Here is a 55,335-nt window from a genome sequence, read left to right on the forward strand (position 1 = left end):
CATGTGGTCGCGCGACAGCGGCGTCGGCACGAAGCAGGTCATCAGTGCCGATGACTGGCGGTGCAGGCCGTAGCGCGCCACGCCCTTTTCCTGCGCCTGTTTCAATAGCATCTCGATGCGGGCGAGATGTGTGGCGTCGACATCGATTGTCATCTTCAGTCCATCGTCGAATTTGCGGAAATCCGAATTGCCTGAGACGTCCCTCTTGTAGCGGCGCGCGTTGAAATGGGTGAAGGTGATTCCGAATTTATGCAGGAAGACGACCAGGCCGATCTGCAGGAGGATGAAGAGCTTTTGCCGCAGGCGTTTGCCGTCAGGTGCGGTGGCTTTCACCTCGCGATTGATACCCTTCATCGAGAAGGCAAGCTCAGGCCCGTTTTCCGGCACGGGATGCCCGCTACGGTTCTGTTCTGCAGTGATGGAAACGATGCCGGTAACGAGAGCCTGGAATTCCGGCCCTGGGCCGTCCTCGCCAGGCACTGCGATGATCGAGACGATTTCCCCGTTGCGGGCCTCGATCGGGCTCCAGCGGCAGGAGAGGCCGGTCAGATCCGGCCGGGTGCCGGGTGCGGCCTTCTCGACGCCGTAACGGCCCATCTTCATATTCTTCTCGGCCCATATCGTGCCACCGCCGGAAAACATCGCATAGGTGACATAAGGACTTGCCGAATAACGGGCGACGCGTACGTCGAGACCCTCCGCGCGAATATCCGCGATCGGTACGATGGCGATGCGCAAATCGAGGTCGAGATCTTCCTTCACCCAGACCTGCGTCGCGGCAAGCGCCTTGCGCGCTTCCTTCTCAAGCGAAACGGGCAAGGCGATCAACGCGCCGTCGCCGGCAAAGACGAAGGGATAGTCGCCCTTGCCGACGGCATTCAGCACCGCGGAAATGACGCTGGCACCGGCCATGTTGACGTCCTTGTAGCGGCCGCCGGAAATCGCCTTCGTCGAGCCGACGATATCGGCCATCGCCAGCACCCATCCTTCGGGCAGCGGCTGATAGTTGCTCTCATCGGTCACGCCTTCGAAGTCGCTGAAGACAGGCACGTTGGCGAAGAATGCGTCGTTGGACATCTCGTTCATGGGACTGAGTTTATCACAGACCCGTGTTACCGCTGCAACGGCAATTTGCGTTTCCGGCAATCGACTTACACTGCATCGATATGGTAGCACCGCTGACATATTTTATGATGGACGGGACAAGATGAGCCGCCTCGACAGCTTCATTCGCCGATTGACGGCTCAACGCGATATTCTCAACGCGATCATTGACCTGGTGGAAGAGGTGGAGGGGCCGGTGCTCGAATTTGGCCTCGGCAACGGTCGCACCTACGACCATCTGCGCGAGCATTTCCCCGACCGCCGCATTATCGCCTTCGATTGGGAAATACGTTCCTATTCCGCCTCGACACCGCCGGCCGAAAACATGGTGACTGGCAATATCCGCGACACCGGCCAGGCGTTCCTCGGGATCAATGCTGCGCTCGCGCATGCCGATATCGGCACCGGACATGACGAGATCGATGCCGTCACGCTGACCTGGCTGCCACAGTTGATGGCTGGCGTTCTTACGCGTCACGGCATCGCCGTCAGCGGCTTGCCGCTGGAGCATGCCGAGCTTTTGCCTCTGCCTTTGCCCGACGGCATCAAGGAAGGCCGCTATTTCCTCTACCGCAGGAAATGATCCGCGCTCATGAGGCGCAGGAATAGGGTGTCGCCGAGCGCTCGGCAAACTTTGCCTCGAAGTCGGCCGCGATCTTGTCCAGCGTCACGCTGCCCAGCCGCCGCAGGAGCAGCGCCTGTGCCTCCTTCATCGCGTCCTCGAGGGCGGCATTTACGGCTTGTTCCACAAGGCATGTAGGCTGGTCATCGGCCGGCCCGATGGCGAAAAGATGCGGTTCGCCAATGGCGTTATAGACATCGAGCAGGGTGATTTCCGATAGCGGACGCACCAGCGTCCAGCCTCCGCCATGCCCCTTTTCGGAACGGACATAGCCCTGCGCTCGAAGGCCGGCCATGGTGCGGCGGACGACGACGGGATTGGTGTTCAGCATCTTGCCAATCATTTCAGAGGTCGCCGAATGCTCATGCCGATCCATATGGATCAGCACGTGCAGCATGCGTGAAAGGCGGCTGTCATTGCGCATGAGGCTTCATTCCTGTCGATCGAATGGGCCATTATCACAAGCGGATCGTAACAAGACAAGTAACATGATACTTGACCACTTCATTTCATGTAACTTATGTTGATTCATGATTGAGGCGCTGCCAGAGGAGAGTTCCATGTCATTCGAGGCTATCGTTATTGGCGGAAATTTCGCCGGCCTGTCAGCGGCAATGCAGCTCGCCCGGGCGCTGCGTCGGGTTCTGCTTGTCGATGCGGGGGCGCCGCGCAATCGATATTCGCCGGCCTCCCATGGCTTCCTGGGCCAGGATGGCCAGAGCCCGGCGGCGATCATGCGGGAGGGAAAGCGGCAGCTTGCGCTCTATCCTACCGTCACCATTCGGGACGGGGAAGTCGTTCAGGCGCGTGCCGATGGCGGCGAATTCGTCATCGGCATCAGGGGCGGTGGCGAAGAAAGGGTCGCGCGCATCGTCCTGGCAACCGGGATCAGAGATACGCTGCCCGAGATCGCCGGTCTGCCAGACCGATGGGGACATTCCGTGCTGCACTGCCCCTATTGCCACGGCTATGAGGTGAGCGGCGGTAGGCTCGGTGTTCTCGCAAACCATCCGCTTTCAGCACATTCGGCCATGCTGATTCCCGACTGGGGAGAGACGACCTATTTCACCCAAGCGCTATTCGAGCCCGATGAAGAGCAACTCGTGCGGCTGACCGCTCGCGGCGTACGGATCGAGCGCAGCCCCGTCGTGGAATTATTGGGCGATAGTCCCAGGCTTGAGGCCGTTCGCCTCACCGATGGCCGGATCGTGCCGCTCGATGCCGTGTTTGTCGCTCCGAAAACGGCGATGGCCAGTCCGCTTGCCGAGCAACTCGGCTGTGTCTTCGACGATGGTCCGTCTGGTCCTGTCATCCGGACCGGCGATAACAAGGAAACGACCGTCAAGGGTGTCTTTGCCGCCGGCGATGCGGCGAGCGCCATGCACAACGCCACGCTTGCTTCCGCCTCAGGGGTACTTGCTGGTGTGCATTGCCATCAATCGCTGGCGATGCAGTCAGCCGGATAGCTCTTGTTCGGTCTAAGGCAGGAACAGCACGTCATATTGATCGAATGCGCCCGGCAGATCACGGACTTTCATCTCCTTCTCGTGGTCCTCGAAGACCACGAGACAATTCTCGTAGAAGCCGGCGAGCATGCGAATGAAGGCTTTTGTGCCCTCAGGGCCGTAGAAGAGCGGCGTGAACTCCATATAGAGCGGCGCGCGGCGGGCAAGCAGCGGCAGCATCGAGCGACAGGCAACCGGCTCATACCCCTCGATATCCATCCAGACGAGACCGATGGACGCCTGATCGATGTCGAGGTCGTCGAGGATGCCGGTCACGGAGCGCACCGGGACGCTGATCTTCTGGTCGCTGGCGCTCTGGCGGATGGCGCTGCTCTTGCCATGATTGGCACTGTTTAGAAAGAAGTCGATCTCGCCTTCACCTTCGCCGGCGGCGCAGTTGACGAGGCGTACCACATCCGCGAGCCCATTCTGACGGATGTTCTGTTCCAGAAGGCGGAAATTGCGAGGGTCCGGCTCGACGCTGACGATGCCGGCAAATGCCCGAGCGAGCGCAAAATAGACGGTCTGTGTGCCGATATTTCCGCCGATCTCGAGCAACATGCTGTCTTTTCTCAGCAAGCCGCGCTGGCGCAGGATCACGAGCAGCCGATCGACGGCCTCGCGTTCGAAATGGCCCTTCCGGAAGACCTTGCGGCCGATATAGTCGGCGGGCGAAAAGCTCATCAGGTGATCGCCGGCATCGACCGTCATGGAGATGACGCGCGTCCCGATATTTTCGATCAGCAGCCGGCGGCCAAAACGGGTGTTGAAGAAACGCGTGGCCAGCGCATTGCGCGCCTTGCGCAAACGACGCCTCCAATATTTGCTAGTTAGCCACGCTTGGCCGGACATTATTGCTTTTCCTTGAGCGGTTCGGCGGCCTTCTCTCTCGGAATGACATAGACTTTCAAGGGCAGCGCCCGTCCACGCACATTGATTTCGCAGCTTTCGACCGGTTCCAGATCAATGCCGGCGCCTTTTGCGACCGGCTCGGAGATCACGATCGCGGCATTGAGCTCCTTGGCGGCCGTCTCCAGGCGGCTTGCGACATTGACCGTATCGCCGACGGCCGTCAGGCTGCGTACCCGCCCATAGCCCATCGTGCCGACGACCGCCGGGCCGGCGTGGATGCCGATGACGATTTGCAGCGGCAAAGGCAGTTCGTCGGAAAGTTCGGCGGCGAGTTTTTCCACCTCGGCAGCAATCGCGGTTGCGGCCGCGACAGCCTGCCGGCAGCCTTCCTCTGGCGTGGTGTTGAGGCCGAAGAGTGCCATGGCGCCGTCGCCGATGAATTTGTCGAGCTGTCCGCCGGCCTGTTCCACCGCCTTGCCGACGATCCCGAAATAGCGGTTGAGCAGGAAGACGACGTCGAAGGGCAGGCGGGTCTCGGTCAGCGTCGTGAAATGACGCATGTCACAGAAGAGTACGGCGATGTCGCGCTCGCGGCCGGGGCTGGTTTCCTGGCTATTGGCGGGGAGGGCTGCTTCTGTCTGCGGCACGAGCAGTGGCGCCACGGTCAAGTCCTTGTCCGGGCGGAGCTGACAGGCGAGGCGTACATCGGCTGCCGCATTGATGCGCTTCAGCGTCGTCTGCTCCAGCTTGTCGGGTGGCGGCAGGGTCCAATAATCGCTGAGAATCTGGACGCGGCACGTGGAGCACTGGCCCTTGCCACCACAAACCGAATAGTGCGGCAGGCCGCCAAGCCTGCTTGCCTCCAGAACTGTAAAGCCGCGTGGCACACGAACCGTCTCGCCGCCGGGGTAGTGAACGGCGACCTGGGTCGCCCGCTCTTTCAACCTGCGGCGCGCCCGTGCCAGAATGACGAGGGCAAGCGCTGCGGAGAAACTGCCGAAGAGCCCGGCGCGGATCTTCGCGATTTCCTCACGCGCTTCGGGATCGTTGTAGTAGCGGGTATTGATTGTTTCTTCGTAGTGGTCGGATTCCGATTGGACGTAGGAGGGATCGGACAGCGTGCGGCCCATCTCGACGAAACCGAGCAGCGCCAGCACCGGCAGGAGAATGGCGATGGCCAGAAGCAGCGACGAGGAATTGACGTACCACGACCGGTAACGCAGCCAGAAATGGATGCCGATACAGCCGTGGATCCATACGGCAAGCAGTGCGAAAGTCTGGCGTACACCGTCCTTCGGCGAGTTGATCCAGAGCGTGCGGACGATCGTCTCGTAATTGTCGCTATAGCTGTAGAGCGCATGGACGATGCGTGTGCCGATAACATGGTCGATGAGCAGCAGCGGAATCAGAAGGCCGAGAACGATTTGCGCCATCTCGTTCTTCGGCATGATGAGGCTGCGGCGCATATAGAGCCCACGTAGCACCAGCGTCAGATGGACCAGGACCGAGCCGTAGAAGAGCAGAGTGCCCAGCGGATTGCGCCAGATCGCCAGAAACAGTCGGCGCGCATCGTCGGCTGCCGTCAGCGAAACGAGCCCCAACGCATGGTTTGACATATGCAGGATGATGAAGACGAACATCACAAGGCCGGAACCGAGTCTGGCCTTCCTGATCGTGCGTTCCGAAAAAATCCCTGTGGCCCAGACCGTGGTCATCAATTCCTGTTCTTGAAGCTCAAATCGCAAATGCACTAGAGAAGACGAAAAAGGGCGGAATTATCGTCTCGTCTAATCACGATCGCTTCGGTATGCCTGCCTGTATCGTTCAAGGATAGTGACAATAGCGGAAATTTTCGCTTACGGCGTGAGCGCCGATTGGAAACACACTGTCATACGCGGAGTGTCGCGATGAGGATCGCTTTCTACGCGCCGATGAAATCGCCTGATCATCCGGTGCCGTCAGGTGACCGCTTGATGGCGCAGCTGTTGATCCGGGCGCTGGAAATGGCCGGGCATTCAGTCGAGGTCGTGTCTCAATTCCGCATCCATGCCGGCACGCCGGAAGCGGCGGCCGAAGCGCTACCGAGGGCCGGGGAGGAGCTCCAGCGGCTTCGGCACAAATGGCGGGACGAGCCGAAGCCGGAACTCTGGTTCTGCTATCATCCTTATTACAAGTCCCCCGATCTCTTCGGGCCGGCGATCGCTGCGGAATTCACCATTCCCTATGTGACCGCCGAAGCCTCCTATTCGCGCAAGCGCGACGCGATGGGCTGGGCATTGTTTCAGAAGCCGGTCGGCGAGGCGATCCGTCAGGCGGCGGTCAATATCGCCTTTACCGAACGCGACCGGAAAGGATTGGAAGACGTCTTTCCCGAAGCGCGTATTGCCGGAGTAAAACCTTTCATCGACACAGTGCTCTTCGAAGCGGCAACGCCTGCTCCCGTTCCGCAACGCTTGGCGAGCGTGGCGATGATGCGGGCCGGTGACAAGATGGAGAGCTACACGATGCTAGCTGCGGCACTGCGCAAGATCGAGGATCGGCCCTGGACGCTCGGCATCATTGGCGACGGTCCGTTAAGAGCTGAGGTGGAGGCGCTGTTTGCGGGCTTTGCCCCCGGTCGTATCGACTGGCTCGGCCAGAGGGAGCCGGAAGAGATAGCCGACCTGCTTTCGAAGAGCGGCATCTATGTCTGGCCGGGCTGCGGTGAAGCCTATGGACTTGCCTATCTCGAAGCGCAGGCAGCGGGGCTTCCTGTCGTGGCGCAGGAAACTGCGGGCGTGCCCGCCGTCGTGGAGGCCGATGTGACCGGGCTATTGACGCCTGCTGGCGATGTGGAAGCCTACGCGCGCGCCGTTGCCGGACTGCTGGATGACCGGACGCGCCGTGACGCCATGGCAGCTGCCGCCCGACGCTTTGTTATCGAAGAGCGTTCGCTTTCCGGCGCATCACATGAACTGGATTTGATCCTCAACCATGCAGGAGCAGCACATGATCGATAGCACCCTCCGCGAGCCGTTGTATCGGGAGCTGGAGCGCTGGCGCGACGCTGGCCGCGTCGCACGGCTCTGGCTGCGGGATGACGATGCGATCGAGCCGACGGCGGCGCTCGAGCGACTGCTTGGAGAGACGAGAAACTACAGCATCCCCCTCACGCTCGCTGTCGTTCCGGCCTTTACCGGCATGCCACTCGCTCAGAGGCTTGCGGATGAGGCACATGTCAGCGTGGCAGTTCACGGCTGGGCCCATCACAATCATTCCGGACCTGACGACAAGAAGCAGGAACTCGGCGGATCACGGCTGGAAGAAACCATCCTCGGCGAGCTCTACGAAGGTTTCCTGAAGCTGAGGGATCTCTACCCCGCGCGCTTCCTGACGATGCTGGTTCCGCCCTGGAACCGGATAGACAAGGGTCTCATTCCCAAACTGCCGGCGCTTGGCTTCGAATCCCTTTCCACTTACGGACGCGCCAAGGGAGAAAGTCCGATCGCCATCGTCAACTCCCATGTCGATCTCATGGACTGGCACGGCACCCGCGGCGGGCGGCCGATCGCAGAGTTGATCGGCGAACTGGTCGCGGAGCTGCAGGATCGGTTCGAGGGCGGCAACGAGCCCATCGGCGTGCTTGCACATCATCTGGTGCATGACGCGGCCGCCTGGGATTTCCTCGGCGAACTTTTCGAGGCGACGGCAGTCCATCCCGCGGTGGAATGGGTCTCTGCCACCGCACTCGTGCGGGATCAGATGTCGACGACCTGATTGTCGCGGGCAGCGAAGGCGCCGGCAAAGGCGGCCTGCGCCTCGCTTTCCATGACGGCAAGCTGCTCATCGGTGCGCGAAGGCGCATGATGGAATAGGGCGAAGCGCTTAGCGCCCGCCATCTTTGCAAGTTCAGTGCCGTGCTGCCACGTGGAGTGGCCGAAGCCCTTGAAGCGCTGCATCTCGTCTTCATTGTAGGTGCAGTCGTAGACCACGAGATCGGCGTCCTTCATCATCTCGAGCGCCACCGGATCGTAGGTGCCCGGAATGTGCTCGATGTCGTAGATCAGCGACACTATGCGGCCCTTCCAGTTGATGCGATATCCGATCGCGCCGCCTGGATGGTTCAGCATGTAGGTCTGCATTTCGACGCCTGCATGCGGCGTCAGCGTCTGGCCCGCATGGAAATCGCGGAAGTTCATCGTCGCCTGGCAAATATCGGTCTTTACGGGAAACCAGGGCGGGCTGATGAACTGCTCGACCATCTCGCGCGTGCTCATCTTGCCGTCCAGATGGCCGGACCAGATGTTGACGTTGATCGAAGGGTAGTAGATCGCCTTGAAGAAGGGCAGGCCGATGATGTGATCGTAATGGCAGTGGCTGAAGAAGAGATCGACATCGCGGACTTCGTCAGCAATGAGCGAGAGGCCGGCCTCGCGCAGTCCAGAGCCCGCGTCGAACAGCATCCGGTGCTCGCCGCAGCGAATTTCAATGCAGGAGGTGTTGCCTCCATATCGGTCGAATTCCGGGCCTGACACGGGGATGCTTCCCCGAACGCCCCAAAATTTCACCTGAAACAGATCGTTACTCATTTTCCTTCAAACCAGCTTTCCCGCTTCGTCATCGTAATCACCATCGATCCCGATGCGAAGCTGCAGAATTCCACGGGTTTGCCTATATCCCCTCGCACTCTTCTAACGGCTAGCCGAAGAAGAAGTAGATTTTCCTAAGCAATCGGCTTTTGGCTCAGAATGCAAGCCGGTATGGTTCGTTTTCGGTAAACGTCCCGGCACATGCGAGGTTGCGACATCTCCCGCGGATCATGCATCTTAAATGGTTGCGTGCGACCGAAAATGCAAATTCGTTGCTTTTGGGCGTGCTGAAGCCGCGAAACGGCATGAAAAAAACTGCGTTGAAGATGGCCGGTGGCAAAGCGCGGTTACGGGAGGGCTGCGTTCTAATCGTGGATCCCGCATGAATCGCCAACTCCTCTTGTTCAAAAGGTATTGTCACAAAACTGAAATATATCTGTCGCATAGCTGTCATCCGGGGTGCCTAAATGTCGCCATACTTTCTTTAAAGCGACATTTGGTCTTCCCATGAACGCCCCTTCAATTCGATTGTCCTCTGCCGTTGCCGCGGCGGGTCTGGAATTGAGCTACGGGCCGACGCAGATCCTCAAAGGCATTGATTTTAGCCTGGAAAAGGGCAAGACGCTGGCGCTGCTCGGGCCTTCGGGCTGCGGCAAGACTACGCTCTTGCGGCTGGTCGCCGGGCTGCTTGTGCCGACCAGGGGTTCCGTTTCAATTGCCGGCACGACAGTTGCCGACGGTTCAACCGGTGCCTTCGTTCCGCCGGAGCGGCGCGGGCTTGGCATGGTCTTTCAGGACTATGCGCTCTGGCCGCATCTGACGGTCGGCGGCAATGTTTCTTTTCCGTTGGAAATGCGTGGCATCGGGAAAGCCGAGCGTCACGAGAGGACGATGCGGTCACTCGAGCGCGTCGGGCTTGCTGCCTACGCAGACAGGCGACCGAGCGATCTTTCCGGCGGCCAGCAACAGCGCGTGGCAATTGCGCGCGCCATCGTGGCCGAACCGCAGCTCATCCTTTTCGACGAACCGCTTTCCAATCTTGATCGCGAACTGCGCGAAAACATGGTCGGTGAACTTGCCGAACTCATCTCCACGCTCGGCCTGACGGCAATCTATGTGACGCATGATCATAGCGAGGCACTGACGCTTGCCGATGAGGTCGCAGTCATGCGCTCCGGCCTGATCGAGCAGCTGGCGTCGCCCGATGATCTGATCGAGCGTCCGGCAACGCCCGAGGTCGCCGACTTCCTGCGGCTTGGCTGCCTTGCGGATATCGAGCGGCGCGGTACGGCCTGGTATTTCAAGGGTAGCGATATTGTCCTGACCGAGGCTGCGGGCATCGCCGGCAACAGCGCCCGCGTGTTGCTCCCGGTCGCCTCCATCTCGGCCGGCAAAGTCTCTGCTGATCGCCTTGCCGCCACTGTGCTGCGCTCGCAGTTTCGCGGCGACGGGCACCTGGCGAGCGTTTCGCTCTCCGGCCTGCCCGGCCTGGAATTACAGGTGCTTAGCCGCATGAAGCTTCGTGCCGGCGAGGTAATCGGCCTTGAGATCGACGCCGCACAGATCCGCTGGTTTCAGCGGGAAATAGACCAATCCATAGAGGAGAAATTGGAACATGTTTAAGTCATTGAAGAGCATCACTTTTGGCGTTGTCGCCGTAGCCCTTATGGCCGGCGTCGCCCATGCCGATGTCACCGTTTACACCGCTGGCCCTCAGAGCCTGATCGACAAGCTGTCGGCCGGCTTTATCAAGCAGACCGGCGTCAAGGTCAATGTTTTCCAGGCAACGACCGGAAAGGTCATGGCGCGTATCGAAGCCGAAGCCGCTAACCCGGTTGTCGACGTCGTCATCTCGGCTTCCTGGGATACGGCAAACGACTTCGCCAAGCGCGGCTGGCTTGTCAACTATGCAAGCCCGAACGCTGCCAAGGTGCCGGACTTCCTGAAGTCCGAAGGCGCTGTTGCACAGGGCATCTCGGCTCTCGGCATCGTTTGGAACACCAAGAGCGGCACGCCGAAGCCGTCCGAATGGGCTGACCTCGCAAAGCCGGAATACAAGGATCTCGTCAACATCCCGGACCCTGCGCAGTCCGGTTCGTCCTTCGAGCTGACTGCGGCCCTCGCCGGCCAGGACGACTGGAAGCTCTTCAAGGCTCTGCAGGCTAACGGCGCCATCATTGCCGGTGCAAATGCCGATGCCCTGAACCCGGTTCTGCAGGGCGCAAAGGCCGTCGTCTTCGGCGCCGTCGACTACATTGCTCTTGCCGCCCAGAAGAAGGGCGAGAATATCGAAGTCGTGTTCCCGAAGTCCGGTACGGTCATCGCACCGCGCCCGGCCATGATCATGAACTGGTCGAAGAACCAGGACGACGCCAAGAAGTTCATCGACTACATGCTCTCCGACGAAGGTCAGGCGCTTGTTGCCGGCGAAATGCTGATGCCGTCGCGCACCGACATTGCCGCCAGCCGTCCGCTGATCGGCGACCTGACGCTCCTGAAGTATGACACGGCTGCTGTCTACGGCAAGCGCAAGGAAACGCTGAAGGCCTTCGCTGATCTCTACGGCGCCAAGTAAGGTCTGAACGAATGAGGGGAAACGGCATCGGCGGCACGGCTCCGGCCGCCTGGCTTGCAACAGCGGGTCTGGTTCTCGTCGTCGCCGTTCCCTTCATTGCGGTGGTGCTGCAAGGGATCTTCCCCGAACTCGGACAGGGCTCGTTTGCGAGCCCTTTCTCCTCTCTCTATGCGACCCTCGCCGACAGTTCGCTGATCCGCATGGGCGGCAATACCATCCTGCTCGGCGTTTGCGTGGTGTTCGCCTCGGCACTGGTTGCCGTACCGCTCGGTGTTTTCCGCGCTCTCTACAGGATTCCATTCGCGCCTCTCTGGGACGTGCTCTTGCTTGTGCCCTTCATGATCCCGCCTTATATTGCGACACTCGGCTGGATCATGACCCTGCAGCCGCGCGGTTATCTGCAGCAGCTTGCAGGCTTCAATCTGGCGCCCTTCCTGTTTTCGATTTTCGGCATGACGCTGGTCATGGCCTTCAACACTTTCCCCGTCGTCTATTTTGCAGTGTCGCGCACGGTCGAAGCCGTCGGCGCACGTTACGCTGATGTCGGCCGTGTCTTCGGCGCTTCGCCGGCACGTGCCTTCTGGCGCATCACGCTGCCCCTCTCGGCCCCAGGCCTGACCGCGAGCCTGATGCTGGTCTTCGCCGCCGCGATCGAGGAATACGGCACGCCGGCAGCGCTCGGCCGGCGCGCCGGTTTTCAGGTACTGGTAACCGGAATCGACCTTCGCGTCACCGACTGGCCGATCGATCTGCCGGGCGCGGCCATCCTGTCGCTCGTGCTGGTCGCCATGTCGCTGATCACCTTCCTCCTGCAGCGCTGGATCCTCGCGCGCCGCTCGTATCAGACGGTCGGCGGCAAGCCGACGGCGAAGGACAAGCGTCCACTTGGCGCGCTGAAAGCGCCCGTGATGATCGCGTTCACGGCCGTCGCCTTCCTTGCAACCGGTGTGCCGTTGCTGGCCATCCTCGCGACAGCGTTGGCACGGACCATCTCAGGCGGTCTCGCTTTCGACAATGTCAGCCTCGACAATTTCATGGCGGTCTTCGGCAATAGCGCCGGCGCCGTCACGGCACTGATCAACAGCTTCTCGCTCGGCATCGGTACGGCGCTGATAACGGGCCTGATCGGTGTGACGGCCGCCTATACCGTGGTGAAGACGAAGATTTCAGGCCGCTTGGCGATCGACGTGATGACCATCCTGCCGAATGCCCTGCCGGGTATCGTCGTTGCTGTCGGCCTCATCCTCGCCTGGAATATGCCGGGCCTGCCGTTTACCCCCTATAATACCGCTTTCATTCTGCTTCTTGCCTATTGCTGCATCCTGCTGCCACAGCCTGTTCGCTACACCACGGCCGCCTTCCAGCAGATCGGCGACAATCTGGAGGCAGCAGCCCGCGTCTGCGGTGCCAGCGGCGTCACAGCCTTCCGCCGCATTCTGCTGCCGCTCGTCTTTCCGAGCCTTGCTTCCTCGATGCTGCTCGTGTTTGCGCTTGCCTCGCGTGAGCTGGTTGCTTCCGTCGTCGTGGCACCGGTTGGCATGCAGACGATCGCGACCTTCATCTGGCGCCAGTTCGAGCAGGGCTCCATCGGCCTCGGCATGGCGATGGCTTTCATCGCCATCTGCATCACGACATTGCTGCCGTTGATTCTGATGGGGCTGATGCGGCGTGGTAATATGGTCGCCGATTGAGGCGTCCTCTAAATTGAAATGCTCTTGTTTCCCGCCGAGATTGCTGAGATAATTTCTTCAGGCAATCTTTGGAGTAAACATGTCTCCAGTCACGGAGATCCTTATAGGCCTCTCGGCCGTTTCCGTCCTGATCGTCGCATTTGCCGTATTCTTGTCTTGGAACCCTCCATGGTGGAGTCGTCTTCGTTTTCGAAGGCGTTTCGTTCGTGGCCAAGCCGAAGGCGGCATCGAGGTGAGTTTTGATCTCGATGATGGAGGCGATGGTGGTGGCGACGGAGGAGGCGACTAACCTCAGAGCGATGCCGTAATCCCACCATCCACCATCAGCATATGGCCGTTGACGAAGGACGACGCGTCCGACGCCAGGAAGACGGCCGCACCTACCAACTCTTCCACGTTGCCCCACCGGCCAGCTGGCGTACGCGTCTCGAGCCAGGCGGAAAACTTCAGATCGTCCACAAGCGCCTGGTTGAGCGGCGTCTTGAAATAGCCTGGCGCGATGGCGTTGACCTGCAGGCCATGCTTTGCCCAGTCCGTCGCCATGCCGCGGGTCAGGTTGCGAACAGCGCCCTTGGTTGCGGTATAGGGTGCGATATTCGGGCGGGCGAGTTCCGCCTGCACCGAGGCTATGTTGATGATTTTGCCGCGGCCGCGGCTGATCATCGCCTGTGCTACTGGCTGGCTGACATAGAAGATGCTGGAAACATTGGTTCGGAACAGTTCGTCCCACTTTTCGACCGGAAATTCCTCCAGCGGCGTCCGAAACTGCATGCCGGCATTGTTGATCAGGATATCGATCGGACCGATCTCCGCCTCGATATAAGCAATGGCGGTTCTGCTGGCCTCGGCATCCGTCACATCGAAAGCGGCGCTGACGGCGTGGCGTTTCCTTTCGCGGATCGTCTCGGCAGCCGCCTCCGCCTTCTGGGCGTTTCGGCCATTGATGATGACGGAGGCTCCATGCTCGGCAAGGCCGAGCGCCAGTGCATAGCCGATGCCCTGGCTGGAACCTGTCACCAGCGCACGGCGGCCGGAAAGATCGAAGAGCGGAAAGGTCACGGGATCACTCCTGAATTCAACACCCCTGCATAGCCGGTTTTACAGCCTTGACGCAAAGACGATCAGCTTGTCCCTAGACGTTTGATGTTACCAACGAGTTCCGTTGCAAGCCGCAGTGACGCGGCAGTCGCCATGACCATCTGTGGGAGGACCAGCCATTCAAGTGTCCAGGCCGCGCCTGAGCGTTCCTGCTCATGAACGAGCGCATGGTGGATGGCCGAAAGCTGCGTCGCATTAAAGCGGGCAAGTGCCACCAGCGTTTCGGCGGCGACCGGATTCTGTTTGTGCGCCATTGCCGAGGAGGCGCCGCCGCCCGCAAGCTCGATTTCGCCGCCAGCTTCGGCAAGCAATGCGATGTCCTGACCGAATTTCCCGAGGCTGCCTGAAATCAGCGAATAGAGATTGGCGAGATCTGCGATGCGGGCACGCTGGCTCTGCCATTGCGGTTCGTCTGATAGCCCCAGTTCCTGCGCCAGCGAACTGCGCACGGCGGCGGCTTCGTCGCCGAGTTTTTCGAGCGTACCGGCCGCACCGCCGAACTGGACCGGGAACACCTGCTCCGTCAGCCGATCGCGGTAGGTCTCCAGCGGGACCCGCCAGGCGGCGATACGGTCGGCGGCGGCGATGGGAATGGCGGCCTGCATGCGCGTATGGCCCATCAGGCGATTGGTGCCGAATTGTCGTTCGAGTGCGTCCATTCCACTGACGATGGCATGCAGACGCCCACCAAAGAGGAAGGTCACGGATTTCAGCCGCAGCATCAGGCTGGTATCGATGACATCCTGGCTGGTGGCGCCGAAATGCACATGCTCGGCGGCCTCGCCACCGACTGCTTTCCTGAGTTGCCGGACGAGATCGGGAATGGCGACGCCGTCCTTCGCTGTCGCCGCCTTCAGGCTGGCAATATCAGGCGTTAAAACGGCACAGGCCTCGCGGATCCTTCGGGCCGCCTCGGCCGGGATGATGCCATGCACCGCTTCAGCGCGCGCAAGTGCCGCCTCGAAAGACAGCATTGCCCTGACATCAGCGTCGGCTGAGAAATAGGTTGCAATTTCAGCGTCGCCGAGCAGGTCGGACAGGAAGGGATGGTCGAAGGGGGAGGTGGTCATGGAACGTCCCGTTTCATTGCAATCCTCTTCTGCCAGCCAGTGCCGTCTCCACTGGAGAGGAAAGGGTGAGGGGACGCTACTTGCACGGAGCCTTGCTCGCAAGCCGGCTCAGATGTCCAGGAACACCGTCTCCTTTGGTCCCTGCAGATAGATATCGAAGCTGAGCTTGGCATCGTCGCGGGTGGCGATCAGCGTAGCTACGCGCTCGCGGTGTTCGATCCGGGATAGGATCGGATCGCCGGCATTGGCTTCCTGCTCCTCCGGAAAATACATGCGTGTATGCAGGCCAATATTGATGCCGCGAGCGACGATCCAGAAGGTGATGTGCGGCGCCATCTTGCGGCCGTCCTTGAAGGGAACCTTGCCGGGCTTGATGGTCTCGAAACTGTAGACGCCGTCTTCTGCGCGGGTAGGGCAGCGGCCCCAGCCGGTGAAATTTGGGTCGGCCGTGCCGCGGAGTTCCGACGGGCTGTTATAGAGGCCGGCGCTGTCTGCCTGCCAGATCTCGATGACGGCATCGCGAACGAGGGCGCCGGCGCCGTCAAAGATACGGCCGCTGACGGTGATGCGATCGCCGAGCGTCTTGTCATTGACCATCTGCGTGCCGAGGTCGGTATCATAGACGCCGGTGATGTCGCAGAAATTCGGCGTCAGGCCGATATGCACATAGGGGCCGGCGGTCTGGGACGGGGTTTCCTTGAGATAGCCGAGTTCCTGCATGTCAGTTCCCCTCCAGCTTGTTTTCGAACATGGTCGAGCGACGGCCGCGCAGCACGATATCGAACTTGTAGGCGCGGCTGTCCATCGGGATCGTGTTACCCCAGTCGAGCGGGGCAATGAGCTGCTCGATAGCCGCCTTGTCGGGGATGGTGCCGACGATTGGACATTTCCAGATCATCGGGTCACCCTCGAAATACATCTGAGTAATCAGGCGCTGCGAGAAGCCGTGGCCGAAGATCGAGAAATGGATATGGGCCGGGCGCCAGTCGTTGACACCGTTCGGCCAGGGATAGGCGCCGGGTCGTACGGTGCGGAAGAAATAGCGGCCTTCCTCGTCGGTGACAAACCGACCGCAGCCGCCGAAATTCGGGTCGATGGCGGCGAGATAGGTTTCCTTCTTGTGGCGGTAGCGGCCGCCGGCATTGGCCTGCCAGAACTCTACGAGAACGCCCGATTGCGGACGGCCGCGCTCATCGAGTACGCGACCGTGGACGATGATACGTTCGCCGATCGCGCTTTCGCCGGGTCGCGCGAAATTGTGGATCAGGTCGTTATCCATCTCGCCGATCATCGACTGGCCGAAGACAGGACCCGTGATCTCAGAAATCGTGCCATCAAGCGATAGCAGCGCGCGCTGCGGTGAGCGCAGAACGGATGTCTTGTAGCCCGGCGTATAGGCCGGCGAATGCCAGGCGCGGTCACGAGCGAAGAAAGCTCCGGTTTCTGGCTTGCGGTTCGGTAAGTCCGACATTCTGTCTCCCTCAGGCCACCTTGCCGGCGTCCATCTGCTCGAAAACCTGTTTGGCGATCTTAATCGCGTGATTGGCGGCCGGCACGCCGGCATAGATTGCCACATGCAGCAGCGCCTCGCGAATATCCTCCCGGGAGGCGCCGGTATTGACGGTAGCGCGCACATGCATCGCCACTTCGTCGTCCTGGCCGAGCGCGGCAAGCAGCGCGATCGTGATCATCGAGCGCTCACGCTTCGTCAGTTCAGGCCGCGACCAGACGTGACCCCAGGCCGCTTCGGTGATCAGTTCCTGGAACGGCCTGTCGAATTCGGTCGAAGCCGCCTGGGCGCGATCGACATGGGCATCGCCGAGAACGGAGCGACGGGTCGCCATTCCCTGTTGATAGCGTTCGGACGCGGTCTCGCTCATGGGCTCTTTTCTCCAATCGATGAGAGGAAGGCGCGGATGATCGCCGTCAGCGCTTCCGGCTGCTCGACCGGCGGAATATGGGCGCAGTCCTTGATGACTTCGTAGCGTGCGTCGGGGATCAGCCTGGCGGTGGACAGCACCAGATCCGGCGGCGTCGAGCCATCCTGATCGCCGACGACACAGACGGTCGGCACCTTGATCTTGGCTGCCGCCTCGGTGAAATCGGCGTCGCGGATCGCCGCGCAGGTCGCGTTATAACCTTCCACCGGCTGGCGGATCAGCATGTTGCAATAGCCGGCATAGGCGATGTTTTCCGGCCGGCGGAAAGCCGGCGTGAACCAGCGCTCCATGACCATGTCGACGATGCTCGCAATGCCGTTCTGCTCGACGGCGGCGATGCGGTTGTTCCAGCTTTCGGTCGTGCCGATCTTGTGGGCGGTGTCGCAGAGGATGAGCGCCTTCACCAGATCCGGACGACGCTGATAGAGCGACTGGGCAATCAGGCCACCAACCGAAAGGCCGCAGATAACGGCATCCTTGACCGACAGAAGATCGAGCAGGCCGGCAAGATCGGTCGCATGGTCCTCCATGGAATAGGGCACCTGGCCGACATCGGAAAGACCGTGGCCGCGCATGTCATAGAGGATGATGGCAAAGTCGCCGGCAAGACGCACGATCACATCGCGCCAGATCCGGAAGTCCGTGCCGAGCGAATTGGCAAACACGATGACCGGCCTGTCAGCCGGCGCACCGATGAGCTGGTAGTGGATCGTTACGTCGTTGATACTGGCGAATTGCACTTTAAATCTCCTCCCCACCCAATTTGATGAGTTGATCCGGTTAAGTAAAATGATATTTTTCGGCTTTTCGATAACCTATGAGTTATGAAAAATATGATCGATAGTCGTATCAAGTTTCGCCATCTGCAGACCTTTGTCGAGGTGGCGCGGCAGAAAAGCGTCATGAAGGCGGCTGAACTCCTGCATGTCAGCCAGCCGGCGGTGACGAAGGCGATTCGCGAACTCGAGCTGGCACTTGGCGTCAGTGTTTTCGAGCGTGACGGACGCGGGATCCGGATCACGCGTTATGGCGAGGTCTTTCTGCGCCATGCCGGTGCTGCGCTGACAGCATTGCGGCAAGGGCTTGATTCCGTCTCGCAGGAGCAGTTCGGCGATGCTCCGCCAATCCGCATCGGCGCGCTGCCGACAGTCTCGACGCGCATCATGCCCCGGGCAATGGATCTGTTCTTGAAGGAAAATACCTGGAGCCGGGTGAAGATCGTCACCGGTGACAATACGGTGCTCCTTGAGCAGCTGCGTGTCGGCGATCTCGATCTCGTCGTCGGTCGTCTCGCGGGAGCAGAGAGGATGGCCGGCTTCTCGTTCGAGCATCTTTATTCCGAGCAAGTGGTCTTTGCCGTGCGCACCGGCCATCCGCTGCTTGGCGCCGGCAAATCGTTCTTCGCCGAACTCGGCCGCTATACGCTTCTCATGCCGACCCGCGGTTCGATCATCAGGCCGGTGGTCGAAAATTTCCTGATCGCCAATGGTGTCGCCAGCCTGCCGAGCCAGATCGAGACTGTTTCCGATGCCTTCGGCCGCGCTTTCGTGCGCGATAGCGACGCAATCTGGATCATTTCCAACGGCGTGGTTGCGCGGGATTTTGCCGACGGCGTGCTTGTCGCCTTGCCGGTCGATACGAGCGAGACGAAGGGTCCCGTTGGATTGACGGTGCGTACCGATTCCGTCCCCTCGCTGCCGCTGTCGATCCTCATGCAGACGATCCGTGAGGCAGCGCTGGAAATTTCGGGGCAGCCCGCACCTGCGCACTAACCTTCAAGACAACTGCCGCCGTTGTTCGTAGACTTCGCTCCTGGCTATCCGAGGAGACGGCAAAATGAAAACAGGCTTCATCGGTCTCGGCGTGATGGGTACGCCGATGGCGCTCAATCTCGCGCGGGCAGGTACCGATCTCATCGTCTGGAATCGTTCACCGGAAAGCGCTGACACGCTACGGACAGCGGGCGCCGAAGTGGCCGCGGATGTCGACGAAGTGTTTACGACAGCCCGGACCGTCATCCTGATGCTTGCAACGGCAGCGGTGATCGACACGGTTCTCGGGCGCGGTACACCAGGTTTTGTCGAACGGGTAGCCGGACATGTCGTCATCCATATGGGGACCACCGCGCCCGAATATTCGAAAGCGCTCGAGGCGGATATTCGTGCCGCCGGCGGCCATTATGTCGAGGCGCCTGTTTCAGGCTCGCGCCGGCCGGCGGAGGAAGGCCAGCTTGTGGTCATGCTTGCGGGAGATGCGGACGTCGTCGAAGAGGTTCGTCCGCTTTTGAAGCCCATGTGCAGGGAAACGGTTGTCTGCGGCGCCGTGCCGAATGCGCTCCTGATGAAGCTTGCCGTCAATATATTTCTGATCACGACGGTCACGGGGCTTGCCGAAGCGGCGCACTTTGCCGCCCGACAGGGATTGGACATGGGGCTTTTCAAAGCTGTCGTCGATGCCGGCCAGATGGCGAGCGGCATATCGCGGATCAAGAGCGGCAAGCTGGTGGAGCGGGACTTCTCAGTGCAGGCGGCGATCTCCGACGCGCTGAAAAACAATCGTCTGGTCGCCGAAGCGGCTCGGCATGCGGGCATTGCTTCGCCGCTGCTCGATGCTTGCCATGCCCTCTACGCGGAAACCGAAAGCCTGGGTTTCGGGCGTGAGGATATGGCGGCCGTCATCCGCGCGCTTGAAGCGCGAACCGAGGCAATCAGCCTGCCTTTCGGGGATTGACGCCACACCGCTCTGGCCTTTCGCGTCATGCTGACGCAATCTTGTCTGTGCACAGAGCGGCTTTTGAAGTTGGACGGTTAAATGCGCGTCTTGCTGGCGGAAGATGAACCGGAAATGGCTGCCGTGCTGGTGGCGGCGCTCCGCAACAACAATATCATCACGGACCACGTTTCCACGATCGAAGCGGCTGAAGAGGCCGTACGGCTGAACAGCTATGATGCCCTGCTGCTTGACCGCAGCCTGCCTGACGGCGACGGGCTGGAGCTGATCGCCGACGCGCGCCGCATCCAGCCGGCCGTTCCCGTCATCATGCTGACGGCGCGCGGCGATCTGAAGGACCGGATAGAAGGTCTCGATCTCGGTGCTGACGACTATCTCGCCAAACCCTTCGCCGTCGAGGAGTTGATGGCGCGTTTGCGCGCTATTCTGCGCCGTCCGGGCAATATCGAGATCGAGAGCCTGTGCCTCGGCCGGCTGCATTTCGACCTGCGCAACCGCGAGGCGCGCGTCGGCGAGACGGCGCTCGAACTGCCTCGCCGCGAATTGCTGGTGCTGGAAGCGCTGATGCGCCGGGCTGGGCGCACGGTGGAGCGCTCAAGCCTCGAGGAAGCGGTCTATGGCATGGATGACGAGATCCAGTCCAACGCGCTCGATGCGCATGTCTCGCGCGTGCGCCGCAAGCTCGATGCTGCGGGCGCCGGTGTCGAGATCCATACGATCCGCGGCGTCGGTTACTTGATCCGGCAGGCCCGGCCATGAAGAAGATGAAGTTCTATTCGCTGAAATGGAGGCTGATCCGCCGGCTGGTGGCGCTGCAGGCCGCGACATTGGTACTGATCGCGATTGCCTTTGCCTTCGTCTTCTGGATTTCAGGCATGAGTGGCATCTTCGCACCCGATGAACATGCAATCGATGCCGTTTCGGAATCGATTGCCTGGAACGCCGACGGTTCGATGCGTATCACCAACACCGACGATCTGGGTTACCAGCGCGACAAGGCGGCCGACTTCTGGTTTCTGGTGCGCGATCAGCAGGGTCGCATGGTCAGCGAAGGCAATGTGCCGGCGCAATATCTCGCCATCGCCGCGTCGGGTAGCGATATCGCGGAAGCCCGTTTCAATGGGGACGAGGACAATCCAGCGACGATTGCCGCACGCCTGCAAAAAATAAAGACGGATCACGGCGATCTGCTCGTCATCGTCGGCCGACAGGGCAGCCTTTCGGCCGGCAAACTGCTGGTTGTCTTCATGGCGATCGCTTCCGGTATCGTGCTGCCGGTGATTTTGCTGACGGGCCTGATAACATTGGCGGTCACACCCTTCGTGGCGCGCGGCATCCACCGCGGATTGAGCGAGGTGGCGCAGGCGGCACAGGGCATCGACGGGACGACACGCGGCTACCGTTTGCCGCTGGAAAACGTGCCGGAAGAGGTTGCACCGCTGGTGATCGCCATGAACGAGACGCTGCAACGGCTCGACGATGACCATAACAAGCAGCGGCGCTTCATGCTGGCCGCCGCGCATGAGCTGCGCACGCCGATCGCCATCCTGCAGAACCGGCTGGAAACCATGCCACCAACGGAGGCGACCAACCGGCTGCTGGAAGATGTCGCCCGCCTTTCGACGCTGGCCCAGCAGTTGCTCGACCTGCAGCGGCTCAATCAGGAGCCGGTGCCGGATTGTTCCATCGACCTTGCGACGGTCGCCCGCCGGCAGGCCGCGGAACTTGCGCCACTGATCATCGCCGCCGGCTATCAGGCAAATTTCGAGTTGCGCTCGATGCCGGAACGCATCCTCGGTGATGAGACTGCGCTGGAGCGGGCGATCGCCAACCTGGTTCAGAACGCCATCCAGCATGGCGGCAGGAGCGGTACCATCACCATCGCCGTAGAGCGCCCGGCACAGATTTCCGTCAGTGATGAAGGCCCAGGTATCGCGCCCGAGGACCGGGAGCGGATCTTCGAACCCTTCCAGCGTGCGAACGGTCGCAGCCAGGGCATCGGCCTCGGCCTCCACCTCGTGCGCGAGATCGTCAAAATACATCGCGGGCGGGTATGGGTATCGGATGCGACCGGCGGCGGAGCCGCCTTCAACATGAGCTTCGAGCCGACGGTGCAGAGCGCCTAAAACTTTCGGTGATGCGGACAAACGTCATGCTCGCATCATTTGAAAGGAGAATATCGGCGTCGATCAATCGATGCTGGAGACCCGCATGCAACAGCCGCCGTTGGCCGCCTTCTTTAGTGCGCTTCTCGCCGAGCCCAGGAAAATCGGCGCGATCGTGCCCTCGGGAGGGCGGCTGGCACGGTTGATGACCAGTGAGATCGAACCTTCGGCGGGCAGGGTGCTGGAGCTTGGCCCGGGGACCGGGGTCTTCACCGCGGCGCTTCTGAAGCGCGGCCTGCCGGCACGAGACCTGACACTGGTGGAACTCGAAACCCGCTTCATCGCTCCGTTGCAGCAGCGTTTTCCTGAGGTGACCGTACTCCAGCGCGACGCGCGCGAGCTCGCGGCCTGCAAGGCAGAACTTGGACTGCAGGCGGCAATCGTCAGCGGACTGCCCTTTCGCAATATGCCCCCGGAGATCATCCGCGCCATTGTCGGCGGCAGTTTCGGACTGCTGGACCGTGGTGGCGCCTTCTACCAGTTCACCTACGGCCGTGCCTGCTCCGTCCCATCAGACGTGCTCGAGGAGTTCGGGTTGCAGGCGGAGAGGCTCGGCCGGGTACGCCTGAATATCCCGCCAGCCAGCGTTTTTCGCATTTCGCGCCGCCTGGATTGACGGACACGGTTTTGCTGGACTTCGTTGATTTCAACCGGCTGGCTGCTACCAGCATTTCTAAAACGTTTGCGATATGCGCTAGCGCAGCACGGTGCGCAGGGTCGCCTGGGTTTCCCTTAGCCGCGGCAGGTAGCGCGCGACCATCTCGGACGCCGGCACATGGGCGGCCGGTGCGCCGATGTTGATGGCGGCCACGGTCTGACCGCGATCGTTTTCGACCGGTACGGCAATGGAGCAGAGGCCGATCTCAAGCTCCTGGTCGATGAGAGCATAGCCCTGTGCGCGAACCTTGCGGAACTCGGCCACCAGTTCCACAGGATCAGTCTTCGTGTTCGGCGTGTTCGCCTTCAACTCGCTTCGGGAAAGAACTGCCCGTGCCTCGGCTTCAGGGAGGGCTGCAAGCAAGACACGGCCCATCGAAGCGCAATAGGCGGGAAGACGGCTGCCGGGCGTCAGGTTGATCGACATGACGCGGCGCTGCGAGGCACGGGCGATATAGACGATATCGGTGCCGTCGAGTACCGATGCGGACGCGCTTTGGCCGGCCTTCTCGGAGAGCGCATCGAGATGCGGCTGAATGAGCACCGGCAGCGGCGTTGCCTCCAGATAGGCATGCCCCAGCCGCAGGATTTTCGGCGTCAGCGTGAAGAACTTGCCGTCGTAATCGGCATAACCGAGATCGGCAAGCGTCAGTAGCGAGCGACGCACCGTGGCGCGATCGAGGCCGGTTAGCTTCGCTGCATCCGTGATCGAAAGCCGGCGATGCATTTCGCCAAAGGCTTCGATCACCTTGAGGCCGCGGGCGAAGCCGCTGACGAAATCACTTTCCCGCATGGGCTTGTGTGGCTCCTTCCCGACAGCTTGGAAGTGTGGCTTCGCGGGATTGATGATCGGATGGATTATGGATCAGCGTACCGGGAGCCATTTCTTCGCTATCCGGCAGGCGACTGTATAGGCGGGGTCGAAGACGTTGCCTATATCGTAGCGGACCACCTGGCCGAGCAGATGACTGGCTGCCACCTTCGACAGGCCGTAATCCGCTACGAGCAGATTCAGCATTTCGGTCGTCGCATGCTGCAAAGCCTGATCCAGCGGCCTGGCGTTGCCGATGGCGATGATATCATCGGCAATTTCGGCTCTCGGCCAGGATATCGGCCTTTGTTTTTCGACGGTGAGACGGACTGTCACCTCAAACGTCGTCTCGACGCCGGTACCGACGATTTCGCCATCACCCTGAACGGCGTGGCAGTCGCCGAGAAAGAACAATGCGCCTGATACCGAGATCGGGAACCAGATCGTCGCGCCCGGACCGAGCAGGCGATAATCCATGTTCCCGCCATAGGCGCCGCTGGTAGCCGTCGAGATCGCCTGGCCGTGGCTTGGTGCCACGCCAAAGCAGCCGATCATCGGCGAGAGCGGCAGAACCAGCTTTTCGATGCCGGCAACCGGTTCCTTCAGTTGGACGGTCATCGCGCGTCGATCGATATGCCAGAGTGTCTTTTCGGATCTCGGAAGATCACGAACCGCCTCAGGGTCGATGACATTTGCCGCCAGAACACTGCGCGTGAAGCCCATGTCCCTCGTCGGTTTCATGTCCAGAATTTCGACCTTGAGGCTATCTCCGGGCTCGGCGCCTTCGACGAAAATTGGCCCGTTCATGGGGTTTGGACCGTGCGCTCGCTGAACCTCGTTCTCGTCGTAGCCCCAGGCATCGAGCGTGCGGGTGACGACCGTGTCACCGCTCGCGATCGTCAAAGCCGGAGGCAAGGTTCCAAGAACGTTGTAAAAGGCAGTTGCGACGAAATCGTGGGTCGTCATGGTAGAGTTCCGCTCGGATGTCTGGGGTGTTCTCTGAAGATGGTTCGATGAACTTACGCGTCAGCCGGGCGACCGTCGACGGCAAATTATGCTAACGCGGGTGGATTGTTGAATATGGCGACGGAAGATGGTGGTCTGACGGGGAGTATGTGAATTGAGTTCTACGCCAGGCCCATCGCGCAGCCCGCTGCAGCGGGCCGTCTATCTTTGCCTTGGTCTTGTGATGGTCGGCCTTGGCATTATCGGCGCCATCCTTCCACTTATGCCGACAACGATTTTCCTGATCCTGGCAGCATGGTTTTTCAGCCGGTCCTCACCGCGTCTGGAGGCCTATCTGATGAATAGCCGATTTGGCGGCCCATTGCGCGACTGGCGCGAAAACGGCGCGATTTCCCGTAAATCCAAGATGTTGGCGTTGACAGGGATGTCGGTTGGATACGCGGTATTCCTGATCGCGTCGAAGCCGTCGGTTTTCCTCGCGATCGCCGTCGGTGCATCGATCCTGGCTAGCGCTGCTTACGTCGTCTCGCGGCCGAGTTCGACCGAGCCCAACCGGCCGAAGGAAAGCGACGTCTGATCAGTTTTGCCGGCAAGAGGCACTTTACAAGGGACGCAAACTCAAATTATACGGCCCGCTCACTATTGCTCCCACACCCCAGCATTCCCATCTGAGCGCCATGCCAAAAACTCATAAGCACAAGTTCCTTCGGGAACAGTATCGACGCATGCTTTCGTCCGACCACCATATCGATCCACGCTGGCGCGACAGTTTCGACGCCTTCCTGACGGATATCGACCACCTGGCACCCAACACCGGAAGCCGCCGAATTATTGGTCGCAGGAACCTCAAACTCGGCTTTGTGCCCGGAAATGTCGAGTGGCATTGGGAAAGCACGACGCTGCCTGCGTCGCGGGAAAGCCGAGGACGCTAGGCCAGACAAAGCGACACGGTTGAAACAATCCGGCCAGAGTTCCAACATCTAGGCAGTCCGGTGTCAGCGCAACCGTGTCTTCGTCTTCTTGAATATTCTCTCTGCGGCCGCGCTTAGGCCCGCCTTGCTGACGATTTGACTTCATAGAGTATTGGCTTGCTATGACATCCGGTGGATGGCTCCCGGCCATGGGCACGCACCACTTTCTGCGTAACCCGTCGCTTACGCACATCTACGTGCCGTGCCTTGTGCGATATGCGAACAAATATCAAATAACGCACAAAAGCCTTGCGGATGGAGCGGCTCTCGCCTTATCCCTATCCTCAGGGAGGCACGAGGCGGCCTCATCCGGCAAGGAGAAATCCCGCATGGACAAGACAATCAGGAGCGCGGCGGAAGCCGTCTCCGAAATCGGCGATGGCGCCACCGTCATGATCGGTGGTTTCGGCGGCTCCGGCGCGCCGATCGAACTCATTCACGCCCTGATCGACAGGGGACCGAAGGGCCTTACGGTCATCAACAACAATGCCGGTAATGGCCGGATCGGCATCGCCGCCATGATCGATGCAGGCATGGTGCGGAAGATGATTTGCTCCTTTCCGCGCTCATCCGACCCGCGTGCCTTCACCGACAGGTACCTTGCCGGGCAAATCGAACTGGAGCTGGTGCCGCAGGGCACGCTCGCCGAGCGCATCCGCGCCGGCGGGGCTGGCATTCCGGCTTTCTACACTCCAACGGGCTACGGGACGGAGCTTGCAGACGGCAAGGTCATCGCCGAGTTCGATGGCCGCCATTATGTGCAGGAGCGCTGGCTGAAGGCCGATTTCGCGATCGTCAAGGCGCAGGTCGGCGATGTCCACGGCAACCTGACCTACAACAAGGCAGGCCGCAACTTTAACCCGCTGATGTGCATGGCCGCTGCCAAGACGATCGCGCAGGTCTCGACCATCGTGCCGGCCGGCGGGATCGATCCCGAGCATGTCGTCACACCCGGCATCTTTGTCGACCGCCTCGTCCAGATCGCCAATCCGCAACAGGAAGAAGAGCTCATTCGAGCCGGGGTGGCCTACATATGACCGTCGACACCAGAGAAGATATCAAGCTCTCCAACGCCCAGATCGCCTGGCGGGCGGCGCAGGACATCGCCGATGGCGCCTATGTGAACCTCGGCATTGGCTTTCCGGAAATGGTTGCCCGCTATCAGCCGCCGGGCCGGCAGGCGATCTTCCATACGGAAAACGGCATTCTCAATTTCGGCGAGGCGCCACCTTCAGGTGACGAGGACTGGGACCTTATCAATGCCGGCAAGAAGGCGGTGACGCTAAAGCCGGGCGCGGCCTTCTTCCACCATGCCGACAGCTTTGCGATGGTGCGCGGCGGTCATCTCGATGTTGCGATCCTCGGCGCCTATCAGGTCGCTCAAAACGGCGACCTCGCCAACTGGCGCGTTGGGGCCAAGGGCGTGCCGGCAGTTGGCGGCGCCATGGATCTGGTGCACGGCGCCAAGCAGGTCTGCGTCATCACCGAACACGTCACCAAGAACGGCGAGCCGAAGCTGGTCGATAAATGCAGTTTCCCGCTGACGGGAGTGGCTTGCATCACCCGCATTTATACGAGCCACGCCGTCATCGACATCAAGGACGGACGTTTCGTGCTGCGCGAAAAACTTGCCGGCATGTCCGTCGAAGAACTGCAGGCCATGACTGGCGCGCAGCTTCATATCGAGGGGCCGGTTGCCGACCTCGTCGTTCCCGAACTTTGAGGACAAGTCCATGACCGAAGCCTTTATCTGCGATTATATCCGCACGCCGATCGGCCGTTATGGCGGCTCGCTTTCCTCCGTGCGCGCCGATGATCTCGGCGCCGTTCCGCTGAAGGCACTGATGGCGAAGAATGCATCGGTCGACTGGGAGGCGGTCGACGACGTCATCTTCGGCTGCGCCAATCAGGCGGGCGAGGATAACAGAAACGTTGCGCGCATGTCGCTGCTTCTCGCCGGTCTGCCGGTATCTGTGCCGGGCACGACGATCAACAGGCTCTGCGGGTCGGGCATGGATGCCGTCATTACCGCAGCGCGTGCCGTCCGATCAGGCGAGGCCGAACTGATGATCGCCGGCGGCGTGGAGAGCATGTCACGCGCGCCTTTCGTGATGCCGAAGGCGGATACTGCTTTTTCGCGTGCTGCCGAAATCCACGACACGACGATCGGCTGGCGGTTCGTCAATCCCTTGATGAAGAAGCAGTATGGCGTCGATTCCATGCCGGAAACCGGCGAGAACGTTGCCGAGGATTACAAGGTGAGCCGTGAGGACCAGGACGCTTTCGCCGTGCGCTCGCAGGGAAAGGCCGCGGCCGCACAGGCAAGCGGCAGGCTTGCCAGGGAAATCACTCCGGTGACCATCCCGCAGCGAAAAGGCGATCCGATCATCGTGGCGAAGGACGAGCATCCGCGTGCGACCAGCATGGAAGCGCTCGCCAAGTTGCCGACGCCTTTCCGTCAGGGCGGCTCCGTGACGGCCGGGAATGCCTCCGGCGTCAATGACGGGGCCGCGGCCCTCGTCATCGCGTCGGAAGCCGCGGCCAGGAAATATGGCTTGACGCCGATTGCCCGTATTCTCGGCGGTGCGGCCGGAGCCGTTCCGCCGCGTGTCATGGGCGTCGGCCCGGTGCCGGCTTCGCGCAAGCTGATGGCACGTCTCGGCCTGAAGCCGGAACAGTTCGATGTGATCGAACTCAACGAGGCCTTTGCAAGCCAGGGCCTCGCCGTGCTTCGTGAACTCGGGATTGCCGATGACGATCAGCGTGTGAACCGCAATGGCGGGGCAATTGCGCTTGGCCATCCGCTCGGCATGTCCGGTGCCCGTATCACTGGTACGGCAGCCTTGGAACTTGGCGAAACCGGCGGCCGCTATTCGCTGTCGACCATGTGCATCGGCGTTGGCCAGGGCATTGCCGTGGCGCTTGAGCGGATTTGAATCCGCTTATTCGGGGATCGATTGCATCATGATTTCGCTGCGCAGGGCCGGGGCTTCGGCACCGAAATAGGTCTTGAGCAGCTTCGGAAAATCGTCTGACATATAGAATCCCGTCAGCGTGCGATCGACGAGAAGCCGAAAGGCGGAATCGTCTCGCCGCATGGCGATGCCATAGGGCTCATGCGTGAAAAGGCGGCTGCCGAGTTCCAGTTCGGCGGGGTTGCCCGCCCGGTCGGCAAGGCCGATCAGAAGGGAGCGATCGGCGAAATAGGCATCGATCTTGTGATCCTCGAGCGCCTTCAAACCGTCTTCATGCGTCGCGAAATCGACGATACGGGTCTGTGGGACGTCGGGGCCGATGGCCTCGCGCAGTGTCGCGCCCGTTGTCGTGCCGGCGCGCACGCCGATCGAACTCCGGGCCGGCGACTTCAGGTCAACAGCGCTGACGGGTCGCTTGTCGAGAAAGAGAATCTGCAGGTAATCAGGCGAATCCTTGCGCAACAGCGCGCTGGCACCCGTCAGGAAGATGGGTTGGGAGAAATCGACGCTTTCGCGCCTGGCAAGATTGATCGTGGTCGCACCGCAAAGAAGATCGATCTTGCCATCCTTCACCGCGTTAAAACCATCGGACAGCGTTGTTTCGACATAGCCTTTCTTGAGACCGGGCACGCTCCGGCCGACTTCGTCGGCAATGCGTCGGCAGAGATCGATCGCATAGCCGGCAGGGCTGCCATCCGTCGTCTTGAAGGAGAAGGGCTTCTCGTCGGCGATATAGCCAAGGCGGATGGTCTTGCTCTGGTTGATCGTGTCGAGCGTCTGCGCATCGGCCGGCCTGTGGGCTGGAAGACCGAAAGCAAGACATAGAAAAAGCAGCCATTTCACGGGCTTGAGCATGTTTTCCCCTCAAAGAGCGGTAACCCTCACCGCGACGAGATGCCGAGACTATGGCCTGTCGGTCATTTGTCAACGGCAGTACCGGTTGCCCCAGCTGTATCCATCTCGCTCTTTCGTGCATTGCTCTTTCGTGATCTCGCCTGCTAAGACTGGCACATATCGTTTCATCACCTATGTCCTTGGTTTTTCGGGAGGCTATCGTCGCCATGGCAGATCTTGCTCAATCGCTTGCATCCATCAAAATTCCTGATCTCGCCGGCAGGGCCGTGCTGATTACGGGTGCCTCCACCGGTATCGGCGCCGCCGTCGCACGCGCCTTCGCTGCGCAGGGCGCCAAGGTCGGTGTGCATTACAATTCAAGCCGCGATCCGGCAGAACAGCTTGCCGACGAGATCCGGGCAGCCGGCGGCTCCGTTCATCTCGTGCATGGCGACGTGTCGAGGGAAGGCGAAACGGAACGCGTCGTCGAAGAGACGGCGAAGACATTCGGCCACCTCGATGGCCTCATCAACAATGCCGGCGGCATGCTCGGCCGCAAGCCGACCGCAGAATATACCGACGAGCATTATGAGAAGGTCATGAACCTCAATGCGCGCTCGGTGCTCGCAGCAACGCGCGCGGCCCATCCCTGGCTGAAGAAGCAGGGCGGTTTCATCATCAACACGACGTCGATTGCGGCGCGCAACGGCGGCGGCAATGGCGCAATCCTCTACGCGGCTTCAAAGGGCTTCGTATCGACGATAACCCACGGTCACGCCAAGGAATTCGTCGCCGACAAGATCCGCGTCAATGCGGTCGCGCCGGGCGTCATCGCAACGCCCTTCCACGAGCGCTATACGAATGACGAGCAGATGGAACTGCAGCGCAAATCGATTCCGATGGGCTTCGTCGGCACGTCGGAAGATTGCGTCGGCGCCTATCTCTTCCTCGCCTCGCCGACTTTGTCGGGTTACATCACCGGCCAGATCATCGAGGTCAATGGCGGTCAGCTGATGCCCTGATGGGGCTGTAAGGATCGCTATCTACGGAACTTTCGCACTGCAATGACGTTTCCCGCTTGGCCATTCAACAAGCGGGGGCGTCATGAGCTTTTCCTTTTCCGAACTCGACTTCCTGAAACCGGAACTGGGGGCGGAATATACCGGCTCAGGTACGCATTTTGCTGTTTTCTCCGCGCATGCGGAGCAAATGGAGCTCTGCCTCTTCTCCCCCGACGGCAAAAAGGAAGTCGCGCGACTACCCCTGCCGAAGCGTGAGGGCGATATCTGGTCGGGATACATCGCCGGCGTCGGCCCGGGCACGGTCTATGCCTACCGCGCGCACGGTCCCTACGATCCGAAGAACGGACATCGCTTCAATCCCAACAAGCTGTTGCTCGATCCCTATGCCAAGCAGGTCCTTGGGGATCTCAAATGGGACGATGCGCTCTACGGCTACAGAATTGGCGAGGACGATCTTTCTTTCGATGAGCGTGACAGTGCGCCCTTCATGGTCAAGGGCGTTGTGCAGGATCCGGATTTTGATTGGGACGGCGAGCAGGCGATCCGCCGGCCGTGGACGGAAACGATCGTCTATGAAGCGCATGTGCGCGGCCTGACGATGCTACATCCGAAAGTGCCGGACCGACTGCGCGGCACCTTCCTCGGCATGTGCAGCGATCCGATCATCGATCATCTCGTCAAGCTCGGCATTTCCGCCATCGAGCTTCTGCCGATCCAGTTCTTCCCCAATGATCGCTATCTCGAAGAGAAGAAGCTCACCAATTACTGGGGCTACCAGACGCTCGGTTTCTTCGCACCGCAGACACGTTATCTCTCGGGCGACAAGATCACCGAGATCAAGACCATGGTGAAGAAGTTCCACGCCGCCGGCATCGAAGTGATCATGGACGTCGTCTACAATCACACGGCCGAAGGCAGCGAGAAGGGACCGACCATGTCTTTCCGTGGTCTCGACAATGCGAGCTATTACATCCTCTCGCCCGACGATCCGCGCCATACTTTCGATACGACGGGCACCGGCAATACGCTGAACGTCGCCCATCCCATGGTCATGCGCATGGTGCTCGACAGCCTGCGTTACTGGGTCGGCGTGATGCATATCGATGGTTTCCGCTTCGATCTCGCCAGCACGCTTGGTCGGCAGGATCTGGAGTTTGACCGGCAGGGGCTCTTCTTTGGTGCGATCCGCCAGGATCCTATCCTTGCCGGCGTGAAACTGATCGCCGAGCCCTGGGATGTCGGCGCCGGCGGCTACCAGGTTGGTGGCTTCCCGCATCCGTTCCGCGAGTGGAACGACAAGTTCCGTGACGATGTGCGCCGTTTCTGGAAGGGCGATAGCGGCATGGTGTCGGAGATCGCGCAGCGCATCACCGGTTCGGCCGTGCAGTTCAATCACTCCGATCGCGGAGCGACATCATCGGTCAATCTGCTGTCGGCGCATGACGGCTTCACGCTGATGGACACTGTTTCCTTCAACGACAAGCACAATGAGGCAAACGGCGAGGACAACAGGGACGGTCATTCAGACAATCATTCGGACAATATGGGGGCCGAGGGAACGACCGATAATGACGATATCAACAGGCTGCGGGCTCGCCGGCGCCGCAACATGATGGCGACGCTGATGCTCTCCCAGGGCGTCCCGATGATCCTTGCCGGCGATGAGGTCGGCAACAGCCAGGGCGGCAATAACAACGCCTACTGTCAGGACAACGAGATAGGCTGGACGAAATGGGACGGCCTCGATGACGCGTTCCTCGATTTCTGCCGGAAGGCCGTCGCGTTCCGCAGGGCTCATCCGGTCCTGAGACAGGAGCGCTTTCTGACCGGCGACAGCACCGATGATGGTCGTATTGAAATCGCCTGGTACAAGCCGGATGCCAGTTTCATGGATGACGGCGCCTGGAACGATGACGGGCTGCAGGTGCTTGGCGTCTATCTCTCAAAGAGTGCGCATTCTCCGGACACGGAAGAAATGGACGATCTGTATCTGGTGTTCAACGCTGGCGGCGATTGCGAGGTGCACTTGCCCGAGGTCAATGGCTTGAACCAGTGGGCGCGGGTTCTCGACACCGGCGCCGAGCAAGACGCATTCAAGCTGCATGAACCGGAGGCTCCGATCGTGGTTTATGCCCAAAGCATTGCGATCTTTGCGCCCAAGGGGCAGACCCAGCCGCCCAAGGATGCAAGCAAGGCCGAGCGACACAGGTGGTTTCACTTCGGTCGCCGGAGCAAGTAGCAGGTCGATAAGCAGCAATGAATGCAGAAGTCATCACTGAGCTAGGCCTGGTCTATGTCAGCGACACCGAACCGGGCATCCGCAGGCGAAGAAAAGGCAAGGGTTTCAGCTACCAGCTGCCGGACGGCACGACACTTGCCGATGAACTCCAGCGTGCGCGCATACAGGCGCTGGGGCTGCCACCGGCCTATGAGAATGTCTGGATCTGCATTTACGAGAACGGCCACCTGCAGGCAACGGGCTATGACGCGCGTGGGCGCAAACAGTACCGCTACCACAAGGACTGGCAGTCTTTCCGAAGTGCCGGCAAGTTCCATCAGCTTGTCGAGTTCGGCCGGGCGCTGCCCAGAATCCGGCGAACGGTCCTGCGCCATCTCGACACCGGTGCCAACGACATCGACGGCGTACTCGCGGCACTGACGACCCTGCTCGATGAAGCCCACCTGCGCGTCGGCAATCAGGCCTATGTCAAGGAAAACGGCACCTACGGCGCGACGACGCTTCTCAAGCGCCATCTGAAGATTGTCGATGGCCAAATCGAGCTGAAGTTCCGGGCCAAAGGCGGCAAGCGCGTACAACGCAGCCTCAAACATCCGCGCCTGCAGAAAATCCTGGAGGAGATTGCGGACTTGCCGGGGCGGCAGCTCTTTGTCTGGAAGGACGAGACCGGAGCGCTGAAGCCGATCGATTCCGGTCGGCTGAATGCCTATCTCGCCGAGATTTCAGGCATCACCATTTCGGCCAAGACTTTCCGCACGTGGGCGGGCTCACTTGCCGCTTTCGGCGCGGCGCGCAGCGCGATCTCCGAGGGCCGGCGACCGAGCGTGAAAGAAATGTCGGAGGCTGCGGCGGAGGCGCTGCACAATACGCCGGCAATCTCGCGCTCCAGCTATATCCATCCGTCGATCATTGCCCTGTCGGGTTCCGGCGAGACCTTGGAAGAGGGCGATGCCGAGCCCCTGCGGGGGCTGCGGGCGGATGAAAATCGTATGCTGGACTATCTAACGCGCCACCCGCTTCCCGAATGACAAAAAGAACCCGCGGGCTGGCCGCGGGCTTCGAGTTCAACAGGAGTATAAGTCAGGCGGCGCGCTTCTCGTGGCGGCCTTCCTCGACCTCTTCGACGATCTTATTGACGAATGCTTCGAGATCGTCGGGTGAGCGGGAGGTAATGATGCCCTCGTCGGTTACGACCTTCTCGTCTTTCCAGGTCGCTCCGGCATTTTTCACATCGGTCTTGATCGACCAATAGGAGGTAGCCTGGCGGCCACGCAGGGCGTCGACTTCAACCAGCAGCCACGGCGCATGACAGATGGCGGCAACGACCTTGCCGGATTCGACGAATTCGCGGACAACTCTCACGGCATTATCGTCGATACGCAGCTTGTCGGGATTGATTTGGCCACCCGGCAAGACCAGCGCATCGAAATCCTCGATGTTTACGTCCTTGGCCTGCAAGTCTACCGGTACGGTGTCGCCCCAATCCGTCTTGTCCCAGCTCTTGATCTGACCCTCCTTAATGGACGCGATCTTCACGGAGGCACCACGCCTCGTCAGTTCGTCCAAGGGCACGCGGAGTTCGGAGCGTTCGTAACCGTCGGTGGCGAGGATGAGGATTTTTGCGGATTTGATGGAAGGCATTACTTCTTCTTTCCTTCGTGTCGAAACTCGGGATCAAAGGCGAAACCGACGGCGGTACTAATCGTTCCCGAAAAATCCAAGGAAGCCGATCAGGAAACGCCAATGTCGAGTTCCGGATAATGGCGGAAAATCCCTTCCGTGTTGAAGGCAAGGCGGCGATCGGATCTGAGGTAGTGAGTTATGTTGGGGCGGCGTTCGACCCTGTCGCGAAGGGCCGCAAGGAGAGGATAACTGCCGCGATAATTGCTCATCGCTTTCGGGAAGGCGTAGACGAGACCCTCGACGATTTGGAACAGCGAGAGATCGACATAAGTGAGCGCATTGCCGACGATATAGTCCGAGCCTTCCGGATTCTGGTTCAGCACCCTTTCGAAATAGCCGAGGAATTTCGGAATACGCTCCTTGATGAAGGCGGCAGACCGGGCCTTCGCTTCTTCCTTCTGATCTTCGTAATAGAGCGAGGTCGCGATCGGATGGTGTGTGTCGTGCACTTCGGCCACAAAATCGGTGATGGTGAGCTGCAGGCCGTTTACGACATAGCGTAGCCCTTCGTCGTCAGGCGCCAGCCCGAGTTTGGGGCCTAGATAGAGGAGGATGTTGGCGACATGCGAGATAATGAGATCGCCGTCTTTCAGGAAGGGCGGGGCAAAGGGGGGCAGCGCCTCGCCATCGCTCTGCATGACGGCAAGCATGGCGCCAGTCCCGCGCCCGCGACCCGACTGGCGGGTGATGTCTATATACTCGGCACCCGCTTCCTCGAGGGCCAGCCGCACAAATTCGCCACGGCCCTGAATGCCGTCCCAGTAATAGAGTTCGTAAGCCATCTGCCCTCGTTATTTCTCAGTGTCCGGATCCGCGTCCGAAATCCTTGCGCAATTCACCCTTCGCCTTTTCAAGTGTGCCTTTCTGCTTCTTCGTCAACTGGTCACCGGCGCGGTTGATGTAGAAGGTCAGCATCGACATGGCCGAGCGGAAGGGGCTCGATTTGCGCCGCTGGCTGCTTTCAGCCGACTGTTTCAGTGATTCTGCTATCTTTTTCGGATTGCTCGATTTGAAAACGCCTTCTTTGAGGTCCATCGCATCACTGTTTTCGGTCACGTCCTGCGACCATTTCTTGGTCTTCTTCGCCATCGTAAAAATCCTTCGGAGAAACGCCAAGCCCGCGCACCTGCCGCTTTGTTTCTGATTGTTGGCCTCTCAGTGGTGGGCGTGTTGGTCGTTGCGCTTGCGCGTGGCTGCAGCCTTTTTGGCTGATGCCGAGCGCTCTTCTTTCGAACGGGACGCAGAAGCGTGGCCGCCGATGCGCCCGCCCTTCTCGGAGGATTCGTGCGTATCCTTCTTGCCTCGGCCCGAACCGGATTTGTTGCCCCCGCCACTTTCCTTGTTGACGGTTGCCCAGGCTCGGCGCTCGGCTTCCCCGTGAGAAACACCGCGGTCCTCGTAGCCTTCCTCGATATGCTCGGCCTTCCTCTTCTGCTTATCCGTGTAGGCGGATTTGTCACCTTTCGGCATGGCTGCCTCCTCTGACGTGTGTGAATGAAACTGAACTGCTGGCTTTCTCAAAAGTTCCGGGATTTCGCGCTCCGCTGTGAGGAGAGCGAAATCAGGAAACATGCAGCATGAGCCGGAAGGACTTGTTCGAAAGATATCCGGAACTCGGTGGTTCCCAAGCGGTGCAGCTCTAGGCGATGGGGCGCTGGCGGGCTGCGGTCTTCACTGCGCGGTCGAGCGCTGACGTGGTAAAGGGCTTTGGCAGCAGCACGGAACCGGAAAAGCGGTTCGCATCCGGCAGATTGCTGTTGCCGGTCGCAAAGACGAGGCCGACCGAGGGGAACGCTTCGCGCGCCAGCGCTGCGAAGGCCGGGCCGGACATGCCCGGAAGGCCGACATCGGCAACAATGATATCTATATTCGTATCGATGCCGCGCAGGAGTTCGATGCCCTGTTCGCCGCTGTCGGCCTCGATCACGTCATAACCGAGATCCTGCAGGATTTCGGCAGTGTCCATGCGGATGAAAGTATCATCCTCGACCAGCAGAAGCTTCAGCCTGGCCTGGACGATGCCGCGGGGCTGTCCGCCGCCCGGCAAGGGCACCGGGTTGGTCTGGCGGCGTTGCGCCTGATTGGCGAGAACGTGGCGAACTTTCCGCGCCAAGGCTTCCCGTGTGTAGGGCTTTGAAAGGAGTTCAAGGCCGGGATCGAGGCGGCCGCCATGGACGATCGAGTTTTCGGTATAGCCCGACGTATAAAGCACTGCGACATTGGGCAGGCGCTCGCGGGCCATGCGCGCGAGCTCCGGGCTTTTCAACGAACCAGGCATGACGACATCGGTAAAGAGTAGGTCGATATGCGCTCCGCTCTCGATCACGGTCAGCGCGCTCTGTGCGTCCTTGGCTTTCAGCACGTAATAACCGAGATCGGTCAGCATCTCGACCACAGTTGCGCGCACACCCTCATCGTCTTCGGCGACCAGAACCGTCTCGGTGCCGCCGGTCGCCGGAGCATTGTCGCCGTTGGCGATCCGGTCCTCGCTTTGGAATGAGCGGGGAAGATAGAGCTTCACCGTCGTGCCTTCGCCGACTTCGCTATAGATCTTCACATGGCCACCGGACTGCTTGGCAAAACCGTAGACCATGGAGAGGCCGAGACCGGTGCCCTTGCCCTCCGGCTTGGTTGAGAAGAACGGTTCGAAAGCCTGCTCGATGATCTCGGGTGGCATGCCTGAGCCTGTATCGGTGACGGCGAGTACCACATATTGGCCAGGCGCGACTTCCGGATGGGTACGGCTGTAGGAATCGTCCAGAAAGGCGTTTCCAACCTCGACCGTGAGCTTGCCCGCGCTGTTCATTGCATCGCGTGAATTGATCGCAAGGTTCAGCAGGGCGTTTTCAATCTGTATCGGATCGGCAAGACTGTTCCAGAGGCCGCCGGAAACCATGGTCTCCACCTCGATTTCCTCGCCGAGCGCGCGGCGCAGCATGTCATCCATAGCAGAGACGAGGCGACCGATATTGACGACCTTTGGCTCCAAAGGCTGGCGGCGGCCGAAAGCGAGAAGCTGGCTGGCCAGCCGCGATCCGCGCTCGACGGCGGACAGCGCGTTGGAGATACGCTCTTTGGCTCGGCCGTTGGTCGTCACATCCTTGCCGAGAAGCTGGAGATTGCCCGAAATAACCTGCAGCAGGTTGTTGAAGTCGTGCGCGACGCCGCCAGTGAGCTTGCCGATCGATTCCATCTTCTGCGCCTGCTGCAAAGCCGCCTCGGCCTGCTGGCGTTCGAGAATTTCGGTAGCAACACGGACCTCAAGCGTTTCGTTCAGCTTGCGTAGTTGGTCCTCGGCCTCACGGCGTTGGGCAATTTCGACCCCGGCCGCGCGGATGAGCCGGGCATTGTCGATTGCGACGGCGGACTGGCCGGCCAAGCTGATGAGGCTTGCCTCGGCGGCATCCGAAAAACGACCGGGCTGGCTATGGCCGAAGAACAGGCCGCCAATGACGCTGCCATCGCGCGACTTTACGGGTACGGCGAGATAGCTGCGCACAGGAAGGTGGCCGCTCGGCATCCCGGAATAGGGTGCGTTCTGCCCGTAGCGTGGATCAAGCAGGATATCGTCGGATCGAACGACGCCTTCGCCGCCGAAAGTCGGTGCGAAGACCTTGGTATTGCGCGGCATCGGAAACTTGTCGAAATGTTTGCGATCGACACCCGACAGCGCGTAAAGCATATAACTGCCGCCTTCGCCGTCATCGACATTGTAGAAAAAGGCGCCGAACTCAGCAGCCGTCAACGCCACTCCTGCATCGACGGCGATCTGCGTCAGGCGGTCGACATTGAGCTCGGCCGTGATTGCCGAGCCGGCGCGATTGACGACGGCGAGTGTTGCGGATTTTTCCTGCGCTTCATCCAACGCAAGGCGCTCCCGGCGCTTTGCGAGCACCTGATCCGTCACTTCCATGGTCGCGCAGAGAATGCCGGCTACCTTGCCGTCGTCGTCCCGCAGCGGCGTGTATGAGAAGGTGAACCAGGTATCTTCCGTCTGCCCCTCGCGCCGCATGGGAACGTGCAGTTCCTTGTAGAGCTGCGACTGGCCGTTTAGCGTGGCCTTCACAATCGGTTCGAATTGCGGCCAGATATCCGACCAAACTTGCTGAAACGGCCTTCCGAGGGCGGCGGGATGCCGTTCGGGAAAAATCGCGACATAGGCGTCATTATAAATAAAAGCGAGTTCGGGACCCCAGGCGACGAATTTCGGCTGGCGGGAATTTACAACCATTTCCGCAATATGTCGGAGGGAACTTGGCCATGCTTCGACTGATCCGACGCCGGCTGCATCCAAACCATTCCGGCGCAACAAATTTCCGATTTCGCTATCGCCTCCCGGCCAGCGGCTCCCCACCCGTGCCATCAAAAATCGCTTTCATTCCTCATCCGCCGGTCCATGGCAAAATAGAGGCGTCGATCACGAGGGAAAGAGCGAGCTGAAAATATCGTTAATCGGATAGGTGCCGAATACTTTCAATGAGATCGTTTATATTTGTTATTCTTGATCCAGCTTTCGGGAGGTGATGAAAGCGCGGCTCAGCACAAAGGAACGAAGCTCACTCGGTTTGCGCGGATCGCGAAAAAAAACGCCGACAATATTGTCGACGAAAAGGATAAGTCCCAGCGCGAAACCGATGTAAAGCACCGCAGCGATGAGAAGAAGCGACATCTCCATCCCTCACACCGAAGCTGGAAAACCGCAGCCTGAAACCGCGGGGATAAGGATGATGAGGAAATGGGCGAAACGGCTGGTCATGACGACTTCCCTGTTTGCCCATAAACAGCCGGGAAATACTCTTGTTCCCCGTTTCGAGGGGCGGACGCAGCTTTTTTAAAGAGCTGTCCAGACGGACGTTTCATTCGGCTTGTGGTCACCCCCGCACAGAAGCTGGCGCTTCATGACCTTATTAGCGCGCAACTAATTCAAACTTATGACAAAAAAAGCCAAGGGGCGCCGTGAAGGCGCCCTTTTTCATCAACATCTGAAGATTTCTCTTCAGGAAGCCGACTTGCGTACGGCCGTCCGCTTTGGGGCCGGTTTGATGATGCCGTTCGTCTTCGTGCTTGCCGCCGCCCGTTTGGCAGGTTTCGTGGCTTCGGCACCATCAGTGATCTCGGCTGCTGCCGGTGCCTGCGTCTTGGCTGCCACGGCCCGCTTCGCCCGAGGTTTCACTTCCTTGCCGTTTGGAGATTTTGATACCCCCTTGAGCGCATCATGCTCAGCCCTTGCTTTTTCCCAATGGATGGAATCCCTTCCCGTCGGGTGTCCCTCTTCTTCCCAGAGGGCATATGCACGTTTTTGTATCCACTCATCCCGAGTTTCTGCCATCGCTGATCTCCAGTCACAACATGCCGTCGTCCGAACGCGATACTATTGAAAAGGTTCCAGACTATCGGGCCGGTTTCAAGTGGATTTGCCAAGTAAATCGGGAATATTTTTGCGTTGCAATATTTATAGGCAATAACTCGTTCTAGTTGCCTTGATATTGAACAGCGTGGCGCAGATCCGCGATGAAATTCGCGCGCTGGCGCGCGATATCCTCATCATCGCGGATCCTCAGGAGGAAGGAAGGGTGGATAGTGACGAGAACCGGCGGATGGTTCTCCGGCGTGAGGATGTGACCGCGCACGGGCGTCAGCTTCACCTTCGGGCCGAGAAGAGAGTAAAGCGCCGTCGCACCAAGTGCGACGACGAGATGCGGCCTCACAAGATTGACTTCGGCGCCAAGCCACCAGGAGCAGCGCTGGATCTCCCCCGCATTGGGTTTCGAATGCAGGCGGCGCTTGCCGCGAGGCTCGAACTTGAAGTGCTTGACCGCATTGGTGACGTAGCATCGCGAGCGCTCGAGCCCGGCCTCCTCGAGGCAGATGTCGAGCAGGCGTCCGGCAGGGCCGACGAAAGGGCGGCCTGCAATATCCTCCTTGTCGCCAGGTTGTTCGCCGACGAGGATGATGTCGGCCTTCTGCGATCCCTCGCCGAAGACGAGCTGGGTGGCGTTCTTGTAGAGTTCGCAGCGTGTGCAGCCTTGCGCTTGATGTTCAAGTTGATCGAGGCTGGCGGCGTCGGCGCTTTCAAGCGTGAAGGCAGGGCCAAATTTCGATGCGATGTTCATGGCGGCAATCTCTTGGCTTCCACTCTTAACCGGTCACGCAACCGATTGTTCCTGCCTGTTCGGAACAACCCGGGGCCTCAGGAATTTGGTGCTGACTGGAACCATACGGGGTGAGGGATGAGCCAGATCTCAAAGAACGGAACGAACATGGAAAGCACCGGGTGCTGGGGCGCAGAGTTGCTGGCGGACGGGACCGCACATTTTCGTCTCTGGGCGCCGAGCGAGAATGCGATTTCGCTGCGCCATCGTGGCCGGGATATTCCGATGCATGATGCTGGAGACGGCTGGCTCGAGGCGACTGTGACGAAAGCCGTCGCCGGTGACGAGTACATGTTCGTCCTCCCGGATGGAAAAGCCGTCCCGGATCCAGCGTCGCGGGCGCAGGCTGGCAAGGTGGACGGCCCGTCGCTGATCGTCGATCCCAGCTACCAATGGCAAAATTCGCGCTGGCGCGGCCGCCCCTGGGAGGAGGCCGTGATCAGCGAAATCCATATCGGCGCCTTTACACCCGAGGGTACGTTCCGGGCGGCGGGGGAGAAACTGAAGCATCTTGCGCAAACCGGCATCACTGCGGTCGAAGTGATGCCGGTGGCGCAATTTGCCGGTAATCACGGCTGGGGTTACGACGGCGTGCTGCAGTACGCGCCGCATTCCGCTTATGGGACGCCTCACGATTTCAAGGCTTTCATCGACGCGGCACATGGGCTCGGCCTCATGGTGCTGCTCGATGTCGTCTACAATCATTTTGGACCCGAGGGTAATTACCTTCACACATATGCGCCCGGCTTCTTCCATAAGGATCGGCAAACGCCCTGGGGTGCGGCGATCGATTTCGGTCAGGAACCGGTGCGGCGCTTTTTCATCGAGAACGCACTCTACTGGATCGGTGAATTCCGGCTGGACGGGCTCAGGCTCGATGCCGTCGAGCAAATCCACGATACCTCCGGAAAGCATGTGCTCTTAGCGATTACCGAAGAAGTGAAAGCTGCTTTCGCCGACAGGCAGGTTCATCTAGTCGTCGAAGACCAACGCAATCTCGTGGAACTGCTTGTCCGTGACGAGAGCGGCGCTCCCAAAGCCTACAAGGCCGAATGGAATGATGATTTTCATCATGTTGCCCACATCATCGCGACCGACGAAACCATCGGTCACTACAAGCCTTTCGCCGATCAGCTCTGGCACAAGCTTCGCCTCGCGCTCCAGCACGGCTTCATTTATCCCGATCGAACCGATCGGCCGGAGCTACCCGTTGGCGAACGCCGCTACCTGCCGCCGACGGCCTTTGTCGATTTCCTGCAGAACCATGACCAGATCGGAAACCGTGCGTTCGGCGAACGGCTGGTGAGCCTTTCCGATCCCGAGATGCTGGACGCGTTGACCGCGATCCTCCTGCTTTCACCTCATATTCCCTTTCTCTTCATGGGGGAGGAGTACGGGGAAAGGCGGCCCTTCTATTTCTTCACCGACTACACGGGCGAGCTCGCCAAGATAGTCCGCGAGGGTCGCATGGCGGAAGCTGAGGGTTTCGGCGGATTGAAGGCCGGCAGAAGCGTGGCCGATCTGCCTGATCCAAATGCGCCTTCGACCTTCGAAAATTCAAAACTCGACTGGCAATGGCGGGAGAACGAAGAGGGTCGGAAAAGCCTGGCTTTCGTCGCCGAACTCCTGAAGTTGCGCAAGACCTATATCGTGCCGCTGCTGCGGCAAAACTGGGCCATCGAGAGCGGTGTGCTCGAAGCGCCAGAAGGGGCGGTCGCCGTCTGGTGGAAGTTTGCCAACCTGACGCTGGCGCTGCGCGCCAATTTGTCAGGGCAGGCACTGGTCCTGCCGTCAATCGCGGGAACTGTGATCTACGAGCACTACGGCCGGGAAGCAAAGCCTGCCGAGAATGGCGCGCTGCCGCCGCTTTCGGTTGTCTTTGCCATAGATATTGAGCCGGCAAATTAAGCATCTGAAAAATTCGCGTCGTAAGCGAGCTCCGGACTGATTGAACGCAGGCCATTCGCGGCTATATGCTGTGGCGATGTTTCAGCTGCTGTCGACCTATTGGCCGCATATCCTCTTCGTCATCTCGATTGCCATGGGGGCAGCGGCGGCGATCCATGCCACCATGACCAAGGAAGAGGTCCGGGCTGCAACCGGCTGGGTGGGCGTCATCATCCTCTCGCCGATCGTTGGCGCGCTGCTTTACATGATTGCCGGCATCAACCGTATCCGCCGCAAGTCGCTGAGCCTTCGGCGTGATGCGCTGCTGCCTGCCGCCGATCTGGACGAGCTCGAGAAATTCGACGCGGAGACTGAAGCCGTCATCAGCCAGTTCGGCCGGCGTTTTGCTGCCCTGCAGACGCTCGGCGATCGCGTTACGCGCTACCCGCTGACGACAGGCAATACGATCGACATGCTGGAAAACGGCGACGAAGCCTATGCAGCAATGAAGACGGTAATCGATGACGCGCAGAGCAGCATCCTGCTCGAAACCTATATCTTCGACCGCGACAGGATCGGGCTGCGCATCGCCGACGCGCTGATTGCAGCCGTCAGGCGCGGCGTGGAAGTGCGTGTACTGATCGACGCCGTCGGGGCACGCTATTCGGTGCCGAGCATTCTCGGGTACCTGAAGGAAGGGGGCGTCACCGTCGATGTCTTCAACGGCAATGTCATCATGGGGCTCAGGCTGCCCTATGCCAACCTGCGCACTCACCGCAAGATCCTGATCGCGGATGGAAAGACCGCGTTGACCGGCGGCATGAATATCCGCGAAGGCTTCAGCGAGGAGGCGGTCGGCGGAAGTTTTGCCCACGACACGCATTTCAGCGTCAGCGGCCCGGCGGTTGCCGATCTCTTCGACGTCGCGGCTGAGGATTGGCGTTTCACGACAGGCGAAGTCCTGAACGCGGAGGCTTGGCGCATCGATCGGCCAGAACGCAAGCGCGGCGATCCGGTCTTCATGCGTGTCGTCGCTTCCGGGCCGGACCGGAGCGTGGAGACGAACCACAAGATGCTGATGGGCGCCTTTTCCGTAGCGCGCCAGTCGATCCGGATCATGTCGCCTTACTTTTTGCCGGATCGGGAGCTGATCAGTGCGCTGGCAACAGCAGCCCGGCGTGGCGTGGAGGTCGATATCGTCGTGCCCGCCGCCAACAATCTCGTTCTGGTCGACCGGGCGATGACGGCGCAGTTCGACCAGATGGTCAGAAATTATTGCCGTATCTGGCGTTCGACCGGCAGCTTCAGCCATTCCAAGCTGCTCTCCATAGATGGAACCTGGGCCTATGTCGGCTCCTCCAATCTCGATCCGCGCTCACTGCGGCTGAATTTCGAGGTGGATCTTGAAGTGCTGAATGCGGGCTTTGCCGGCGAAATCGATGAGCGCATAGACGAAGCCATCAAGTCCGCCACGCCCGTGACGCTCGAGGGGCTGTGGTCGCGGCCCTTCCTGGTGCGGCTTCTCGAAAAGGTGCTTTGGCTGGGTTCGCCGTATCTTTGAACGAGTTTTCGTGATTGCGGCATGGCAAGTTTTGTTGCACTGCCTATAATCTGGGAAAAAAGCTTTCGAGCAATGGAGCGGGCGTTCCTTCCGATGCAAGCCAAAAAGAAAGACAGTCTCCCCGCCAGTATCATCGCTTCCATCAAGAACAGGAAGAAACGCGTCGAGACCTGGCGTGCCGGGCCGAAGCCGCGCGGTGACGGCACGCTGATCGCCTCCTACAACGTCCATAAATGCGTCGGCACCGATCGACGCTTCGATCCGGAACGCACGAGCCGTGTCATCCATGAGATCGATGCCGATGTGATCGCCTTGCAGGAGGCCGATACGCGCTTCGGCGAGCGTACCGGCATTCTCGATCTCGCCCGGCTGGAGCGCGATACCGGGCTCGTTCCTGTTCCGATTTCAGGGGCTGTAAAAGCGCATGGCTGGCACGGCAACGTGGTGCTCGTGCGAAAGGGCCTGGTGCATGACGTGCATCAGGTGAAGCTGCCGGGCCTGGAGCCCCGCGGGGCACTGGTTGCGGAAATAGAGCTCGAATCTGGCGGCAAACTGCGCATCATTGCCGCCCATTTCGGGCTGCTGCGCCATTCGCGGGCACAACAGGCAAAGACTCTGGTCGATCTCATCAGCGACCGTCACGAAATGCCGACAATCCTGCTTGGCGATCTGAACGAATGGCGGCTCGGTGACCGCTCGTCTCTTCACACCTTTCAGATGGCCTTCGGTCCGCTGCCGCCCGCCGTTCCGAGTTTTCCGGCCGGCTTGCCGGTCCTGGCGCTTGACCGCATCATTGCCAACCGGAAAGGGATCATCTCCGCAGTGGAGGTGCATGACACTCCGCTCGCCCGCATGGCGTCCGACCACCTGCCGATCAAGGCGGTGGTCGATCTGCAGCAGGAGCTGGCAAGGACCTGAAATCGTTCGGGCTTTCAGGCCCGGACGGGAGCGGGAAGGAGCTTGCCTTTAAGCAGCAGCCACAGTGTGCCGATCGCGATAAGCGCAAGTGCGATATTGACCAGGATGAAGATCACCGGCGCAAGATGGCTGATCGCTCCAGTGTCGCCATGTCCCATCAGACGCAAGCCGGCAGTCGAAAGCGCCGTCAGGCCGAAGGTGAAGGCCCAGTATGAGCCTGCGAAGGGCTGCTGCATGATCCAGGGCAGCTGACGGCCGACAATCAGAACCTGCAGAATGGCGTAGCCGAACATTGCATGCACGAACATATCGGGCGCACCGCCGGTGACGCTGAGATAAGCTACGCTGCCAACGGCAGGCGGGGCAATCTGGATGCCAAGAGTTGGCCGAAGGGGAGCGGCAAGTTCCGGGGCCATCAACAGCCGGTGCAGCAGCACGGATTCGATCGCCAGCCACGAGAAGAACCCTGCGCCAAAGGCGAGCTGGCCCCAATCGGCATAACCAAGCGTACCTGCCGCAATAGCGGTGACGAAGGAGCCGGCAACCGTTGGCAGATAGAGGACCGGCGTGTTGGTGACCGGATCACGTCCGCCACGCCACAGAAGCCCGGTTCGCCACAGCAGGAAAAACAGGGTGACGGCAAATCCGACCATTGCCAGCGCTTCGGCCGCGATACGCGAATAAGGAAGTATAGCAACTCCTGCCAACATGGTCGCAACACCGATCAGCCCGACAAAGCAGCACTGTATGGGATGCTCAAGCTCGGCCATCGCCTCCTTCGGCGCGATGAGCCATTTTGCTGCGTAGAGGAGAACGAGGAGCAGCCAGATGGCGAAGCCGAGCAGGCTGATCGCCTCGCCTATACCAGGCGAGACGGGCCAGACGGCAGAGGCAGCGCGCCAACTGTTGCCGAGCCCGACAACGCCGAGAACAATGCCAAAGAATGCAGCGGGTATGCGGGGCAGCGACATTTTCGTTTCTCCGGGCTGATCCGGCGGGCGCTACGCCCCACCGGCAGTGCAGGTGGTCGTCACTTAGCAATAGCGTCGGCAGCGTCCATGACGCGAGCCGAATAGACAAGAGCAGCGCCTGCATTGACAGAAATTGCAACGCCGAGGGCTTCGGCAATTTCTTCCTTCGTGGCGCCAAGCTTCTGGGCTTCGGTTGTATGCACGACGATACAGCCATCGCAACGAACGGTAACAGCGACGGCAAGAGCTATCAGTTCGCGCTGTTTGGCGTCGAGGTGATTTGTCTTCTGCCCGGCCGTCGAAAGGGTCTGGTAGCCTTTGATGGTTTCGGGCGCGATTTTGGAGAGTTCGCCGATCCGGCCGAAGAGTTCGCTGCGATATTCCTTCCAGTCCAACATGAAAGTCACTCCATCTGAAATCAGCACCGGCGTGATTGCCTCTGCTGCCGGAAATGACTATGACCGCAAGGGCCGATACTTTGAATGCTCAGGAAGGTCATTTTCTAGCGCGATCGTCTCATGGATGTTTTAAGCCGCCTCATTGAACTTGCCCGCCTACAGCCAACGCTCGACATTCGCTGCCGGCTGCAAGGCGCGTTTCATATCGATCACGAACCCGTTGCAGCAGGTACGTTGCCGTTTCATCTGATCCTGGGCGGCGACTGTCTCATTCGCCTCGGCTCCGGTCGTGAAATCACCTTGCGCTCCGGCGATTTTCTGCTGCTGCCGCGCGGCGACGCGCATGCGATTATCGGTTTGCGGCCACGCGGAGAAATGCAGCCGCTGCGCGTTACGACGGGCGGTATGTTGCCCTTGCGCGAAAATGGTCAAGGCGAGGCCGATGTCGACCTGCTCTGCGGTCATTTTGATTGCGCTCCAGGATCGGCAGCCTTGCTGCTCGACAGCCTGCCTGACGTCTTTCACGTATCGCTCGCTGCGGAATCGGAGGAAATGCTGAAGACGCTTGTTGCCATGCTCTACAGGGAAACAGCTGAAGAGAAGCCGGGAGCATTGGCGATTATCACCGCGACTTGTCTCTCGCTCTTCATCATGGCGGTAAGGGCGGGCAAGGCCTCTCCCATCGCATCGGCGGGACTGTTGCAGTTGCTTGGCGATGCCAGGCTTGGCAAATCCGCAGTGGCGATAATGTCCTCGCCGGCCCTTGCCTGGACGATTGATGATCTTGCCCGCCATTCGGCCATGTCGCGGGCAACCTACGCCCGGCAATTTCGCGAGCGCGCCGGAATGACGGTCGGCGCATTCCTGACCGATATCAGGATGATGCTGGCGAGCGACCTGCTGCTCCGGACGCGGCGAACGGTTGCAGATATTGCTGCAGAGGTCGGTTATGAATCCGAAGCTGCCTTTGGCAAGGCTTTCAAGGCACGACGGGGCATAACACCGGCCCGCTACCGTTCTGCGGAACAGGCAAGGCAGACCGGGCAGCAGTGATGGCCCAGGAACGGTGCGCTAGCCGCTGTGCCGTTCCACTTCCGTCAGGACGGAGATAAAGGCGCGCAGACTCTGCGGCACGTGCCTATGACCGGAATAGTAGAGGCAGAGACCGGGTATCGGCGGACACCAGTCGTCAAGAACGGAGACCAGTGCGCCGCTGGCAAGATAGGGCCGGGCAACCCTTTCCGCCACATACGCAATGCCAAGACCCTTCGCAGCCGCCTCCGCCATCAGTCCCACATGATCGAGCGTCAGTGCGCCAGACACCTCCATGGTCACTTCCTGTCCGTGTTTTTCAAACTCCCAGCGATAGAGCTTGCCACTCGGCATGCGCAGGCGAATGCAGCGGTGATGCCTCAGATCCTCCGGTGTTATCGGTGATTTGTGATTTCTCAGATAGGTGGGTGCGGCAACCGCAAGGAAGCGTGCGTCTCCCCCGAATTCTACAGCGACCATATCGAGCGGTACGGATTCTCGCAGGCGGATGCCGGCGTCGAAACCTTCGCTGACAATATCCACCAGCCGGTTTTCGGTCACCACATCGAGCGATATCGCGGGATAACGTTCGAGAAAAAGAGGGATGGCCGTATTCATCAGCACTCGGGCCGCAATCTCGCTGGCATTGATGCGCAGAGTGCCACTTGGCTGACCGCTGAATTCGCCGACTGCGTCGAGCGCCAGATCAAGATCCCGCAACACGGGCTTCAGCCCGTCGAGAAGCATTTCGCCGGCTTCGGTGACTGCGACGCTGCGTGTCGTGCGATGCAGCAGGCGCACGCCCATGCGCGCCTCCATGTTGCGCATCATGTGGCTCAGCGTCGAAGGCGATAAGCCAAGTTCACCGGCCGCCCTGCGGAAGCTGCGGTATGTGACGATTGCCGCAAAGGCGTTGAGATCATCAAGTGTCGGCCGGTAACTCATGGGTATTTTTCAACAACTCATGCAAGTTTGAACGGATTATCACATCAATAATCACCTCTATCTTTGCTGTCATCAAGCCGCGATCCAGCGGCATCAGAAAGGTAGAGACGATGACGAAGACATGGTTCATCACGGGCACATCCTCGGGTTTCGGCCGGATCATGACCGAGAAGCTGCTGGCGCGCGGCGATCGGGTGGCCGCCACCCTGCGAAAGCGGGAGGCCCTGGCTGACCTTGAGGCGCAGTATGGCGAACGGCTCTGGGTCGCAAACCTGGACGTCACCGACGACCGGGCCGTTCGTGCAGTCGTCGACGCCACCTTTCAGCAGATGGGGCGCATCGACGTCGTCGTCAGCAATGCCGGCTACGGCCTGTTTGGCGCTGCAGAAGAGGTGAGCGATGCGCAGATCCGTCATCAGATCGATACCAACCTGATTGGCTCCATCCAGGTGATCCGCGCGGCCTTGCCGCATCTGCGTCAGCAGGGCGGGGGTCGCATCCTGCAGGTCGCTTCGGAAGGCGGACAGATCGCCTATCCGAATTTCAGCCTCTATCACGCGACCAAATGGGGGATCGAAGGTTTCATCGAGGCGGTAGCGCAGGAAGTTGCTTCCTTTGGCATCGACATCACCATTGCCGAACCGGGACCGGCGGGCACGGATTTCGGCGCCGGTCTCGTCAGGCCGCCGCAGATGGATGTCTACGAGGACACGCCGGCCGGCCAGGTGCGCAGGGCAATTGCCGGCGGCTCGTTCAAGATCCTGGGCGATCCGGTGAAGATGACCGACGCGATGATCGCGGCGGCCGAAAAACAACCGGCACCCAAAAGACTTGCGCTTGGCAGCACGACCTATCAGTCGATCCGCAAGGCTCTGGGCGAGCGGCTTGCCGAGCTGGAAGCACAGAAGGAGATCACGCTGTCGACCGATATCGACGCCTGACTACCCTCAGCGGTCGATCGTCGCCATGATCGTGTCGTTGTAACGCTTGCCGGAAACCTTGCCGGGGGCAAGCGCTTCATCGAGCGCCTTCATGTGTTCGGTGCTAAGCGCGATGGAGGCAGCGGCGATATTGTCTTCCAGATAGGCGCGGCGTTTGGTGCCGGGGATCGGCACGAAATCGCTGCCCTTGTGGAGGATCCAGGCGAGCGCCACCTGGCCAGGCTTGACTCCGAGCGAGGATGCAACGGAGCGGACGGCCTCGGCCGCGCGAACATTGGCGTCGTAATTTTCGCCCTGATAGCGTGGATCGCCACGGCGGAAATCGCCTTCCGGATAATCCTCTGCGCGCTTGACCTCTCCGGTCAGGAAGCCTCGGCCGAGTGGGCTGAAGGGCACGAGACCGATGCCGAGTTCCTTCAAAGCGGGGATGACGTCGGCTTCCAGATTGCGCTCCCACAGCGAATATTCACTCTGAACGGCTGAGACGGGCAGGACGGCATGAGCGCGGCGGATATTGGTGACACCGGCTTCGGAAAGCCCGAAATAGCGAACCTTGCCCTCCTTGATGAGTTCGGCAACGGTAGCAGCGACGTCCTCCATCGGGACAGCCGGATCGACGCGGTGCTGGTAGATGAGATCGATGTGGTCGGTGGCAAGACGCTTGAGCGAGCCCTCGACGGCGCTGCGAATGGTTTCTGGCCGGCTGTCGCGCTCGGTGCCGACCTGCTTGCCATCCTTCAGGCGAAAGCCGAATTTGGTGGCGAGCGTCACCTCGTTGCGGCGACCCTTCAGCGCACGGCCGAGCAATTCTTCATTCCTGTAGGGGCCGTAGACCTCTGCCGTGTCGAGAAAGGTGCAGCCGAGCTCGATGGCGCGGTGAAGGGTGGCGATGGATTCCGTTTCATCCGCCGGGCCGTAGGACTGGCTCATTCCCATGCATCCGAGGCCGATGGCCGATACTTCAAGTCCCTGGCTGCCGAGTTTGCGCTTCTGCATCATCATGCTCCTGCTTCTCATAAGGGAGAGGTCTATATAGACCCCGGCGCAGGATTATGAATGCGCGAAAATCCCGATAAACTGCGTGAGCGTTCAGGTGTTCCGGCGGTGCCGGTTGTTCCGGTCATCAGATGTGTAGGTGGCGAGGCGAAGCGCATCCATCAGGACGGCAATGATTTGCTTCCACATGGCGTTTCTCCTTTCGCCAGTGTTCTCCTCCTCTTGCGCCCAGTGTTCAAACGAGCTTATCGTCGGTTTCGGATAACTTGAGGTTATGGGATGAAACGCGGCCGGCTTCCCCTGACGGCATTGCGCAGCTTCGAGGTTGCTGGCCGGCTCGAGAGCTTCACGCTTGCGGCGGAGGAACTGTTCATCTCGCAGGCGGCCGTCAGCCGGCAGATCCGCGAGTTGGAGCAACTGCTGGGTGAGCCGCTTTTCGAGCGGCGTCATCGCAGTGTTCTGCTGACGGGAAGCGGACGGAAACTGCTTGCCGTGCTCACTCCATCCTTTGACCGGATCGATGAGTTCCTGGAGGATATCCGCGGGGCTTCAATGTCTGCGGATCTGAAAGTCAGCGTCGAGCCTTCCTTTGCCGCTTGCTGGCTGGTGCCGCGACTGCCGGAATTCCGCAAACGCCACCCTGACGTCGACATCTTGCTCGATGCCGATCCGAGGACGATCGAATTTCGTACCGGCCAGGCGCAGATCGCGATCAGGCACAGCGCCACCGTCACTGCATGGCCACGAACAGAAAGCCGGCACCTGATCGATGTCCGCATGGTGCCGGTGATCGCATCCGATCTTCTGGAACGTGGCACGCCGATCTCCTCTCCGCATGACATCTTTGCTTATGGGCTTTTGCATGAGGAGACCCGCGACGCCTGGAGCCGGTGGTTTGGGGCGGCTGGCCTTGCCATGCCCGAGACGGCGAGGGGGCCCGTCTATGCCGATGACGGCCTCGTGCTGCAGGCGGCGCTGCGCGGCCAGGGCGTTGCGCTCCTTGATGAATCTTTTGCAGAGGAGGAAATCCGGGGTGGCCGTCTACGCCAGCTTTTCGATCTCGCTGTGCCGAACGGCGCCTATTGGCTGGTGGCCCGCAGCTTCGGCCGCCTTCCATCCCCGGCCGCGGATTTTGCACGCTGGGTCACCGAAAGCTTTCACAAGCGCTGACGTCTACCTGCCTCTCGCCATCCGCTTTTGGGCGGCCTCGCGGACAAGCTTCCATCGGGTAAGCTCAAGCGTGGCGTCTGCCAATGCGCGATGCGCCGGGATTGCCGCCTTGCTTCCCTCGATGATGCCGTCGATGAGCCTCGACAGCTCTGTCTCGGTGACAGTCGCTCCTGTCAATTCGCGCGCCGTGGCCATAAAGGCATCACGTGACTTACCGAGCCTGAGAGCATGGCGCGGAAAGCCTGCGGCGCGCAGGAGAACGCTGAGCCATTTTCCGTCCCATGACGGCGCGCTCGCATAGAGATCATGGCCGGTCAAAACCTCAATCATTTCGCTGGCGACCTGTTCCACCGGCACGCCCTGCGACGCGAGCAGTGCCTGCGGAATCCCGTGGATTGCTTCCGCATCCGCAGCCCAATCGTCCCAGTCGGGGGCAGGCCGGATCAAGGTCGAGTGCGAGCGTCCATCCTCGAACACCCAGGCAACCTCGATGGGAACGCTTTTCTTGCTGAGGGACGAAGCCTCGAAATCCAGGAAAACGATCAATGCAACGCGACAGGCGAGAGCTGCCCTCCAGCGAAAGACTTTATCCCGATCGGACCGTGCTTCAAGTTTCGGGCGCCGGCTCGAACGAACAGGAAATGCAGCCTAGCTCTGCCGGCATTTATTTGTCGAGCCGCGTGCCATCGGCGCTGAAGATATGGAGGTGGGCAGGATCACAGATGAAAGCGAGCTGACTGCCGGTTGCGATGTCGCCAGATCCTCTATATTCGACAGTGAGAGGCTGACTGTCGCCAAGCTGACAGTAGAGGAATTGAGTCCCGCCGAGATATTCGTCGAAATCAACCCTTGCCGCCAGAACCCCATCCCGCGGTTCGGCAATGCTCAGATGTTCCGGCCGCGCGCCGAGCGTGATCTTCTGGCCCGCCGTCAGGCCCGCGCCCCCGATCGGCGAACGAATGCGGTTGCCTGCCACCAGAATGCTGCCGTCACCCGCCCAGCTTGCCTCGAGCAGATTCATGCGCGGCGAACCGATGAAGCCGGCAACAAAGACATTATTGGGTCTTTCGTAGATCTCGCGCGGTGTTCCCGCCTGTTCGATATGCCCGTCACGCAGCACGACGATCTTGTCGGCAAGGGTCATTGCCTCGGTCTGGTCGTGCGTGACGTAGATCATCGTATTGCCGAGCTCACGGTGGAGCCTGGCGATCTCGATGCGCATGGAGACACGCAATTCTGCATCGAGGTTCGACAGCGGTTCATCGAAAAGAAAGACCTCCGGCTTTCGGACGATCGCACGGCCGATCGCCACGCGCTGCCGCTGTCCACCAGATAGCTGGCCCGGTCGGCGGTCAAGCAGATGGTCGATCTTCAGGATCGCCGAGGCCGCCTTGACGCGGGCCTCGATCTCCGAGGCCTGCGTCCGCGCCATTTTCAGGCCGAAGGCGAGATTGTCGCGCACACTCATATGCGGATAGAGCGCATAAGACTGAAAGACCATGGCGATGCCGCGGTCGGAGGGATCGAGATCGGTGACGTTACGCCCCTTGATCTCGATCTCGCCGTCGGTGACATCCTCCAGCCCCGCGATCATGCGCAGCAGCGTCGATTTTCCGCATCCGGAGGGACCGACGAAGACGACGAAGGACCCGTCCGATATGGTTAGGTCGATGCCGTGGATGACTTCCAGATTGCCGAAACTCTTGCGAATTTCGGTCAGCACGACGCCCGTATCCGCCATTTTATTCACCGCGCGCCTCTCCGGCTCTGACCCAGACGAGCATCTCGCCCGGTTCGCGATTATCCCAGAAAGGATAGGGCACGAAACGCGCGCTCGCCTGTTTTGCGGTAGGCGGAGACGTACGGTAGAGCGCGGCGCCCCAATCGGCCGTGTCGCGGCTGATAGGAAGGTCGAGAGCGACTGCCCCGCGAAGGCCTGCAATTTCTGTTGTCTTCGCCTGCGAGACATCGGCGGAAAGGGTAATGCCATTCAGCCCCTCGCCATTGTCGGTCTCCTCGACGCAATAGACGAGCGGACCGCGCATCAGGGCTGTGCGGCCGGCATCCTGGCGGACCAGCGGGTTGGCAAAGAGCTTACGGGCGGTCAGCGGGATCGAGAGATCCACCTTGTCGCCGCTCTTCCAATCGCGCTCGATACGCGCATAACCATCGATGACGACGGATTGCAGATCGAGTTTTTCGCCGTTGACGGAGAGCGCCGCACCTTCGGCCCATTCCGGTATGCGTAGCGACAGCGCGAAACGGGCGGGATGGTTGACTGCCACATCGAAATGGATCGCGCCATCCCAGGGATAGCGGGTCTGCTGGGAAAGCTCGACCTTGGCGCCGGCAAGATCAAAACGTGCCCTGCTTTCCCCGTAGAGATGGACGGCAATCTCGTCTTCGGCGATCGCATACATATAGGAGCCGACGGAGGCGAGCAGGCGGGCGATGTTCGGCGGGCAGCAAGGGCAATGGTGCCAGATCCAGCGGTGATGCTTGCCGGCACTTTCCAGCGGGTTCTCGTAGAAGAAGCGCGTGCCGTCGAGCGAAAGGCCGGCCATGGCACCGTTGTAGAGCGCCTGCTCCATGATATCGGCGTAGCGACGATTTGGACCGCGGCCGAGCATGCGGTTCGCCCAGAAGACGAGGCCGACGGAGGCGCAGGTCTCTGCATAGGCGCTTTCGTTCGGCAGGTCGTAATAGTCGGTAAAGCCTTCGTTGGAGGCGGCCGGGCCGATGCCGCCGGTGACATACATCTGCTTGGTTGTCAGGTCGTCCCAGAGAGTCTCGAGTGCTGATGTCAGCGTATCATCGTTATATTCGGTCGCGATATCGGCCATGCCGGCATAGAGATACATGGCGCGCACCGCATGGCCGACGACCTTCTTCTGTTCGCGCACCGGCAGATGAGCCTGGCCATATTCATAGGTCTTCTGGTGGAAATCGGCAGCACTGCGACCGTCGCGGGCAGCCTCGTCGGTGAAGAAATGCGGTTCGGTGCCGCGCTCGTCGATGAAGAACTTCGAGAGGTCGAGATATTTCTTCTCGCCGGTGACACGCGCCAGCTTGACCAGCGCAAGTTCTACCTCTTCGTGGCCGCAATATCCGGGGAACTGGCCGGGGCCGTGGCCGAAGACCGTGATCAGGTAATCGGCATAGCGGCTCATGATGTCGAGCAGCTTCTTCTTGCCGGTCGCCTGGTAATAGGCGACGGCGCCTTCGATCAGGTGTCCGGCGCAATAGAGCTCGTGATGGTCGCGCAGGTTCGTCCACCGCCGGCCCGGCTGCACGCGTTGGAACCAGGCGTTCAGATAGCCGTCCTTGTCCTGGAGTTTCTCATACATGTCGATAATCTGGTCGACGCGAGCCTCGAGTTGCGGATTGGGCCGGCGGTAGAGTGAATAGGCAACGGTCTCGATCGACTTGCCGAGATCGCTGTCCCAGAACATCTGCGTCGTGCCGCCCCAGGGACCGATCGGAATGACGACGCCGGGGCTCGGCTGCGTCACGTCGATTGCCTGCAGCATGCCGGCCTCGACACAGCGGTCGAGCAGCGTTTCGGCGGTGGAATCGCAGATCGCGTCCTGGCGATCGCCAAACAGCCCCTGCAATTCGACACTTGGCACGGGCAGGGGACGGAACTGGCGATCTCTTTTCAGCTGGTTCATGGCTTCATCCATTTTGTTGAAAGGTCATCATTTCACCGCGCCGGCCATCAGCCCGCGCATGTAGTAGCGTTGCAGGAGCAGGAAAACGATCAGGCAGGGGATCGTCATGACGACGACGCCGGCCTGGACCGCGCCCCAGTTGATGGCGCCGAGGCGCCCGGCGCGCACCGCCGTCATCAGGACGGGAAGCGTGTATTTCTCGTTGCTGGAGAGCAGCACGAGGGCGGCCAGGAATTCATTCCAGGCATTGAGGAAGGCAAAGATCGCGACTGTCGCAATACCCGGCAGCACCAGGGGCAGAAGCACGCGGATCAGCAGTCTCAGATCCCGGGCACCGTCGATGCGTGCTGCCTCCTCGATCTCCTTCGGCACCGCGTCGAAGGCGTTGCGCATCATGAAGACGGAGAAGGGAAGTTGCAGCGTGACATAGACGAGGGTCAGCCCCAGCAGCGAGTTGTTGAGGCCGAGCTTTGCCAGGATGATGAAGAGCGGCGTCAGGATCGACTGGAACGGGATCATCAGCGTCGCGATGATCAGCACGAAGAGGGCATTTTTCAGCGGGAAGCGGTAGCGAGAGAAGCCATAGCCAGCGAGCAGGCTGACCGCGACCGTCAA

Annotated in this window: 56 protein-coding genes (2 of these 56 running past the window's edge); 26 read left to right on the forward strand and 30 right to left on the reverse strand. The window is 60.3% G+C overall.

From position 1 onward, the window contains the following. Positions 1 to 1,086 carry the 5' portion of a DUF3095 domain-containing protein gene (locus FHT93_RS25610; RefSeq protein ID WP_183850052.1) on the reverse strand. Its footprint begins 90 nt before the window's first position, so 1,086 of the gene's 1,176 nt are visible here — the first part of the coding sequence; it begins with the start codon at positions 1,084 to 1,086; its stop codon lies beyond the left edge, outside the window. A gap of 121 nt (positions 1,087 to 1,207) precedes the next feature. On the opposite strand from FHT93_RS25610, the gene FHT93_RS25615 reads away from it, so the two are divergent. Next, on the forward strand, positions 1,208 to 1,687 hold the full coding sequence (locus FHT93_RS25615; protein WP_112546150.1) for a class I SAM-dependent methyltransferase: 480 nt from the start codon (positions 1,208 to 1,210) through the stop codon (positions 1,685 to 1,687). Between the two features lie 7 nt (positions 1,688 to 1,694). Here the strand turns inward: FHT93_RS25615 and FHT93_RS25620 are convergent, their stop codons facing one another. Then, on the reverse strand, positions 1,695 to 2,150 hold the full coding sequence (locus tag FHT93_RS25620) for an Rrf2 family transcriptional regulator (RefSeq protein WP_112546151.1): 456 nt from the start codon (positions 2,148 to 2,150) through the stop codon (positions 1,695 to 1,697). 136 nt (positions 2,151 to 2,286) lie between these two features. Here FHT93_RS25620 and FHT93_RS25625 point away from each other — a divergent pair, with 136 nt between their 5' ends. Next, on the forward strand, positions 2,287 to 3,192 hold the full coding sequence (locus FHT93_RS25625) for an NAD(P)/FAD-dependent oxidoreductase (RefSeq protein ID WP_183850054.1): 906 nt from the start codon (positions 2,287 to 2,289) through the stop codon (positions 3,190 to 3,192). Between the two features lie 12 nt (positions 3,193 to 3,204). Here FHT93_RS25625 and FHT93_RS25630 read toward each other — a convergent pair whose 3' ends face one another. Then, the gene (locus tag FHT93_RS25630; protein WP_183850056.1) at positions 3,205 to 4,083 is read right to left on the reverse strand and encodes an FkbM family methyltransferase; all 879 of its coding nucleotides are present in this window, start codon (positions 4,081 to 4,083) and stop codon (positions 3,205 to 3,207) included. After that, entirely contained in the window at positions 4,083 to 5,798 is a 1,716-nt protein-coding gene (locus tag FHT93_RS25635) for an adenylate/guanylate cyclase domain-containing protein (RefSeq protein ID WP_112546154.1), read from the reverse strand. The genes FHT93_RS25630 and FHT93_RS25635 overlap by 1 nt, the downstream gene beginning before the upstream one ends. Before the next feature lie 192 nt (positions 5,799 to 5,990). Between FHT93_RS25635 and FHT93_RS25640 the strand changes: the two genes are divergently transcribed. Next, a complete protein-coding gene (locus FHT93_RS25640) occupies positions 5,991 to 7,082 on the forward strand; it encodes a glycosyltransferase family 4 protein (RefSeq protein ID WP_112968998.1) in 1,092 nt (363 codons plus the stop codon). Next, positions 7,072 to 7,839 (forward strand): polysaccharide deacetylase family protein, encoded by a 768-nt coding sequence (locus tag FHT93_RS25645; RefSeq protein ID WP_183850058.1) that lies wholly within the window; start codon positions 7,072 to 7,074, stop codon positions 7,837 to 7,839. The genes FHT93_RS25640 and FHT93_RS25645 overlap by 11 nt, the downstream gene beginning before the upstream one ends. Here the strand turns inward: FHT93_RS25645 and FHT93_RS25650 are convergent. Then, on the reverse strand, positions 7,821 to 8,651 hold the full coding sequence (locus FHT93_RS25650) for an MBL fold metallo-hydrolase (RefSeq protein WP_112546157.1): 831 nt from the start codon (positions 8,649 to 8,651) through the stop codon (positions 7,821 to 7,823). The genes FHT93_RS25645 and FHT93_RS25650 overlap by 19 nt on opposite strands. Before the next feature lie 507 nt (positions 8,652 to 9,158). Here FHT93_RS25650 and FHT93_RS25655 point away from each other — a divergent pair. Genes FHT93_RS25655 through FHT93_RS25665 form a run of 3 tightly spaced genes read left to right on the forward strand, consistent with a single transcriptional unit; the run spans position 9,159 to position 12,917 of the window. Continuing rightward, positions 9,159 to 10,274 carry an ABC transporter ATP-binding protein gene (locus FHT93_RS25655; RefSeq protein WP_183850060.1) on the forward strand — a complete coding sequence of 372 codons (1,116 nt, stop codon included), beginning with the start codon at positions 9,159 to 9,161 and terminating at the stop codon, positions 10,272 to 10,274. Then, a complete protein-coding gene (locus tag FHT93_RS25660; protein WP_183850062.1) occupies positions 10,267 to 11,226 on the forward strand; it encodes an ABC transporter substrate-binding protein in 960 nt (319 codons plus the stop codon). The genes FHT93_RS25655 and FHT93_RS25660 overlap by 8 nt, the downstream gene beginning before the upstream one ends. Before the next feature lie 11 nt (positions 11,227 to 11,237). Then, positions 11,238 to 12,917, forward strand: coding sequence for an iron ABC transporter permease (locus FHT93_RS25665; protein WP_183850064.1), 1,680 nt, complete (start codon positions 11,238 to 11,240; stop codon positions 12,915 to 12,917). Between the two features lie 291 nt (positions 12,918 to 13,208). Here FHT93_RS25665 and FHT93_RS25670 read toward each other — a convergent pair whose 3' ends face one another. From FHT93_RS25670 to pcaD, 6 genes are all read right to left on the reverse strand, one after another. Continuing rightward, positions 13,209 to 13,976 (reverse strand): SDR family oxidoreductase, encoded by a 768-nt coding sequence (locus tag FHT93_RS25670; protein WP_183850066.1) that lies wholly within the window; start codon positions 13,974 to 13,976, stop codon positions 13,209 to 13,211. A gap of 62 nt (positions 13,977 to 14,038) precedes the next feature. After that, complete coding sequence (locus FHT93_RS25675; protein ID WP_183850068.1) at positions 14,039 to 15,085, reverse strand: 3-carboxy-cis,cis-muconate cycloisomerase; 1,047 nt, start codon at positions 15,083 to 15,085, stop codon at positions 14,039 to 14,041. Between the two features lie 108 nt (positions 15,086 to 15,193). Continuing rightward, positions 15,194 to 15,805: a protocatechuate 3,4-dioxygenase subunit alpha gene (gene pcaG, locus FHT93_RS25680; protein ID WP_183850070.1), complete on the reverse strand. Its 612-nt coding sequence runs from the start codon at positions 15,803 to 15,805 to the stop codon at positions 15,194 to 15,196. 1 nt (position 15,806) lies between these two features. After that, positions 15,807 to 16,556 (reverse strand): protocatechuate 3,4-dioxygenase subunit beta, encoded by a 750-nt coding sequence (gene pcaH / locus FHT93_RS25685; protein WP_183850072.1) that lies wholly within the window; start codon positions 16,554 to 16,556, stop codon positions 15,807 to 15,809. 10 nt (positions 16,557 to 16,566) lie between these two features. Beyond that, positions 16,567 to 16,965 carry a 4-carboxymuconolactone decarboxylase gene (gene pcaC, locus FHT93_RS25690; protein ID WP_183850075.1) on the reverse strand — a complete coding sequence of 133 codons (399 nt, stop codon included), beginning with the start codon at positions 16,963 to 16,965 and terminating at the stop codon, positions 16,567 to 16,569. Then, positions 16,962 to 17,765, reverse strand: coding sequence for a 3-oxoadipate enol-lactonase (gene pcaD, locus FHT93_RS25695; RefSeq protein ID WP_183850077.1), 804 nt, complete (start codon positions 17,763 to 17,765; stop codon positions 16,962 to 16,964). The genes pcaC and pcaD overlap by 4 nt, the downstream gene beginning before the upstream one ends. Before the next feature lie 93 nt (positions 17,766 to 17,858). On the opposite strand from pcaD, the gene pcaQ reads away from it, so the two are divergent. The 5 genes from pcaQ (at position 17,859) to FHT93_RS25720 (ending at position 22,536) form a co-directional block, all read left to right on the forward strand. Beyond that, on the forward strand, positions 17,859 to 18,797 hold the full coding sequence (gene pcaQ / locus FHT93_RS25700; RefSeq protein ID WP_183850079.1) for a pca operon transcription factor PcaQ: 939 nt from the start codon (positions 17,859 to 17,861) through the stop codon (positions 18,795 to 18,797). Positions 18,798 to 18,861: 64 nt separating this feature from the next. Then, positions 18,862 to 19,755, forward strand: coding sequence for an NAD(P)-dependent oxidoreductase (locus tag FHT93_RS25705; protein WP_112546167.1), 894 nt, complete (start codon positions 18,862 to 18,864; stop codon positions 19,753 to 19,755). 81 nt (positions 19,756 to 19,836) lie between these two features. Then, positions 19,837 to 20,514, forward strand: coding sequence for a response regulator transcription factor (locus tag FHT93_RS25710; protein WP_112546168.1), 678 nt, complete (start codon positions 19,837 to 19,839; stop codon positions 20,512 to 20,514). Next, complete coding sequence (locus FHT93_RS25715) at positions 20,511 to 21,881, forward strand: HAMP domain-containing sensor histidine kinase (RefSeq protein ID WP_113202149.1); 1,371 nt, start codon at positions 20,511 to 20,513, stop codon at positions 21,879 to 21,881. The genes FHT93_RS25710 and FHT93_RS25715 overlap by 4 nt, the downstream gene beginning before the upstream one ends. Positions 21,882 to 21,966: 85 nt before the next feature. Further along, positions 21,967 to 22,536 carry an rRNA adenine N-6-methyltransferase family protein gene (locus tag FHT93_RS25720; protein WP_113202234.1) on the forward strand — a complete coding sequence of 190 codons (570 nt, stop codon included), beginning with the start codon at positions 21,967 to 21,969 and terminating at the stop codon, positions 22,534 to 22,536. Positions 22,537 to 22,614: 78 nt separating this feature from the next. Here the strand turns inward: FHT93_RS25720 and FHT93_RS25725 are convergent, their stop codons facing one another. Both FHT93_RS25725 and FHT93_RS25730 read right to left on the reverse strand, forming a co-directional pair. Then, positions 22,615 to 23,370, reverse strand: coding sequence for an IclR family transcriptional regulator (locus FHT93_RS25725; protein ID WP_113202148.1), 756 nt, complete (start codon positions 23,368 to 23,370; stop codon positions 22,615 to 22,617). A 72-nt stretch (positions 23,371 to 23,442) separates the two neighbouring features. Continuing rightward, positions 23,443 to 24,354, reverse strand: coding sequence for an acetamidase/formamidase family protein (locus tag FHT93_RS25730; protein WP_113145226.1), 912 nt, complete (start codon positions 24,352 to 24,354; stop codon positions 23,443 to 23,445). A 154-nt stretch (positions 24,355 to 24,508) separates the two neighbouring features. Between FHT93_RS25730 and FHT93_RS25735 the strand changes: the two genes are divergently transcribed. The 5 genes from FHT93_RS25735 to pcaF all read left to right on the forward strand — a co-directional run bounded on the left by FHT93_RS25735 (position 24,509) and on the right by pcaF (position 28,261). Further along, on the forward strand, positions 24,509 to 24,931 hold the full coding sequence (locus FHT93_RS25735) for a YbaN family protein (protein WP_112546172.1): 423 nt from the start codon (positions 24,509 to 24,511) through the stop codon (positions 24,929 to 24,931). A 148-nt stretch (positions 24,932 to 25,079) separates the two neighbouring features. Further along, positions 25,080 to 25,286 (forward strand): hypothetical protein, encoded by a 207-nt coding sequence (locus tag FHT93_RS25740; protein ID WP_113114490.1) that lies wholly within the window; start codon positions 25,080 to 25,082, stop codon positions 25,284 to 25,286. 368 nt (positions 25,287 to 25,654) lie between these two features. Beyond that, complete coding sequence (locus FHT93_RS25745; RefSeq protein WP_183850081.1) at positions 25,655 to 26,362, forward strand: 3-oxoacid CoA-transferase subunit A; 708 nt, start codon at positions 25,655 to 25,657, stop codon at positions 26,360 to 26,362. Beyond that, positions 26,359 to 27,048: a CoA transferase subunit B gene (locus FHT93_RS25750; protein ID WP_113210120.1), complete on the forward strand. Its 690-nt coding sequence runs from the start codon at positions 26,359 to 26,361 to the stop codon at positions 27,046 to 27,048. Before FHT93_RS25745 ends, FHT93_RS25750 begins: the two co-directional genes overlap by 4 nt. 10 nt (positions 27,049 to 27,058) lie before the next feature. Next, positions 27,059 to 28,261, forward strand: coding sequence for a 3-oxoadipyl-CoA thiolase (gene pcaF, locus FHT93_RS25755; protein ID WP_183850083.1), 1,203 nt, complete (start codon positions 27,059 to 27,061; stop codon positions 28,259 to 28,261). Between the two features lie 6 nt (positions 28,262 to 28,267). Here pcaF and FHT93_RS25760 read toward each other — a convergent pair whose 3' ends face one another. Next, positions 28,268 to 29,155 carry an amino acid ABC transporter substrate-binding protein gene (locus FHT93_RS25760; protein WP_183850085.1) on the reverse strand — a complete coding sequence of 296 codons (888 nt, stop codon included), beginning with the start codon at positions 29,153 to 29,155 and terminating at the stop codon, positions 28,268 to 28,270. A 206-nt stretch (positions 29,156 to 29,361) separates the two neighbouring features. On the opposite strand from FHT93_RS25760, the gene FHT93_RS25765 reads away from it, so the two are divergent. The 3 genes from FHT93_RS25765 (at position 29,362) to FHT93_RS25775 (ending at position 33,423) form a co-directional block, all read left to right on the forward strand. Further along, positions 29,362 to 30,156: an SDR family NAD(P)-dependent oxidoreductase gene (locus FHT93_RS25765; RefSeq protein ID WP_183850088.1), complete on the forward strand. Its 795-nt coding sequence runs from the start codon at positions 29,362 to 29,364 to the stop codon at positions 30,154 to 30,156. An 82-nt stretch (positions 30,157 to 30,238) separates the two neighbouring features. Continuing rightward, positions 30,239 to 32,395, forward strand: coding sequence for a glycogen debranching protein GlgX (gene glgX / locus FHT93_RS25770; RefSeq protein WP_183850090.1), 2,157 nt, complete (start codon positions 30,239 to 30,241; stop codon positions 32,393 to 32,395). 17 nt (positions 32,396 to 32,412) lie between these two features. Then, complete coding sequence (locus FHT93_RS25775; protein ID WP_183850092.1) at positions 32,413 to 33,423, forward strand: DNA topoisomerase IB; 1,011 nt, start codon at positions 32,413 to 32,415, stop codon at positions 33,421 to 33,423. Between the two features lie 52 nt (positions 33,424 to 33,475). Here the strand turns inward: FHT93_RS25775 and FHT93_RS25780 are convergent, their stop codons facing one another. The 8 genes from FHT93_RS25780 to FHT93_RS25815 form a co-directional block, all read right to left on the reverse strand. Beyond that, positions 33,476 to 34,036 carry a type 1 glutamine amidotransferase domain-containing protein gene (locus FHT93_RS25780; protein WP_183850094.1) on the reverse strand — a complete coding sequence of 187 codons (561 nt, stop codon included), beginning with the start codon at positions 34,034 to 34,036 and terminating at the stop codon, positions 33,476 to 33,478. Positions 34,037 to 34,125: 89 nt separating this feature from the next. Then, positions 34,126 to 34,860, reverse strand: coding sequence for a glutathione S-transferase (locus FHT93_RS25785; RefSeq protein ID WP_113202142.1), 735 nt, complete (start codon positions 34,858 to 34,860; stop codon positions 34,126 to 34,128). Between the two features lie 16 nt (positions 34,861 to 34,876). Then, entirely contained in the window at positions 34,877 to 35,167 is a 291-nt protein-coding gene (locus tag FHT93_RS25790; protein ID WP_112546183.1) for a DUF3175 domain-containing protein, read from the reverse strand. Between the two features lie 66 nt (positions 35,168 to 35,233). Next, positions 35,234 to 35,548: a plasmid stabilization protein gene (locus FHT93_RS25795; RefSeq protein ID WP_112969024.1), complete on the reverse strand. Its 315-nt coding sequence runs from the start codon at positions 35,546 to 35,548 to the stop codon at positions 35,234 to 35,236. A gap of 169 nt (positions 35,549 to 35,717) precedes the next feature. Continuing rightward, complete coding sequence (locus FHT93_RS25800; RefSeq protein WP_112969025.1) at positions 35,718 to 38,441, reverse strand: response regulator; 2,724 nt, start codon at positions 38,439 to 38,441, stop codon at positions 35,718 to 35,720. A 132-nt stretch (positions 38,442 to 38,573) separates the two neighbouring features. Beyond that, a complete protein-coding gene (locus FHT93_RS25805) occupies positions 38,574 to 38,753 on the reverse strand; it encodes a hypothetical protein (RefSeq protein ID WP_162732875.1) in 180 nt (59 codons plus the stop codon). 321 nt (positions 38,754 to 39,074) lie between these two features. Further along, positions 39,075 to 39,407 (reverse strand): DUF2934 domain-containing protein, encoded by a 333-nt coding sequence (locus tag FHT93_RS25810; RefSeq protein ID WP_113014479.1) that lies wholly within the window; start codon positions 39,405 to 39,407, stop codon positions 39,075 to 39,077. A 142-nt stretch (positions 39,408 to 39,549) separates the two neighbouring features. Further along, positions 39,550 to 40,191 (reverse strand): UdgX family uracil-DNA binding protein, encoded by a 642-nt coding sequence (locus tag FHT93_RS25815; protein WP_113014478.1) that lies wholly within the window; start codon positions 40,189 to 40,191, stop codon positions 39,550 to 39,552. Between the two features lie 117 nt (positions 40,192 to 40,308). On the opposite strand from FHT93_RS25815, the gene treZ reads away from it, so the two are divergent. From treZ to FHT93_RS25830, 3 genes are all read left to right on the forward strand, one after another. Continuing rightward, complete coding sequence (gene treZ, locus FHT93_RS25820; protein ID WP_183850096.1) at positions 40,309 to 42,138, forward strand: malto-oligosyltrehalose trehalohydrolase; 1,830 nt, start codon at positions 40,309 to 40,311, stop codon at positions 42,136 to 42,138. Between the two features lie 76 nt (positions 42,139 to 42,214). Next, a complete protein-coding gene (locus FHT93_RS25825; RefSeq protein ID WP_113014668.1) occupies positions 42,215 to 43,678 on the forward strand; it encodes a phosphatidylserine/phosphatidylglycerophosphate/cardiolipin synthase family protein in 1,464 nt (487 codons plus the stop codon). Positions 43,679 to 43,771: 93 nt separating this feature from the next. Beyond that, complete coding sequence (locus FHT93_RS25830; protein ID WP_113014667.1) at positions 43,772 to 44,596, forward strand: endonuclease/exonuclease/phosphatase family protein; 825 nt, start codon at positions 43,772 to 43,774, stop codon at positions 44,594 to 44,596. A gap of 14 nt (positions 44,597 to 44,610) precedes the next feature. Here FHT93_RS25830 and tehA read toward each other — a convergent pair whose 3' ends face one another. Both tehA and FHT93_RS25840 read right to left on the reverse strand, forming a co-directional pair. Continuing rightward, the gene (gene tehA, locus FHT93_RS25835; protein WP_112969029.1) at positions 44,611 to 45,567 is read right to left on the reverse strand and encodes a dicarboxylate transporter/tellurite-resistance protein TehA; all 957 of its coding nucleotides are present in this window, start codon (positions 45,565 to 45,567) and stop codon (positions 44,611 to 44,613) included. A 59-nt stretch (positions 45,568 to 45,626) separates the two neighbouring features. Then, positions 45,627 to 45,965: a carboxymuconolactone decarboxylase family protein gene (locus tag FHT93_RS25840; RefSeq protein WP_112546190.1), complete on the reverse strand. Its 339-nt coding sequence runs from the start codon at positions 45,963 to 45,965 to the stop codon at positions 45,627 to 45,629. A 120-nt stretch (positions 45,966 to 46,085) separates the two neighbouring features. Here FHT93_RS25840 and FHT93_RS25845 point away from each other — a divergent pair, with 120 nt between their 5' ends. After that, positions 46,086 to 47,018, forward strand: a complete 933-nt coding sequence (locus tag FHT93_RS25845) for an AraC family transcriptional regulator (RefSeq protein ID WP_183850098.1) — start codon at positions 46,086 to 46,088, stop codon at positions 47,016 to 47,018. Between the two features lie 18 nt (positions 47,019 to 47,036). Here the strand turns inward: FHT93_RS25845 and FHT93_RS25850 are convergent, their stop codons facing one another. After that, positions 47,037 to 47,942 carry a LysR family transcriptional regulator gene (locus tag FHT93_RS25850; RefSeq protein ID WP_183850100.1) on the reverse strand — a complete coding sequence of 302 codons (906 nt, stop codon included), beginning with the start codon at positions 47,940 to 47,942 and terminating at the stop codon, positions 47,037 to 47,039. A gap of 110 nt (positions 47,943 to 48,052) precedes the next feature. Here FHT93_RS25850 and FHT93_RS25855 point away from each other — a divergent pair, with 110 nt between their 5' ends. Next, positions 48,053 to 48,883 carry an SDR family oxidoreductase gene (locus tag FHT93_RS25855; RefSeq protein ID WP_183850102.1) on the forward strand — a complete coding sequence of 277 codons (831 nt, stop codon included), beginning with the start codon at positions 48,053 to 48,055 and terminating at the stop codon, positions 48,881 to 48,883. Positions 48,884 to 48,889: 6 nt separating this feature from the next. On the opposite strand, the gene FHT93_RS25860 is transcribed toward FHT93_RS25855, so the two are convergent. Continuing rightward, positions 48,890 to 49,885, reverse strand: coding sequence for an aldo/keto reductase (locus FHT93_RS25860; RefSeq protein ID WP_183850104.1), 996 nt, complete (start codon positions 49,883 to 49,885; stop codon positions 48,890 to 48,892). A 273-nt stretch (positions 49,886 to 50,158) separates the two neighbouring features. Here FHT93_RS25860 and FHT93_RS25865 point away from each other — a divergent pair, with 273 nt between their 5' ends. Next, positions 50,159 to 51,049, forward strand: a complete 891-nt coding sequence (locus FHT93_RS25865) for a LysR substrate-binding domain-containing protein (protein ID WP_183850105.1) — start codon at positions 50,159 to 50,161, stop codon at positions 51,047 to 51,049. A 3-nt stretch (positions 51,050 to 51,052) separates the two neighbouring features. Here the strand turns inward: FHT93_RS25865 and FHT93_RS25870 are convergent, their stop codons facing one another. The 4 genes from FHT93_RS25870 to FHT93_RS25885 all read right to left on the reverse strand — a co-directional run. After that, entirely contained in the window at positions 51,053 to 51,595 is a 543-nt protein-coding gene (locus tag FHT93_RS25870) for a transcriptional regulator (protein WP_183850107.1), read from the reverse strand. A 118-nt stretch (positions 51,596 to 51,713) separates the two neighbouring features. Further along, entirely contained in the window at positions 51,714 to 52,790 is a 1,077-nt protein-coding gene (gene ugpC / locus FHT93_RS25875) for a sn-glycerol-3-phosphate ABC transporter ATP-binding protein UgpC (protein WP_183850109.1), read from the reverse strand. Position 52,791: 1 nt separating this feature from the next. After that, positions 52,792 to 54,720 carry a glycoside hydrolase family 127 protein gene (locus tag FHT93_RS25880; RefSeq protein WP_183850112.1) on the reverse strand — a complete coding sequence of 643 codons (1,929 nt, stop codon included), beginning with the start codon at positions 54,718 to 54,720 and terminating at the stop codon, positions 52,792 to 52,794. A 27-nt stretch (positions 54,721 to 54,747) separates the two neighbouring features. After that, positions 54,748 to 55,335: the 3' portion of a carbohydrate ABC transporter permease gene (locus tag FHT93_RS25885; RefSeq protein WP_112546198.1), read on the reverse strand. The gene runs 276 nt beyond the window's last position; the window shows 588 of its 864 coding nt (coding positions 277–864); its start codon lies off the right edge, out of view; the stop codon is at positions 54,748 to 54,750.

Source organism: Rhizobium sp. BK379, from assembly GCF_014193955.1.
Classification (GTDB): Bacteria; Pseudomonadota; Alphaproteobacteria; order Rhizobiales; family Rhizobiaceae; genus Rhizobium.

Bases quoted from the DNA above. Each gene is read 5' to 3' on its own strand.
- FHT93_RS25710 (WP_112546168.1), top strand. From the start codon at position 19,837: ATGCGCGTCTTGCTGGCGGAAGATGAACCGGAAATGGCTGCCGTGCTG.
- FHT93_RS25635 (WP_112546154.1), bottom strand. From the start codon at position 5,798: ATGACCACGGTCTGGGCCACAGGGATTTTTTCGGAACGCACGATCAGG.
- FHT93_RS25840 (WP_112546190.1), bottom strand. From the start codon at position 45,965: ATGTTGGACTGGAAGGAATATCGCAGCGAACTCTTCGGCCGGATCGGC.
- FHT93_RS25850 (WP_183850100.1), bottom strand. From the start codon at position 47,942: ATGAGTTACCGGCCGACACTTGATGATCTCAACGCCTTTGCGGCAATC.
- FHT93_RS25675 (WP_183850068.1), bottom strand. From the start codon at position 15,085: ATGACCACCTCCCCCTTCGACCATCCCTTCCTGTCCGACCTGCTCGGC.
- tehA (WP_112969029.1), bottom strand. From the start codon at position 45,567: ATGTCGCTGCCCCGCATACCCGCTGCATTCTTTGGCATTGTTCTCGGC.
- FHT93_RS25785 (WP_113202142.1), bottom strand. From the start codon at position 34,860: ATGGCTTACGAACTCTATTACTGGGACGGCATTCAGGGCCGTGGCGAA.
- FHT93_RS25880 (WP_183850112.1), bottom strand. From the start codon at position 54,720: ATGAACCAGCTGAAAAGAGATCGCCAGTTCCGTCCCCTGCCCGTGCCA.
- FHT93_RS25780 (WP_183850094.1), bottom strand. From the start codon at position 34,036: ATGCCTTCCATCAAATCCGCAAAAATCCTCATCCTCGCCACCGACGGT.
- FHT93_RS25790 (WP_112546183.1), bottom strand. From the start codon at position 35,167: ATGGCGAAGAAGACCAAGAAATGGTCGCAGGACGTGACCGAAAACAGT.
- FHT93_RS25615 (WP_112546150.1), top strand. From the start codon at position 1,208: ATGAGCCGCCTCGACAGCTTCATTCGCCGATTGACGGCTCAACGCGAT.
- FHT93_RS25810 (WP_113014479.1), bottom strand. From the start codon at position 39,407: ATGGCAGAAACTCGGGATGAGTGGATACAAAAACGTGCATATGCCCTC.
- FHT93_RS25620 (WP_112546151.1), bottom strand. From the start codon at position 2,150: ATGCGCAATGACAGCCGCCTTTCACGCATGCTGCACGTGCTGATCCAT.
- FHT93_RS25660 (WP_183850062.1), top strand. From the start codon at position 10,267: ATGTTTAAGTCATTGAAGAGCATCACTTTTGGCGTTGTCGCCGTAGCC.
- FHT93_RS25800 (WP_112969025.1), bottom strand. From the start codon at position 38,441: ATGGCACGGGTGGGGAGCCGCTGGCCGGGAGGCGATAGCGAAATCGGA.
- FHT93_RS25625 (WP_183850054.1), top strand. From the start codon at position 2,287: ATGTCATTCGAGGCTATCGTTATTGGCGGAAATTTCGCCGGCCTGTCA.
- FHT93_RS25640 (WP_112968998.1), top strand. From the start codon at position 5,991: ATGAGGATCGCTTTCTACGCGCCGATGAAATCGCCTGATCATCCGGTG.
- FHT93_RS25795 (WP_112969024.1), bottom strand. From the start codon at position 35,548: ATGCCGAAAGGTGACAAATCCGCCTACACGGATAAGCAGAAGAGGAAG.
- FHT93_RS25765 (WP_183850088.1), top strand. From the start codon at position 29,362: ATGGCAGATCTTGCTCAATCGCTTGCATCCATCAAAATTCCTGATCTC.
- FHT93_RS25805 (WP_162732875.1), bottom strand. From the start codon at position 38,753: ATGGAGATGTCGCTTCTTCTCATCGCTGCGGTGCTTTACATCGGTTTC.
- FHT93_RS25740 (WP_113114490.1), top strand. From the start codon at position 25,080: ATGCTTTCGTCCGACCACCATATCGATCCACGCTGGCGCGACAGTTTC.
- FHT93_RS25720 (WP_113202234.1), top strand. From the start codon at position 21,967: ATGCAACAGCCGCCGTTGGCCGCCTTCTTTAGTGCGCTTCTCGCCGAG.
- FHT93_RS25650 (WP_112546157.1), bottom strand. From the start codon at position 8,651: ATGAGTAACGATCTGTTTCAGGTGAAATTTTGGGGCGTTCGGGGAAGC.
- glgX (WP_183850090.1), top strand. From the start codon at position 30,239: ATGAGCTTTTCCTTTTCCGAACTCGACTTCCTGAAACCGGAACTGGGG.
- FHT93_RS25830 (WP_113014667.1), top strand. From the start codon at position 43,772: ATGCAAGCCAAAAAGAAAGACAGTCTCCCCGCCAGTATCATCGCTTCC.
- FHT93_RS25705 (WP_112546167.1), top strand. From the start codon at position 18,862: ATGAAAACAGGCTTCATCGGTCTCGGCGTGATGGGTACGCCGATGGCG.
- FHT93_RS25760 (WP_183850085.1), bottom strand. From the start codon at position 29,155: ATGCTCAAGCCCGTGAAATGGCTGCTTTTTCTATGTCTTGCTTTCGGT.
- FHT93_RS25745 (WP_183850081.1), top strand. From the start codon at position 25,655: ATGGACAAGACAATCAGGAGCGCGGCGGAAGCCGTCTCCGAAATCGGC.
- pcaG (WP_183850070.1), bottom strand. From the start codon at position 15,805: ATGCAGGAACTCGGCTATCTCAAGGAAACCCCGTCCCAGACCGCCGGC.
- FHT93_RS25865 (WP_183850105.1), top strand. From the start codon at position 50,159: ATGAAACGCGGCCGGCTTCCCCTGACGGCATTGCGCAGCTTCGAGGTT.
- FHT93_RS25655 (WP_183850060.1), top strand. From the start codon at position 9,159: ATGAACGCCCCTTCAATTCGATTGTCCTCTGCCGTTGCCGCGGCGGGT.
- pcaF (WP_183850083.1), top strand. From the start codon at position 27,059: ATGACCGAAGCCTTTATCTGCGATTATATCCGCACGCCGATCGGCCGT.
- ugpC (WP_183850109.1), bottom strand. From the start codon at position 52,790: ATGGCGGATACGGGCGTCGTGCTGACCGAAATTCGCAAGAGTTTCGGC.
- FHT93_RS25715 (WP_113202149.1), top strand. From the start codon at position 20,511: ATGAAGAAGATGAAGTTCTATTCGCTGAAATGGAGGCTGATCCGCCGG.
- FHT93_RS25815 (WP_113014478.1), bottom strand. From the start codon at position 40,191: ATGAACATCGCATCGAAATTTGGCCCTGCCTTCACGCTTGAAAGCGCC.
- pcaQ (WP_183850079.1), top strand. From the start codon at position 17,859: ATGATCGATAGTCGTATCAAGTTTCGCCATCTGCAGACCTTTGTCGAG.
- treZ (WP_183850096.1), top strand. From the start codon at position 40,309: ATGAGCCAGATCTCAAAGAACGGAACGAACATGGAAAGCACCGGGTGC.
- FHT93_RS25630 (WP_183850056.1), bottom strand. From the start codon at position 4,083: ATGTCCGGCCAAGCGTGGCTAACTAGCAAATATTGGAGGCGTCGTTTG.
- pcaC (WP_183850075.1), bottom strand. From the start codon at position 16,965: ATGAGCGAGACCGCGTCCGAACGCTATCAACAGGGAATGGCGACCCGT.
- FHT93_RS25750 (WP_113210120.1), top strand. From the start codon at position 26,359: ATGACCGTCGACACCAGAGAAGATATCAAGCTCTCCAACGCCCAGATC.
- pcaH (WP_183850072.1), bottom strand. From the start codon at position 16,556: ATGTCGGACTTACCGAACCGCAAGCCAGAAACCGGAGCTTTCTTCGCT.
- FHT93_RS25860 (WP_183850104.1), bottom strand. From the start codon at position 49,885: ATGATGATGCAGAAGCGCAAACTCGGCAGCCAGGGACTTGAAGTATCG.
- FHT93_RS25825 (WP_113014668.1), top strand. From the start codon at position 42,215: ATGTTTCAGCTGCTGTCGACCTATTGGCCGCATATCCTCTTCGTCATC.
- FHT93_RS25645 (WP_183850058.1), top strand. From the start codon at position 7,072: ATGATCGATAGCACCCTCCGCGAGCCGTTGTATCGGGAGCTGGAGCGC.
- FHT93_RS25775 (WP_183850092.1), top strand. From the start codon at position 32,413: ATGAATGCAGAAGTCATCACTGAGCTAGGCCTGGTCTATGTCAGCGAC.
- FHT93_RS25845 (WP_183850098.1), top strand. From the start codon at position 46,086: ATGGATGTTTTAAGCCGCCTCATTGAACTTGCCCGCCTACAGCCAACG.
- FHT93_RS25730 (WP_113145226.1), bottom strand. From the start codon at position 24,354: ATGACGACCCACGATTTCGTCGCAACTGCCTTTTACAACGTTCTTGGA.
- FHT93_RS25665 (WP_183850064.1), top strand. From the start codon at position 11,238: ATGAGGGGAAACGGCATCGGCGGCACGGCTCCGGCCGCCTGGCTTGCA.
- FHT93_RS25725 (WP_113202148.1), bottom strand. From the start codon at position 23,370: ATGCGGGAAAGTGATTTCGTCAGCGGCTTCGCCCGCGGCCTCAAGGTG.
- FHT93_RS25855 (WP_183850102.1), top strand. From the start codon at position 48,053: ATGACGAAGACATGGTTCATCACGGGCACATCCTCGGGTTTCGGCCGG.